This window comes from Rhizobium sp. AN5, assembly GCF_900215255.1.
GTDB classification, from domain to species: domain Bacteria; phylum Pseudomonadota; class Alphaproteobacteria; order Rhizobiales; family Rhizobiaceae; genus Agrobacterium; species Agrobacterium tumefaciens.
Genome location: NZ_OCMJ01000002.1, coordinates 511,530 through 551,966, shown reverse-complemented (window position 1 = coordinate 551,966; position 40,437 = coordinate 511,530). Strand labels below are relative to the sequence as shown.

The window sequence follows — 40,437 nt, the reverse complement described above, 5'->3', positions numbered from 1 at the left end:
TTTTTCCGGTTCACGTGGGGACGACCCTTCTCAACCGGATCGATGGATGGATGGCCAGGGCGCAGGAGCTTTTCGAAGCCACAGCAACCGGAAAGAAGGACGGAAACCAAAGCCGGATGGAACGCCACGCCCTGGCGGCAGAGGCTGCCGATCTGCGGTCGTTCGCGGTTCATCTTCAATATGACGGATCCAGATACCAAAGCAGAGTGGCACTGGTATGGTCGCTGCAGCACCGGATGCTTTCCTTTCTGCCGCTACTGAGCGAACTGGAGGATTTGCGACGATCACTGGGCAGGTTTGACCCGGCTGGCCGGGAAAAGGCTTTGTCGATAATTGCCGAGATGGATTCGAGACCGAGAGGCTCCTCCTCCACGATCGATGCGCTCGCCTTCTCCACCTCGCCGCCGACATGGGAAAAACTTCTTCTCGTCAAATTTGCCCGAGATCTGCGGGCTGTTGTTCGGCTCTCTGACGAGTGCCTCACTCTTCGAAAATCCATTGAAGATGAGGGCGGACGTAGAGCGGCTGGCGCGTCTGACAGAATGCCTGCACCGCATCGGGATATCGGAATGGCTTTGCTGTCATCGCTGACGGTTGCAGCATGCCTTGTCACCTCCCTCTTCTTCTGGATCGCAACGGGCTGGTCCGACGGGGTTACCTTCGCCCAGATATCGGGCGTCCTTTGTTGCCTCCTCGCCACCATGGATGATCCGGTCCCTGCCATGCGCAAGTTTGTCAATGTGACGATCGGTGCGGCGATTGCGGCATTCATCTACGGCTTTGCGATCCTTCCGGCAGTCGACGGTTTTGCGTCGCTCGCCGCTGTTTTGGGACTGTTTCTGATACCGGCGGGCCTATGTCTCGCAGTGCCTTCGCTTGCCCTCGTCGGCATGGGTCTTTGCATAAATTTTCCGCTGCTTCTTACCCTTCAGGCCTATCCAGCGACAGACTTCATCAGCTTCGTCAATGCCGCAGCGGCGACCATACTCGCAATGGTCTGGACGATCACGGTTTGCAGCCTCCTTCGATCCGTGCGAAGCGAGACAAATGACAGAAGGCTTTTTTCTGTTATCCGGAAACATGTCGTAAGCATCGCGGTTGGCAAACAATCCGACGTCCTGGTCACCCACCATCGCATGATCGACGTTGCCGGCCTGTTAGCCTTACGAATGGCAAAACGACCAGCGGTCTTGGAAATTGGCGACTGCGACCTCTTGAGGGAGGTCCGGGCAGGGCTGCATCTGCTTGCAATGCAGGAGCTTGTGCCCAAGGCTTCGACGGTGTCCGGCTCGCCGCCAAACCGGCCTTTCAGGCGGTCGCAGCCCTGTACGGTGCCCGTGCCGCTAAAGGTGAGGGCTCCGTGGAAAAAGGCGGTGCAGGCGCTGGATGGTATGATCCTTTCCCCCGCGGCCGCCACCGCGATGGATACCGAGCTTCTGATGCGCGCCGTTGCACTTCGCCTCTGCATTGCTCCGGACGCTTACGCTCCCGTTTACCCAACAGCCGGGGCGGGGAGGAAGCCCGCGTGACGGAGCAGGTCGAAACTCTATGGCGTCTTTCTGCCCTCGCTCGCGGCGCACGCATTGTTTGCGTATGCAGGCCTGCGCCTTCTCACATCGCTTCTCGGCAAGATCGCATTCTACCGTATGGTTTGGCACCGCTCACTGTTTAACCTTGCGCTGTACATTACCCTTGTCGGCGGATTTTCTGCCGCTATCAACTGGTTTCAATGACATGAAAAATCTGACGCTCACCACGGGTCAAGTGCTTCTAACCCTGTCGATGACGCATGTGCTGCGATTCTGGGCTGGCACTTGTGGTCTTTCTACATGGAGGCGCCATGGACCCGTGACGCCCATGTCCGCGCTGATATCATCCGATTGGCACCAGATGTTTCCGGGCCTGTCGCCCGAGGTTCTGATATCAGACAATGCGCAGGTGGAAAAAGGAACGCCGCTGTTTCGCATTGAAACGGATCGCTTCTGCCTCGCGCTGCGCGAGGCAGAAGCGAAGGTAACGGGTAGCAGGGCGGCTGCGGAGATGGCGAAAACCGATTTCGAGCGGTATCAATTGCTTGCCTCAAAGGAAGCAGCCAGCCTGAAGGAGCGACAGCAAGCGGAAAGCCGGATGTATCAGGCAGATGCCGCCTATCGATCTGCACTGGTCGCGCGGGATCTGGCAAAGCTGAACCTTGAGCGGACAATCGTGAGAGCGCCGGCGTCCGGGGCAATTACGAACTTTTCCCTGCGCCGGGGTAACTATGTCCTGGCTGGAACTGCGGTGGGCGTCCTGGTGGAAAAAGAATCCATCTATCTTGCAGGGTATTTTGAAGAGACAAAGCTACCGAGAATCCATATCGGTGATCCAGTTACGATCAATATCATGGGTGAAGCCCAATCGGTCACCGGGCATGTCGCGGGAATTGCTGCGGGGATCGAGGATCGGGAACGAAGCGATAGTGCGGGTTCGCTGGCAAGCGTGACGCCGACATTCTCATGGGTTCGACTTGCCCAGCGAATCCCGGTGCGGATCGAGATCGATGAGGCTCCGGCGACGGTTCGGCTGGTCGCGGGAAGGACGGCGACCGTTTCGATTGAGCAAAAAGCGGGACCAAGCGGCACCTCCTCTCCCATTGCCCTCCGCCATCACACCCTGATCGCTACCAAAGCCGAGTTCTAAGGCAATGCCGAAGCGCAGGGTCTCACGGCAGGCTGAGGCGGAACCGGTCGTCGCAGAGACCGTTCACTCAACGATTTCAGGGGAAGCGCGATGTTTGAAAATTTCAAGCTGGAAATGATCACGGTTCCGGAAACAACGCTCCGGGTTCGCCATGGCGGAAGTGGTCCACCGCTTCTTCTGCTGCACGGACATCCGAGAACACACACAACCTGGTACAAGGTGGCCCCATCCTGGCCGAGAAGTTCACGGTTGTTTGCCCCGATCTGCGAGGTTTCGGGAAGTCTGGCAAACCGGCTAACCCGTATGATCATGAAGCGTCGTCAAAAGCGGGCCAAGGCTCGTGACTGTGTCGCTCTCATGAACATCTCGGCTTCAACCGGTTCTTTCTGGCGGGCCACGACCGCGGCAGTTACACCGCATTTCGTACTGCGATGGACCACCCTGAAAGGGTTGAGAAGCTCGCAATCCTTGATGGGGTTCCGATCCTGGAAGCGCTGGAGCGATGCAATGTTAGCTTTGCCACGCATTGGTGGCATTGGTTCTTCTTTGCTCAACACGACAAACCCGAGCGGGCCATTCTTTCTGATCCCTTGGCCTGGTATGGCGGCAGCGAGGCTTCCATGGGAAAGGGAAACTTCGCGGACTTCCGCTCGGCTGTTGAAGACCCCGCGACTGTCCGGGGAATGCTGGGTGACTATCGCGCGGGTGTTCACATAGACCATCTCCACGATCTTGATGATCGAAATTCCGGAAAAAGACTGACATGCCCGCTTCATGTCCTGTGGTCACTGCAGGACGATCTGGAAATGTTGTATGGAGATGTGCCGGCGGTATGGCAGCCCTGGTCGAGCCTTCCCGTTTCGGGCCGGGGAATAGAGAGCGGACATCACATGGCAGAAGAGGCCCCTGTTGAACTGGCGCGTGAGCTCGTCTCATTTTTCACAGCGTGAAGACATCGATCGCGCCCACCCCTTGCCGAAGAAATGATCAGCATTATCGCTGGGTCGGTTGGCCCGACGCTGCGTGATCCGTTGGTCTCATAAGAGCGAACACCTGCAAACAATCGTATCGGAGTTCTGCGCTACTTCGGTGCGATCAAGACAACCGTGACCTCAATCCGGAACGCAGCAGGATCATGAAGGCGGGTGCGCCGATAATAGCGGTGATGATGCCTGCCGGAAGTTCGAGCGGCGCGATAATGCTGCGACCGACGGTGTCGGCAAAAGCCAGCATCACAGCGCCCAGAATCATTGCGATAGGGAGATTTTTTGCGTGGCGTGCTCCGGTAAGAAGTCGAGCCGCGTGCGGTGCGAGCAAGGCAACGAAACTGACGGCCCCGATGGAAGAAACGGCGATCGCCACCGCACTGGCGGCATAGACCATCGCGTATTTGCTCGCGGTTCCCGTCGCCAGGCCCAGTGAGCGGGCCTTTTCGTCCCCAAGCAAAAAGGCGTCGAGATGGCGACTGAACAACAGGCCTATAGCCGACAATGCAAAAACCCACGGCATCAGCATGAAGGCGTCGGCGTAGCCGCGGGCGTGCGTCGAGCCGACGAGCCAAGAAAGTGCCTGAGCCGTTTGCAAGCGCGCCTCCAAGACAATGATTGTTGCGGCCGCGCCTAGGCTTGCGGCGATTGCGACACCAGCCAGAACCAATTTTTCCGGAGAATTCTTCGGCGCCAGCAACCGGAGCAGCAAAAGCACGGTGATGGCCCCCAACAGAGCGACGACCTGGAAAGTTGGCGTTGCTGGTGAAAGTCCCAGCAGAAGTGCGACGAGGCTAAACAACGCTGCTCCCTGTGTAAGACCCAGCGTCTCTGGCCCGCATAGCGGGTTGCGCGTCACCGCCTGAAGGACTGTGCCAGCAGCAGCGAGCAACGCGCCACAGCCGAGTGCGACAAGAAGGCGAGGCGCGCGCAGGTCGAGGTTTCCTGTCACCTCGGCAAGTGTCAATGATATTCCGTCGCCTGTCGCGAGACTTGCCGCCATCGTCAACAGGCCCAAAGCGACAAGGGCTCCAACGGCGAGGAGGAAAGGTGGGGGCGCGATGCCTATGGGCGAACCTATGCGGCGCTCCCCCCCGATCTTTGCCCTGCGCAGCAGGAATAGCATGACCGGTGCACCGAGGCAGGCAATCGCAACGCCTGTAGGTATGGTCGTGCCATTGCGCGCCAGAGATTGCGTGACGACATCTGCAAGGAGGAGGCTGTTTGCTCCCCAAACCGCTGAAAGCGGCAGGTGGCGGTGATGCCGGCTTATACCCAATGCGCGCAATACGTTCGGGACTGCAAGGCCGACGAAGCCGATGGGCCCTGCAAGGGTTACGGCGCAGCCGCAAAGAAGAACGCCGATGAGCAGACCGAAAAGCGTGACGGCCCGTGTTACCCCCAGACTTGCCGAAGCCTTGTCGCCCAGTCCCAGCAAGTCGAGGGCGCGCGCCATCACGATGAGCGCCACGAAGGACAGGAGCACCAACGGGGTTGCTGTTGCGGTTCTGGACCATCCGGTCTGGTCCAGAATGCCGGACGACCAGAGTAACAGACCGGACGCCCGTTCGTCAGCAATAAGCACGATTGCCGATGACACCGCGGAAAAACAAAGCGACACGGCGACACCGGAAAGAGCCAGCCGGCCCGGCGGGGCTTGAAAGCCGCCAGCCAGTGCAAGGCACGCGGCCGCGCCAGCAAGGCCGCCCGCGCTCGTCACTACGATGGGCGGCAGAGACAAGGGAAGCAGCAAGGTCGATACGACGAGGAACAGCTGCGCGCCACTGGTTACGGACAGTATATCCGGAGCCGCCAAAGGGTTCCTCAAGACGGTCTGAAGAACCGAACCTGCTAGTGCAAGCGCGGCGCCAGTTGATATCGCTGCGACCAGACGGGGCGCCCGAGTTGTTTCCAAAATTGCCTGCGCTATCGTCTCAGGGCCTGTCGGAAAAAGAAACACATCCCTCCAGCCGACCAGCCTGCTTCCCACTCTCAATTCCAGCGCTGCCAGGACCAGCAGAAGGACCACGCCGACGGACCAGACAAGGGCTGGAGCAAATCGACGAAGGGGGAGGCAAGACAAATTCATATTTGAGCCAAGGCCTGACGGCTTTGCCGATTGCCGGCGCCGATCCAGTCGACCATGCAGTAGGTTCGCCCGCTTCCATCTGGATGTGGCACGAGATCGACGTGGCACTCAAAGGCTTGCTGCAACAGGTCAGTCCGCAGCACCTGATGCGTCGGCCCAGCCGCAAGAACCTGACCCTTTTGCATCAGGACGACGTCATTGGAGATATCCATGACTTGATTGAGGTCATGAAGCACCGCGATGATCGTAAGACCTTCCTCTGTGTTGAGTTTGCGCAGGAGGGTCAGCAATTCGGCCTGGTGTCTGATGTCGAGAAAGCTCGTGGGCTCATCAAGAAAAAGGATGCGCGGCTCCTGCGCCAAAGCCATCGCCAACCAAGCTCGCTGCCTTTCACCGCCGGACAGGGTCGTGAGTTGCCTCGCACGCAAATTTTGAAGGCCGACGCGAAAAATGGCGCTTTCGATAATCCTGCGGTCCCGTGTCGACAGTCGACCAAGCCAGGGACGGTGAGGATAACGGCCTTGTTCAACGAGTTCTTCGACGCTCAGGCCGGTGGGAACCTCTGGTGTCTGGCTCAGGACGGCAACCTGGCGGGCGACGGTGCGTCGTGACAACGCGTTGAGCGGCTGCCCGGACAAGCGGATTTCGCCTTCCGTCGGGTATTCGAGTCCGGCGAGGCATTTGAGAAGCGTGCTTTTACCGGAGCCGTTCGCGCCGCATATGACGGTAATCCGGCCTTCAAGCGCAACGGCATCGACCTTTCGGAGCGCTTGAGCCTGATCATAGACGACGCTGAGACCAAACGCCTGAGCCGCGATGGCCTGCGTCCTCTGTTTGCTCGGTGGGCTGTTCATCCTGCCACCTCACGCATGGCCTTGCGAAGAGAGGACAAGCTGCGATAACCGACGTCCGCCGCTGCCTCCTCCAGGCGCGCTCCCTCGGCCTGGCGGCGCATGACATGCGCCATGCGCAAGCGACGCCGCCATTCGGCGAAACTCATGCCGGTCTGAATTCGGAATTTCCGGGTCATGGTGCGCCTGCTCATGCCGAGATTGTCTGCCCAGCGATCTATATCGAGATCGAGCGACGGTGTTTCAGAAAGATCCCGACACAGCCGTTGCAATCGCTTGTCACTTGGCATTGGAAGCGCAAACGGGCCTTCCTCCGCATTTGCGATCTCCTCGAGCATCAGTGCCGCGAGATGTCCGCCGCGGCCATTTTCGTCATAAAGGGTCGGTTCGTTCAAAAACGCCCCAACCGTTGCCGAAAGGAGTGTGGAGGTTGAGATGACACGCGTCGGCTCCCATGGCATGGCGACGCCTGGATCCGGTTCGATGTAGACCGACTGCATGGAGACCCGCCCGTGTGAATGAACGGCGTGTGGTATCTCCGGGGTAATCAGCAAACCGTAACCACAGGGGATGATAAATGAGGTGTCGGGGGTACGGGCGGTCATGAATCCGTCGATGATCTGTAACAATTGGCCTCGGCGATGGCTGTGCCAGCCAAAATCGACGCTTTGCTCGTAGGTCCGTGCCATGGCAGCGACGGGCCGCGGCACATTTTGAAGGTCGGCTGCCCTTTGCGGCTGTTTCATCATGGTTCCAGGCGATGGGATTTCTCATAGCAGTCTCACGACCGCATCCAACGCAGAGAGCCATAATCGCGCAGCGTCTATATTTCAAAAGGAAAGATTGGCCCGACAAAACAGGAAACTACGATTTAGCCAGATAAGGCCACTAAATGGCCCGGAAAAGCTCGATTTTGACCTGACAATGCTGATAAAAAAAGTCTAGTTAAGCGGCCAAGCGTGCGGGATTTGGCAAACACTGCGGACAGTCCGGGGTACCCTTCGCGCAGTATTCCTATCACAGGTCCTCGAATGCAGAACACCGTCCTTCGCCTTCGCACATCAACCTGCCACGTCACCAGACAGCGGCTCCTGTTTTTCGTGTCGGGCGTTGCGTTGAGCGCGCTCGTCCTCCAGAAGGATACGGCTGAGGCACAAGAGACAAATGCTTCCACCGTGCTTCAGCCGATCGTTGTCCAGGGGACAGCGGCGACAAAAGGGGCCCGTGTCGAACAACGTGGCTACGTAGCAACGCAGTCGGCTTCAGCCACCAAGATCACGACGGCGATAGCCGAGACACCGCAATCTGTCTCCGTCGTGACCCGCGGCGCCATGACCGATCGAGCCGTACAGACGGTGGCGGACAGCTTGCTCTATAGCGCGAATGTCAACGGCCAACGCTACGGCAACGATCCCCGTTCCGATTACTTCAGCATTCGCGGCTTTGGCGCCGATCTTTATCTCGACGGCTTGCGCGTGCCACAGATTGCAAACCAGACAGGCGGCTATGCTGGCTTTCGCGTGGAGCCTTACTTCCTTAATCGGGTGGAAGTGCTGCGCGGACCAAGTTCCGCGCTTTTCGGCCAAACGAATGTCGGCGGCGTTGTCAACATGATCAGCAAGGATCCATCAGAGACAGCTGGCGGAGAAGTCTACACCCGTTTCGGAAGTTACAAACAGAAGGAAGCGGGGTTTGACGTAACCGGCCCTCTCGGTGCGGATTCCGATCTCACCTATCGCTTGGAAGGCATTATCCGCGACAGCGAAACAATGAACGATTTCGGAAAAAACGACCGTTTCGCCATAAGCCCGACGGTCAGGTGGTCGCCGGATGAAGATACCAGTCTCACGGTATATGGCGCTTACATGAAGGATGACGCTGGCCAGGTGCCCTCGCTTATTCCTGCCGTCGGGAGCATCTATCCCAATCGTCTCGGTTTAACGATACCGCGCAGCTTTTCGGACGGAGATCCCTCGCTGGCGATCTACGACAAGGAAACGGCCTATATCGGATATCGGCTGGAACACGCATTTAACGACGATCTCGTTCTGCGCCAGAATTTCCGGTACTCGTACCTGGACGTCAATTATCAAAACCTTTTCGGCAATGGTCTTTCCGCTAACCAGCACACGCTTTCACGCCTCGTCTACAATGCGCAGCCAACGCTCAACGCCGTGGCGTTGGACACCAATCTTGAGTACAGTTTCGAGAGCGGGCCAATCAGCCATACGCTTCTCGGCGGTATCGATGTGCAGTGGCAAAACCTCGTCAACAGGACAGGATCACGCAGTGGCCCCACTCTCGACCTGTTCAACCCGGGTTACGGCATTGGCGTACAGCCGGCAGCACTGACGACACACCTTGATCAGACACAGCGTCAGGTTGGTTTTTATCTGCAGGATCAAATGGAACTCGGCGGCCTTCGTCTGACTGTTGGCGGTCGCCAAGACTATGTCAGTAACGACTCCGACAGCACCGCACTAGCCAGCGGTCTTACCACCCGATACCGGCAGGACGATTCAGCTTTCACGGGCAGGGTCGGTGCCGCTTATGTCTTCGATAACGGCCTTGTACCCTACGCGCTTTATTCAACGTCCTTCTCCCCGGTGCTGACATTGGCGCCAACGCCGCTGAAGCCAACCAAAGGCGAGTTGAAGGAAGTCGGTGTGAAATTCGCGCCACAGGGGGACGATTTCAGCCTGACCCTGTCCGGGTTCGAGGCAACGCAACAGAATGTCGTCAATCGTGTTGCAGGCGTTTATTACCAGACTGACGAAGTGCGCGTTCGTGGGATCGAACTTGAGGCCAACGCCACGCTTTGGGACAGCCTCAACCTTACCGCGGCGGCGAGTTGGCAGGATCCTGTGGTAACCGAGAGCCAGACGCCAGCCCAGATCGGGAAAATGCCGTATACCGTTCCAAAGCAGCAGCAATCGCTGTTCGCGAGCTATGATCTGCCGATGCCAGATAGCTGGAACGGCAAATTGACGCTTGGTGCAGGTGTCCGTCGCATCGGCAAGACTGCCGGGGATACGGCGAACTCATTCTTCGTTCCTGGTTATACACTGGTGGATGCATTTGCCCGTTACGAACATGAACGCTACTCGTTCCAGCTTAACGGGTACAATCTCGGCGACAAGACCTACGTTGCCGGTTGCAACACCCCCACGCAGTGCTATTACGGGCAGGGTTTGACCGTTGTCGGAACAGTGAGCGTGAAGTGGTAGCTGGTATTCGCAGACGATCGTTCTTGAGCGGCGCGGTGGCTTTAATGGCTGCGCCAGTGGCACTCGCCGCCTCAGGATCTTCACGCCTGGTCACGCTCGATTGGACTGCCACCGAGATTGCCCTTTGCCTTGGAATATCGCCCGTTGGGTGCACGGAAATCTCCGGGTACAGAACATGGGTCAATGTCGCAAATGAAGGCCTTTCGGACGCCGTTGACGTTGGACGACGACAGCAGCCAAGCCTGGAAGCGATCCGCAAATTGCAACCTGACCTCATCTTGACGTCTCGCTACCGGCACGCGTCCATCGCCCGTGCGCTCGGTAAGATCGCTCCGGTTCACCTGATCGACGATCAGGAAAACGACAGTGACATGTTGGTAAGCGTCTATCAGAGCGCCCGTCAGGCGGGCGCAGCACTTTCCCGATCGGATGATGTCGAAAGGCTCCTCGCACGTTTCGATGATGATATCGAAAACCTGAAATTGCGCGATGCCGGGCAGGCAGGCCGCAAGCTGGTTGTCGCGCAACCATTACCTGGCGTTCCGCGGTTACGGGTCTTTGCACCCAACGCCGCAATTTCGAGCCTTCTCAGGAAAATCGGTTTTGCCGATGGCATTGAAATGCCGGCGCAGTCCTTCGGCTTTACGACAATCGATCTGGAAGGACTTGCGTCTCTCGATAGCGACAGCACCTTGTTCATCCTTGGCGAGTCCGTTCCGGCTGATCTTCTCCACGCTTCGCTCTGGCCTATGCTGCCGGTCGTTGCGCAAGGAAATGTCCGTTTGACTGGCGCACCCTCCTGGCCGTTCGGTTCCACCGCCTCGTTGCAGCATCTGGCTCGCCAGATCGTCTCCCGGTTCGTTTAGGCGGGCGGGAGCGTATGCGAAGGTCAGAGGTTCTTGGCGAATTGCTGCGGCAACCGGCACACTCGCAGTGGAGAGATTTCTTCCGGCGCAGGCGGCGCACCGACCTGACCTTCATTGAATTGCTGGAGCACGATCATCTCTTAGTGATACTTGGCAATTACGGTCGCCGACATGGGCCAAGCGCGCCCCTTGCCGCCGTTGCTGGCGAGTGGTCGAAGCGGTACTTCGCCAAGGTAATGAGACCGATTGCTACAGCTGCGATGCTGTTGGATTGGCGCATGCCTCTTACACCGGCAGACTTGAGCATTGACATCAGCGAAGAAGGGGAGATCGTTGCGCTTGGCCTGTCTGGTTTTGGTCGCCCGGTTCAAGCGAAATCAGCACAAGACCGTTTCGACTTTTTGTTCAGTGGCAATATCGAGGGAGTTATCCGAACTGTTTCGGATGTGAGCGGACTGTCTCGCAATGTCCTTTGGTCAAACGCGGGAAACATGTTCGAAGCCATCGCGCGCAGTTACGCCATGGAAAACCATTTCCCCGATGCGGGCGTGGCCGATGCGCTGGAACTGCTTGAATCGCCTCACATGGCAGATGGCTCACGTAACCCGCTTTTCAGGCCCATCCTCTACCGTCAATACGAGGGCAAGCCAAAGCGTCTCCGCCGCATCTGTTGCATCCGATATCTGATTAACGGACTGGATTACTGCAAGACGTGCCCATGTCTGAATAGTCGCTCTAGTCCAATGCATGATGCGTGTTATCGCGATATGCACGATGGATCGACCAATGCCGGCGGCAAGAAACAGAGCTAAGGACTTTGAATTCACGGGCCGGGCTGCAAGGATTTCGCTGCATCTTTGTGCGATTGTCTCACGAAATCGATAAATGCGCGTAAAGGCGCGGGCACAAGCCGCCGTCCGGAATAATAGAGGAACGGGCCGGAAAACCGCAGCCACCATTCTTCCATCACCGGTACCAGATCTCCTCTATCGAAGTGTGGCCTCAGCCAGTCTTCAAAAATATAAATGATGCCAGAACCGGCAATGGCTGCGTCGATACCAAGATCGGTGCCGCCGCCGAACTGAACAACGAGGCTACCTTTAGGATTTATGGCGATTTCTTCCCCATCGCGTTCGAATTCCCAGGAGGGAAGCGCGCGCCCCAAAAACCGGCCTAAAATACAATCACGCGAAAGCAGGTCTTGTGGATGTTGCGGTTTGCCTCTTCTTGCAAGGTAACCCGGCGACGCGGCAAGGGCGTAGCGCTGCTGGCGCGGTCCGATCGGCAAAGCCACCATATCCTGCTCGAGCCGTTCGTCATAACGGATGCCTGCGTCGCAGCCGCTCTTTATGATGTCGACGAAATTCTCATCGGTCACGATTTCCAGCCTGATTTCCGGATAGGCCTTTAGGAACGGCGGCACGATCGGAGGCAGGACCAGCCTTGCCGCACTCATTGGAACATTGAGTCTGAGATCCCCCGAGGTGCGGCCGCGGCTGCTTTTCACCTCGTCGAGTGCCGATGCCACCTCTGCGAATGCGGGGCCGGTGCGCTCTAGCAAGAGACGTCCTGCATCCGTCAGGAGCACGCTGCGGGTTGTGCGATTGAATAGTCGTACCCCAAGGTCTTCTTCGAGACGCTTCACCGCATCGCTCAACGCCGAGGAGCTGACGCCACTTTCGCGCGCGGCCTGCCGAAAACCTTTGGATCTAGCCACCAGTAAAAATGCATTCAGATCCGTTAAATCCGACACCCTGCTCTCCAAACGTAAAAACAATTGTCCGCTTTCACGGACAACCTGTCCGGATTATAGCTTCTTGTAGCGTATATGCCACCTGTCTATTTTGGAGGAACACAAGGAGATGGACCATGAGCACTATTGCAACTTCAGGAACCTTCACGCTTGGCGATCATACGGTGCGCCGGCTGGGCTATGGCGCGATGCAGCTTGCAGGCAAGGGCATTTTCGGGCCTCCGAGCGATCGTCCGGAGGCCATAGCCGTCCTGCGCGAGGCGGTGGAAAGCGGCGTCAACCACATCGACACCAGCGATTTCTATGGCCCGCATGTTACAAACGAGATAATCCGCGAAGCTTTGCATCCCTATGACAACGACCTTGCGATCGTCACCAAGGTCGGCGCAGGCAGGGGCGCGGACGCTTCGTGGTATCCGGCGTTCTCGCGCGCGGAGCTGACACAGGCCGTTCATGACAACCGCCGCAATCTCGGAGTGGATGTGCTCGATGTGGTCAACCTGCGCGCTATGTTCGACGTGCACGGCCCCGCGGAAGGCTCATTGGACGAGCCTCTTGAAGTTCTGGCGGGTTTAAAGCAACAGGGACTGATCCGGCACATCGGACTGTCTAACGTCACGGCGAAGCAAATCGAGGACGCCGGAAAGATCACCGACATCGCATGCGTGCAGAACCAGTACAATCTTGCGCATCGGCAGGACGAAACCTTAATCGACACACTCGCGTCCCGAGGGGTTGCCTATGTGCCGTTCTTTCCTCTTGGCGGCTTCTCGCCGCTGCAATCCGCTACCCTGTCTGACGTGGCCGCCCGGCTCAACGCCACGCCGATTCAGGTTGCGCTTGCCTGGCTTCTCCAGCGATCGCCGAACATTCTCCTGATCCCTGGCACATCGTCACGGGGACATCTGCGAGAAAACCTCGCCGCGGCCAGGATAGAGCTCCCCACGGAGGCACTGTTGGAGCTAGATAACGTGGCTGCTTAATGCCGCATGTAGAAATCTGGGGAATTTGTCGACGGGTTGTCATCTGTCCTCACGGCCGCTTTTGGCAAATGCTGCCTACTCAGCGTCGCCCCAGAAGCAGACATTCGCTGCCATTGTCAGGACAACTTCACTAAGGTGTCGAGGAAAGCTCGGACGGCCGGGTTTGACCGCCGGCTCTCGGGCCACAGCGCCGTGATGTTGTGCCTTTCCACCGCATAATCGGCCAGGACCGGAATAAGCGCTCCACGCCTCACCCAAGTGCTGGCCATGAAATTGGTTGCCATTCCGATTCCGGCACCTGCTGCGATCGTTGCCAGCACGGCTTCGCTCGCGTCAACGATAATGCTAGAGGTGGGCACAATCTCCACCTCCCTGTCCCCTACGTGGAAAGGCCAGCGGAACAGCTGGCCGCTACTCTGGTAGCGCAGGCTGACAGTCTCGTGCTCTTCCAATTGGTCTGGACTGGTCGGCGGGCTGCGCCCGGCCAGATATTCGGGCGAGGCATAACAGCATAGCCGATGTGGCAGAAGGCGGCGCGAAAGCAGGCGCGAATCTGCCACATCACCAATGCGGACCGCTACATCGTATCCGCCTTCGATAAGATCAACCATGTGATCGCTCAAACGTAGATCTATATTGACCCTCGAGTGGAGCCTGCGAAACTGCGGAAGCATCGGCGCTATTACGTGCAGGCCGATAGGCAACGATGCTGCAATCCGTAAAGTGCCAGCGGGCTCGGTGCGCGCTGCTTTTGCCGCCTGCTCTATATCTTCTGCGTCGTGCAGCAGCCTGAGCGCACGCTCATGAAGATCGCGCCCCTCGGTCGTCAGGGCCAGGGAACGTGTCGTCCGCGCAAAAAGCGAAACGCCGAGCTGCTTTTCCAGCCGCTGGATGCTCTTGCTGACCGCCGAGGGTGAGATGGACAAGGAGCGGGCGGCGGCGGTGTAGCTTCCGAGCGAGCCGGCCCGAGCGAATGCGATCAACCCAGTCAGTCTATCAATTCCGATTTGTTCCTTCATGGCACTATTAAAGCGAATTATCTGATGATTATCAAGCGAAGGAGATGATCGTATCTTCAGTCATCAAAACGAATATTCAAGCGAGGCCGTGATGACTGATATGATGAAAGCTGTGCGATTGCACGAATTCGGTGGGCCAGATGTTCTTCGTTATGAAGATGCGCCCCGGCCGGAAATCTCAGCGGACGACGTGCTTGTTCGCGTCCATGCCGCCAGCCTCAACCCGCCGGATCTCTATCTGCGCGATGGTTATCGGGCTCTCCCGCCGCAATGGCAGCCCAGCCCAAGCTTTCCGCTGATCCTTGGCACGGACGTTTCCGGCACGGTTGCGGCCGTTGGTGAAAACGTGTCGCAGTTCAAGGTCAACGACGAGGTCTATGCGATGGTCCGCTTCCCGCAAAACCTCATGACGGGAAGCAGCGCCTATGCCGAATATGTTCGCGTTCCGGTATCGGAGTTGGCGCTGAAGCCCGCCGGGATCGACCATATCCAGGCTGCCGGTGCGCCCATGTCGCTTTTGACCGCTTGGCAATTTCTGGTCGATTTGGGACATGATTTGCCGAACCCATTCCAGCCCTTCCGGCATGCACCGGTTCCGCTCGACGGCAAGATCGTACTAGTGAACGGCGCCGGCGGCGGCGTTGGCCATCTTGCAGTCCAGATCGCGAAGTGGCAAGGCGCGAAGGTGATTGCCGTTGCTTCCGGCAAAAACGAGGCGCTTCTCTATGATCTCGGTGCCGATATTTTCATCGACTATACGAAGACGGCTGCCGAAGCAGTGGTGAGGGATGCTGATCTGGTGCTTGACGCCGTCGGCGGCGCGAATATGGAACGCTTTCTCCCCAGCATTAAGCCGGACGGCGCCCTGTTTCTCGTCAACCCGCTGGGTTTTCTAGGCCATGACGAAGCCGCACGGCGAAAGATCACCGTCTCAACGACACAGGTGCGTTCGAACGGTGCGCAATTGGCAGAGGCCGGTCGTCTGCTCGATGATCGCTCCTTACGAGTGGTGATCGACAGCACCTATCCGCTGGCCGAGGCATCGACAGCGCATCGTCGTGCTTCAGAAAGTAGCATCCAGGGCAAGATCGTGCTGGTTGCCGCCTGATCACCACTTGACCAGTCAAGGCCCCGGTCGCTGAAGCTTGCAAACTCGCTGCCCAAGGATTTTGCGGTCGAATCGACCGGCCAATCGCTGCAAGAGCGCCAGTCTGGCGAACAGGCGCCTTTGTTGATGGCGTTTCGTATCTGGTCGTTGTCCTTGTGCTTACAGCGCTTTATGGAAGTCGCCACGTTGATTTCAAATGGTCACGTCTTCACTTTCAATTAGTCATCAACATAGTTTCAAACGGTCATCGGCGAACGGTTTGATGGCTCAAGCTCAATCAAATCCTGAATTGCAACAACCGATCGCCTCTTCTGATCCTATCAAGGGGTCGTCGGCAAAGGCGGTGCGGCCCTGCTTATACCCAGCTTTATCAAGGAAAATCTGATACACGCACGCTAGGCATTCTCTGCGAGAAAGATCTGGATGTCCGTTGAGATAGAGACCGCTTCTCCAGGCATTCTACCGAGGAGCTTTGCGATGGTCTCAACTGCCAGGCGTGCCTCCAAAAGGGGTCTCTGGTCGATAACCGCGTTGATCTTTCTGGACTTTAGCAGCATCCGTCGATTGGGCGTGAGTTCGTGGGTGATGACCACTGTATTGTCGATTCGGCCAAGGCGTTGCAGAGCACTGACAATCGGCAAAGCACCCGCGGACAGATGATATATGCCTCGTAATCCCGGGTCATCCCGAAATGCAATCTCTACGACGCGGCCTGCTTCGTCCTGATTTTCTCCGGTCTCCAGAACCACGGCCAGACTGCATTCAGGATAACGCTCGGTCATGATGTCGCGAAACCCGGCTTCCCGTTCGCGATGGCCAGTGATATCGCGTGAGCCGGCAACCAAGACGACGCGGCCGCCTTGCCGTCCGAGGAAAAGGCCCATCAGGTCGCCAGCCACCCGACCGGCCTGCCTGTCGTTCGGCCCCACATAGGCGGCACGCCCGCAATCTGTGAGGTCGGTCGCCAGAGTAACCACCGGGACATTGCGCGACAGGAATGCTACGGCTTCTCGAACCCTGATATCGTCAGGGCTGGTGATGACGAGGCCATCATAGGAGCGACAATCGCGGACGGCTGCGGCGATCGCCGCCGGCTTTCGTGGATCGATGTGATGGACGAAGAATTGCACGTTCAGTGTTGCGTACATTCGCGATGCGAGATCGATACCCTCGCGCAAAGACGCGTGAAACGGGTTGACTGGCGGTTGGATAAGGACCGCGACGCGTAGCGCGCGTGAAGGGGTACGATCTAGGGCCCGGTCAATACCGAGCGCTCGTGCAGTGGCCAAAACGCGGTCTTCTTTGTCGGTACGCACGCCGCCACGGTTGTTGAGAACCCGATCCACCGTCGCGGTCGAGACCCCGGCTGCCTTTGCAACATCCGAAATGCTTATCTTGCGTGCAGTCATTTATCTCTCCGCCCGGTTTTCTGATTGAATCCCATCAAATTCCAACTTTGTAAATCGGAGATCTCCAGCTAAATCTCTGCGTCAGGGAGGGTCGCCCACCAAGTGAGCGACACCAGGGAAGGACCAGAATATTATGGGTATAACAGTCACCACAGCACCGTGCTGCTGGGGCGTCGATGACGTGCGCAATCCAAACCTACCGCCGTGGGAAATGGTATTCGACGAAGTCAAGGCGGCCGGATATGGGGGAGTGGAGCTTGGCCCCTATGGTTATGTTCCGCTGAACATCGACATGGTCTCTCAGGCTCTGACAAGTCGAGGGCTCTATATCGTCGCCGGAACGATCTTCAATGATCTTGTCGCTGAGGAAAACCGCGATAGCCTGCTGCGCCAGACGGACGAGATTTGCGCTCTGATCACCCGTCTGCCGACGCCGCCGAAGGCGTCGGGCCAGCGATTTCCCGCACCTTATCTGACGGTGATGGATTGGGGACACGACGACCGCGATTATGCGGCGGGTCATTCCGACAGGGCACCCCGGCTCGATGACGCGGCATGGAACGGCATGATGGATAATATCAGGGCGATATCCGCTCTTGCCCGCGAGAAATATGGCGTTCGCGCCACCATTCATCCGCATGCCGGCGGTTACATCGAATTCGAGGACGAGATTGCCGGTCTCGCCATTGACATACCCCAGGAGGTCGCCGGTTTCTGCCTCGACACTGGCCATACCTGGTATGCCGGCATGGACCCTGTCCAAACCCTGCGCAAATACGCCGATCGTCTCGACTACATTCACTTCAAGGACATTGACAGGGCTGTCTTCGGCCGCGTGATGGGTGAGCACATTCGCTTCTTTGAAGCCTGCGCGCAGGGCGTCATGTGTCCCATTGGCAAGGGCTGTATCGATTATCCCGCCATTCGCGCCCTTCTTGATGAGCTTGGTTATGAAGGCTTTATCACCGTTGAGCAGGAGCGTGATCCGCGCAACGCGGGCGGTAGCCTCGCCGACGTAAAACTCAGCCGTGACTATCTCAAGTCGGCTGGCTTCTAACAATCCGGGACAGAAACCTCATGATTTACGGAACGCGTCAGACAAAACGACCTCTTCGCTGGGCTATGGTGGGTGGTGGTCGCGGCAGTCAGATCGGTTACATTCACCGCAGCGCCGCCCTGCGTGATCGCTACTTCGATCTGGTCGCTGGCGCCTTCGACCTCGATGCCGAGCGCGGCCGCGCCTTCGGTGTTGAACTGGGGCTCGAGCCTTCGCGATGCTACGCCGACTGGCGTGCGCTTTTCGCAGAGGAGGCAAAGCGTCCGGATGGGATCGAGGCAGTATCGATCGCAACGCCCAACAATACCCACTACGAGATCACCAAGGCTGCACTGGAAAGCGGGCTGCACGTTGTGTGTGAAAAGCCGCTGTGCTTCAAGGTGGCCGAGGCCGAGGATCTTCAGCGTATCGCCGCAGAGCGCGGCCGTATTGTTGGCGTGACCTACGGCTATAGCGGCCACCAAGTCATCGAGCATGCCCGCGAGCTCGTTGCTGCCGGCGAGCTCGGAGAAATTCGTCTGGTCAACCTGCAATTCGCCCACGGGTTTCACAACGAGGCTGTCGAGCTTCAAAACCCGGCGACCCGCTGGCGCGTCGATCCGAAATTCGCAGGCCCAAGTTATGTGCTCGGTGATATCGGTACACATCCGCTTTATATTTCCGAGGTCATCCTGCCCGACCTCCGTATCAAACGTCTTCTGTGTACCCGGCAGAGCTTCGTCAAGACGCGTGCACCGCTCGAAGACAACGCCATGACCCTGATGGAATATGACAATGGCGCGTTTGGCACCGTCTGGTCGAGCGCCATCAATGCGGGTTCCATGCATGGACAAAAGGTGCGCGTCGTCGGATCAAAGGCTTCGATCGAATGGTGGGACGAGCAGCCAAACCAGCTACGATTTGAGGTTCAGGGCGAGCCGGTACGCATTCTTGAGCGTGGCATGGGCTACCTGCACGCAAAGGCACTTGCCGACGATCGTATCGGTGCAGGCCATCCGGAGGGTCTCTTCGAGGCCTGGGCTAACCTCTACGACCGCTTTGCAATCGCTATGGAGGCGCGCAACGAAAACGATGGCGAACGCCTTGGGAGCCTTCGGTTTCCGGGAATTGCGGCAGGGGTTGAGGGCGTTCGCTGGGTTGAGAACTGCGTTCGTTCTGCCGATCTCGGCGGGGTCTGGGTCGATTATCGGTAGCGCGATGGAGAGAGCAGCACCATTGGCGCAGCCCCATAAATGATTGCCACCCACGCGACGTGGTCCAGCAAGCGATGCTTGTCCGCATCGACGCTCCCGTGAAGGGGCGAATTTATATTATCAGGAGGTTTTGATGAAACACGCACTCGATCCGCACATGATCCGTCATTTATCTCTGGAGGAAATTTGCCGAAAGACCGCCGAGCTGGGATACGACTATGTTGAGCTCTCACCCCGTCCGGACTTTCTCTCCTGGTGGACGCGTCCGAAGGTTTATCCCGAGAGGGTAAAGAGCTTCAAGAAGGCCCTCAAGGACCATGGGGTGGGCCTGGCAACGCTGCAGCCAATGTACCGCTGGGCCAGCCCATACCAAGACGAGTGGGAAACGGCGATAGAGAACTGGAAGCGTGCCATCGAAATTGCGGCAGAGATGGAATGCCCGATGTTGGTCTCGGAGTTCGGGCGAGGGGGATCCCCGGATCGAAGCCTGAATGACCGCAGCGGCTTGCATCGTCCGGAGACGTGTGAGGGGCAGTTTTTCCGTGCGATGGATATCCTCGTGCCAATTCTGGAGCGCGAAGGGCTGATCCTCTCGCTCGAAGCGCATCCAGAGGACTGGATTGAGGAAATCGCCCCTGCCATCGATATCATCAAGACGATCAATTCAAAGGCTGTAAAGGCATCGTTCATCGCGCCCCATACCTTCTTCTACGGTCCCGACATGGTTGCTAACCTGCGAGTGACCGAGGGGCTTCTTGCACATGTGCGCCTCGCAGACACCTATGATCATAACAAGTCTTCGCAACTGCGCTACATTGTAAATCCGCCTGGAGCGAAGGTGCGCGTCCATCAACACACCGACTTCGGCCAAGGTGAGATCAACTGGGAAGTATTCTTCTCAACTCTTGCCGACATGAAATTCGACGGTGTCCTTTCAAATTGCGTTTTCGCGTGGGAGGACCGAGCCGAAGACAGTGCCCGTTTCATGCTTCGTGAGACACAGATGTATGTGAACAAGTACTGGCCAAAGTAACTCCTCCGCAATCGCGGAGTGGTCGAAAAGGCCCTGCGATGTGACCAGGTTTTTGTGGCTCGACCAGATCAACCGGCCTTTCGATGCTATCCCACAGTCGCGAGATCGTTCACTGGGCCACCTCTGGTACGAGCGCCTTCAACGCGGAGAAGGCCTTCTCGATTCGACAGAGGTCCGGGCTGACTGTGAATGGCGCATGATTGCGCCACGCTTGCCCAACGAGCCGCGAGGCCGAGAAGCGGCAGCTATTGACGGGGCATGGGGTCGGTACGTTTCAAGAGCTTTAATTGGACGCATTCATTGCGGCTCGCAAGGTATCGTTGATGCGCTCTTGCCAGCCCGGACCGTCGGCTTGAAAATGCGCGAGCACATCGCTGTCAATCTTCAATGATACAAGCTCCTTGGTGTTAGGAATTGCAGGCCGTTCAACGGCCGGCGCTGCGACCTTCTTTGCCGGTTTGAACAGCGCCTCGGCTGCGTCTTTCGGATTGGACGGTCGTCGGGGTGTTGCCATGGTCATGTATCCTCTTGTGTCGTGCGCTCGAACAGCGCAGCCTGTCAGTTTCTGTTTGCAGGCTGTATGTCAAACACAGCGGTGGTCGCAACCCACGTGTAGTGGTTAGCCGGAAGAACGTAATCGCTGCCGATAAACCGTCAGCCTCCCCCGCGCAATCTGGAAGAGATCGTGCACCGTTGTCCACAATTGCATCAGGAGGCCGCAGGTTCTTGTCAAGGTGTTAGCGCCCCTTGGCGAGATACACACCCTTCGTGTTGACCTATTCTCATGCCCTTTCCGCTGGCGGAGCGTTTCACTCCCCTGCCGCCACTCCCTCGCGTCGTGGATCCGCGCTGCCGATCAAACCCTCGGCGGTTATCTCGATTGCATGCAAACCGGAATTCATCTCGCCCGGTTTCACCTCGTAACCCAGCGCCTTCAGTGGCCCTGCCAGACCTTCCGCGCTTGTACCGGCCTCGATGTCGTAGGTGCCGAAGCGGTTGATGAGATGCGGCTGGGAGACGATCGCCTCTACAGGCATGCCCCAATCGATATAGGCGATCAGCGCCTGCGCTACATAGCCGATGATCTGGCTGCCGCCCGGCGAACCGATGGCGAGCAGCGGTTTGCCATCCTTCATCACGATCGTCGGGGCCATGGAGGAGCGCGGTCGTTTGCCTGGCTCAACGCGGTTGGCGATCGGCAGACCGCCATCATGGGTCTTGAAGGAAAAGTCCGTCAACTCATTATTGAGCAGGAAGCCGTTCGTCATCAGACGCGAGCCGAAGCCGCTTTCGATCGTTGTCGTCATCGAGACCACGTTGCCGTCCTTGTCAACGATGACAAAATGGCTTGTGGAGGGCAACTCGATCGCCGCATCCCGGCCGAAAAGCAGCGCGTGGTCCCATTCCGGCTCGCCGGCCTTGACGGCATCGTTGGTCAACGCCTTATCGCCGTCGAGCAGCTTTGCCCTCCCGCCCAAATAGGTCTTGTCCAACAGGCCCTTGATCGGCAGCGGCACGAAATCGGTGTCAGCGACGTAACGCTCGCGGTCGGCGAAGGCGAGACGCTGGGCGTCGCCGATAATGCGCCAACTGTCGACATTTTTTGGCCCAAGCGCCTTGAGATCAAAATTCTCCACCAGACCAAGCGTCTGGCCGATGACGATTCCGCCCGACGACGGCGGCCCCATGCCGCAAACGTCAAGAGCACGATAGGCAAAGCAGACCGGCTCGCGCTCGACGACCCGATAGTTGGAAAGATCGGCCAGCGACAGCACGCCGGGATTGTCGGCCGCCTCGCGCACAGTCTTGACGATCGCCTCGGCAATTCGCCCTTTGTAAAAGGCATCGGCGCCGCCTTTGGCGAGCGCCGCAAGCGTCTCGGCATAGGCCGGGTTCTTCAAAGGAACGCCGGCCCGCAGGGCGGCCCCGGAGGTGTCAAAGAAATAGGACCGGGGTTCTGTATATTTCTTCAACCGGTCTCCCTCGGACGCGATCAGGGAGGCAAGACGCGGCGACACCTTAAAGCCCTCGGTAGCCAGCGTTTCCGCCGGCTTCAGCAGGCTTGCCCATTCGGCCTTTCCATAGCGTTTGTGGGCTTCCTCCAGAAGTCGCACCGTTCCCGGCGTGCCAACAGAGCGGCCGCCGACCACTCCGTCCATGAATTTTAGCGGTTGACCCTTGTCATCCAGGAATAGCTTCGGTGTGGCTTCCATCGGCGCCGTCTCGCGGCCGTCAAACGTGGTCAACTTGCCGCTTTTTGCGTCGTAATAGACCAGGAAGGCACCCCCACCGAGACCGGAACTCTGCGGTTCAACGAGGCCGAGCATGGCCTGCACCGCCACCATTGCATCGATGGCGTTACCGCCCCTGGCAATCACATCACGCCCTGCCTCAGTCGCCAGCGGATTGGCCGCCGCTACCATGAAGCTTTTTGCCTCGATGCGTTTGGCAGTCGCAATATCGGTCGCTTTTTCGGGCGCCACCGTGTCGGACGCCTGCTGCGCGGAGGCGACTGCGGTGGAAAACATCAAGGCGAAAAATGCCTCACCGAGAAATTTCATTTTCATCAGCCAAATCCTCCAGCGACGTACAACTCGTTAATGTAGCAGGGCATTCAACTGAGCCAGCAGGCAGGCCGAACCTTTATCGACCACGGCACGGCCACTTTTAGAACTCTTCCTTCACTGCTGCAAAGCTTCGGCCTTCACCGGTATTTCAGCCCCGTCCGTTGGCTCGCTCCGCTGTTAAGCGTCTGTCTGGCGCGCCGCTCTTTTTCGGCACTATGGTGGCTGTCTCGCCGCATGTCCATCATGTCGAAGGGGCGACCTGTCGTTGGAAAACGGAAATCTGCTCATTTCCCATCCGACAAGCCTTTCGAGTTGGTATATTGCGGCGGACTTCTCTGCCTTCTTCAGGAAACCGGGAGGCAGGCTCGTATTATTTTTCCGACAGTATAGATGGGCAGTTTGGTGTTCATCCAAGCCACGAGCTGGAGGTAATGACATAGGACGGGCGCAAGGGCAGTAAATGCAGGCGCTGTTGTCTCCACGCATCTGCCTTAATAACGGCGTCGCCGGTTCGGATCCTTTCAACTGCGTGGATATGCCAGCGGCAGACCGCTATCAGGATGGCGCATAACGCCCATTCGCGTCTCGTAGATTGCTTGCAGTTGATCCGGGGCCACGATGTCCTCTGGTCCTCCACGTGCAATGAGTTTTCCACAATGAAGTGCCAGGATTTCGTCACAAAAGCGAGCCGCCATGTTCACGTCGTGGAGCACGACGATGGCCCCAAGTCCACGCTCGTCAACGAGCCGGCGAACAAGCGTGAGAATGTCGATCTGGTGGGCGATATCAAGGGCCGAGGTCGGCTCATCAAGGAGGAGACAATCGGGGTTTTGCGCAACGAGCATCGCGAGCCAGACGCGCTGCCGCTCCCCACCTGAAAGCGTGTCGATGAAGCGGGCGCGATAACGCGCAACGTCTGTCAGCCTCATCGCTTCCTCCACCCTCGTCTTGTCCTCGGGGCCAAACCGGCCAAGAGCGCCGTGCCATGGATATCGTCCGAGCGCGACTAGCTCGCTGACAAGCATACCTGCAGTATCGGGCGCCTGCTGGGGCAAATAGGCCACCTTACGAGCGAACGGCCTGCTGCCCCATTCATGCAAGTCTGTTCCATCAAAGGAAATCTTGCCAGCACTGAGTGGATTTTGGCGGGCCAGGAGCTTGATCAATGTCGACTTGCCAGAGCCATTGTGCCCGATCAGGCCGATAATTCGCCGTGCTGGCAAACTTATTGTCAGTGGTTCGAGCAAAACCCGAGTTCCGACAGAGAAACTGGCCCGCTCCAACTCAAAAAGGGGTATCCTCGAGATGGTTCTCGTTCTGCTGTCTTTGGATATCTGAACCAAGGCTGTTACCTCATTTTAGAACCTGGGGCTTTGTCTGCCCCGCGAGCGGATCACCCACAGAAAGTATGGCCCCCCGATAAAGGCGGCGATAACGCCTGCGGGAATCTCATAGGGAAAGTCGGCAGCCCGTCCCAACCAGTCGGCTGAGATCATCAGCGTTGCGCCGACCGCGCTCGCCGTGAGAAGCGTCAGGATTTGGCCGCGTGCCCCGGCCGCTCGGGCGATGTGCGGTGCCATCATGCCGACGAAGCTCAACGGGCCAACAATTACGGTCGCAGCTCCCGTCAGGACGGCAATGAACAGCAAAAGCACGAGGCGGGATCGCGCCGGATTGAGTCCAAGAGAGCGTGCAGTGCTGTCCCCAAGCGCCAAGACCTCTAGCGGGCGGCGCAAGAGTGGCGAGATGGCCAGCCCGATCAAAACCAACGCTGCAGCGATGCTCGCGACGAAGCTGGTTGCACGAAAGGTAGGGCCCATGGTCCACGCCAGAATGTAACTTGCGCGCGGATCGCCACTGGCGACAATGAGCGAAATTATCGCAGTCGCGAGCGCACTGATGGCTATGCCAGACAGAAGAACAGGTCCAGGCGCATAGCTTTTCCCTTTTGCCACAAGCAGAATGATCGCAAACGCAGCGATTGCACCGGTTATGCCGCCGGCAAGCGGCAAAATAGGCGACGCCATTCCTCCGGCGAAGAAAGCTGCGATGATCCCCAGTCCGGCTCCGGCACTGATACCGAGCCCTTCCGGGCTCGCTATGGGATTACGCGTGATCGTTTGTGTGAGGGAACCCGCAATGGCCAACATTGCGCCGGCACTTGCCGAGGTCAGGACCCTTGGCCATCGACCGGCAAACAACACGGATGTTTCGACCCCGCCAGCTATGAAGCTCTCGGTCAGCGAGAACAATGCGATAACGGCAGCAATGGCAAGAGAACCTGGCAGCAAAAAGCAGCCTGCCAGAGGGTTCTCTCTTTGGTTCAGGGCATTGCTGTTAAGCTGGTCAACGGAGTGGGGCACATGTTTGATGAGCACCAACATCACTATGGCGCCGATGATTGCGGTGGCGGTACCCGTTGGCACCTCACCGACGACGGGCGCTCCAGCAAGCACGAGACTGTCAGCGAGCAGCAGGAGGCCGGCACCAAGCAGTCCTCCCCACAGCAGTCGTTGGCGGAGCGTTCGAGCGCCAACTATTCGGGCGAGGTTGGTGGCTGCAAGGCCGACGAACGCGATGACGCCGACGCGGGCTACAACAACAGCCGACAGTACGGTTGCGATAAACAGTACCACCGCGCGCAACCCGCCCGGAGACAGTCCGAGGCTGCGGGCATGGCTTTCATCAAGACCGATAACTGAAAGCGGTCGAAAGAACAGCAACAGCAGCGGTATCAGCACGATCATGCGCAAGGCCAATGCGGTCGCGTTGGAATAGTCATTCTGGATGAGTGAACCACTTCCCCAGATGAACACCCCTCGCAGATATTCGTGGTGAAACAAGGCTAGTATGACGGAGGCCGAGCCGGCGGAAAAGCTGATCACCATCCCACAGAGAAGGAGTGTCATCGGTGCGAAGTTTGAAGCTTTTCCCAGTCCCGCAACGAGTGTTACGGCGACGAGGCCGCCTACAAGCCCGGCTATCTCGCGCTCGCCTGCCGTAACTGCAACTGTAGAAAGGGAAAGAAGGGTGATCGCCAACTGAGCGCCAGAAAGTATCCCGAGCGTCGAGGGTTCTGCCAGAGGGTTTTTTAGGAGCTGCTGGAATATTACACCCGTGAAAGCAAGCGCACCACCAGCCAGCAGAGCGACGAGGAACCGTGGGACAATCGAGAAATAGACATAGATCTGGCCGAACGAAGCTGGATCCGGCTGCCATAAGGCCGCTGGAATGTCGGAGATCGCCACATAGTGACCAACGGCAAAGGCGTGGAGTGCGATCGCTGCCAGTGTGATGGTAAAGGCGAGGCGCGGTGGGGTGATGAAACGGTTTCTCATGCGATGCCGAGACTCTGCCGTAGGACTTCGGCAAACCGCATCGCTGATGGAAACGCGCCAAATACCCACGTGGGTGGAATCATCGATACACGACCATTCCGTACGGCTGGCAAGGCGTTCCATAGTGCGCTTTGCAAAAAAAGGCCCGGTGGACCCGGCTCGATGATGACCAGTCTTGCTTCAGGATAGCGCGCGATCGCCTCCAATCCCGCCGTTGCGAAGCCCCAGTTATTGGTCTTGCCATCCCATGCGTTGGCAATACCGATCCGTTTCAGGACATCATCGAACAAGCCACCTGCGCCGTAGATATCGATAAGCCTGTCATCCGTAAACTTGATGATCAAAAGGGCGCGCCCGTCGTAGTCTTTTGCGTTGTGAGCTATCGCGTTCAGTCTCGCGTAGGACATTTCCAAATAGTCTGTCGCACGCTCTTCCCTGCCAATGCGACGTGCAATCTCCTTGAGGGCGTGTTCTGCGGCAATCAATGGTTGCCGGGCGGGGCCGTAAAGCGGCAGCGCAAGGGTGGGAGCAATCGCGCCGAGACGTTCAGCAGAGATACCATACCCGGCTTGAGACACGATCAGCTCGGGTTTCAGGGCTCTTAGCAGTTCAACGTTCGGCCATGATCTCAGGCCAAGGTCGATCGTGTCTGTCGAAAGTGCAGGTGTTACAACGCGGTCACGGTAAAGAGGGGCTTCGGCAACAGCAAATGGCTTGTAGTCCAGAGCGAGAAGGCTTTCTGCCCAGCCCCAGTCCAACACGGCGAGCCGATGCGTTTCCGTGCTTGCTGTTGCCGTTGCTGGCAGGAAAACGGAAGCCAACCCGGCGGTGAATTGCCGCCGCGTCAGCCTGTAATCACGACGTGGGTAACGAGCGTCAGACACAATCCTACCAGCTATACTTGAGAGTAGCGTAGACGGTGCGACCCTCGCCCCAATAGCATCCCGTTGCAGCAATGCAGGTCGAGACATACTTGCGGTCGAATATGTTGCTGACATTCAGCGACGCCTTCAAACCTTCCAGCTTCGGGTCCGCCTTGCCGAAATCGTAGCGAACGGCAGCATCAAATACGGTGTATGAGGGGATGTCGAATTTGTTGGCATTTTCTCCAAAAGTCTGACCGGTGTAACGGGCGCCACCGCCAAAGCTCAGACCATCCCAGATGGTCGATGTCTGCAGTGTGTAGTCCAGCCAAAGCGACGCCTGCTGGCGTGGGACAAAGGCAAACCGATTGCCCTCGTTGCTGATACCCGTAGCATTCGGATTGGCTTTGGTGATCTCGCTGTCGGTATATGCATAAGATGCCAAGACAGAGAATGCGTCTGTGATTTCCGCCTTGCCCTCAAGTTCGACACCGCGCATCCTGACTTGGCCCGTCTGCACACTGTAGTTCGTGAATCCGGGGGTCGTATCTGGCGACAGGACATTGTCCTGCGTGAGGTGATAGGCAGAAAGGGTGACGAAGCTGTTGCTACCGTTGGGCTGGTACTTGACCCCAACCTCGAACTGTTCGCCGGTAGTAGGCTCGAAGGCGTTACCCAAACGGTCGGTGCCGCTGGCCGGATTGAAGGAGGTTGAGTAGCCGGCGTATGGCGACAAACCGTTGTCAAAATTATATACGAGGCCGGCCCTCCAGGTAAACTTGCCGTCTCTCTGATCGACCTGATTGTCAGCGACGCTCGTCCGGGTCCTCGTATCTGTATTTGCCCAGTCGTAGCGGCCACCGAGCGAGAACACGAAATTGTTCCACTCCATCTGATCCTGAGCGTAGAGCCCGGTCTGGCTGCGGTCCTGATCGATCCGTGTTGCGATCGGCGGGCGCGTGATCGCCGTTGCGCCGTAGATGGGGTCAAGTCCATTGAAGGGAGTGAAAATCGGGGAAAGCGCGGACTCTTCGTAGCGGCTGCTTTCGTAGGAATAGTCGAGGCCGAACAATGCGGTATGAGCGACGTCCCCCGTTTGGAAATTTCCGATCGCTTGATTGTCGACGGTGACGGCGCGGGCACTTTCGGGAAACGCCCAGGCATATCGGTAAAAGGCCGTGGGATTGCAGGCTGCCGGGCAATAGGGCTGAACGCGCTGAGTGTCCGTTCCGATATAGGAGTAGCGAAGGTTCTGTCTGATGGTCCAGGTGTCATCGACTTCGTGTTCGAACTCGTAACCGACAGATGCCTGGTCGCTCTTGTAGCGGTCGTAACCAGGTTCTCCTGGGAATGCACTGCGGGGCAATTCCGGATACATGCGGGTATAGAGTGTGCCGTTCGCGGGAAGCGCCGGCGCTCCGCCGCCGCCGGGAGAGTCGATGTGCTGATAGCTACCGTAAACCGTCAGTGATGTTCCCTCATCCGCCTTGAAAGTGAATGAAGGCGCAATATATCCCTTCTTCTCGCGCACATAGTCATACTGGGTATCGGTCAACCGGCCGACGCCGACGATGCGGTAGAGGAAACTGTCATCGTCACCAGCGCCACCGCCGAGATCGAACGCTGTCTGTATACGCTTATCGGTGCCGAACTGCATCTCCACTTCATTAAGAGCAGTTGCGCTCGGCCGTTTTGATACCATGTTGATCAGACCGCCGGGATCGCCCTGGCCATAGAGGACCGATGCTGGACCCTTCAGGACTTCGGCGCGCTCGAGGCTGAACGGTTCGACACGTGGCTGGGCATAGCCGCGCGATCCAAACGGTAGGCGCAGGCCATCCAGATATCGACTTGGTCGAAATCCACGTATCGTAAACCAGTCATATCGGGAATCGTCGCCATATTGGCTGATGACGCCTGGCGTATAGCGAAGAGCCTGGGTCAGCGTGGTCGAACCTTGAGCAGCAATCTGGTCTTTCGTTACAACATTGACGGCCTGTGGAGTGTCTTTGAGTGAGGTGCCCGTCTTCGTCGCTGTGGCGCTCTGTGTGGCGACAAACCCCTCTACAGGCCCACGAGCGTTCTCTCCCTGCACAACGATGGGCTCAAGGATTGTCGCGCCAACCGCACTGGCGCTTGACGAGGAGTTTTGCGGGTTGATCAAAAGGACCGTATTTGCGGTCGTAAATCGGAAGGTCAGGCCTGTGCCCGCGAGAAGACGTCTGAGCGCGCCCTCAGCCGAGAGATTTCCGGCTGTACCGACGCTGCGCAGGTTTGCCGGCAGAGGACCGTCAAAAGCGACATCGATACCGGTCACCGATGAGAAGCGCACCAGCGCAGCCGACAGGGGCTGACCGGAGATCGCAAATTCGTAGCTCTTGGCGGTCTGAGCAACTGCTCCTGTTGACAAGACGACGGTGGTGAAACTGGCGCAGGCCGCCAACAACATTATACGGTACAGTCTCATGCGAAAGCCGCCGGCTTGGTTTTTATGTGTCACTCGTTTTGCCCCCTGCAAACGGACCAATACCCGAGCATTTTCGGGCTTCTGAACAGGGGACGTTTCAGCTTGGAAAAAACCTCGGTCGATTTTCTGATTTTTTATTGCGGATAGATCAACGTCAGCAAAGGCGAGTAGCTCGCAATACGGATAGGCAGGCCGTGCTCCAGACTTTCCAGTATCCGACCGGCCCTGCGCACGTCCACGATGATGCTGATCGGCCGGCGGGCCAGGGCTCTGTCCATGACAATCATCTTGCCGTAGCGCCATTTTGACAGGGCAGCAACGACATCCTCGAACGGAGCCGAGATGAAAACGAGCCTTCCGCTTCGCCACGAGAGTCTCGTCTCAATATCCGTCTGTGATGGCACCGACAGTTTGTCATTGGCGAAAAGCACGGACTGCCCCTCCTGGACGATCCGCTCTTGGCTCAACGATGAGACCTTTACCGTGTGTTCTGCAACCGCGACGACGATACCTTCCTCATGCATCCCAACGGAAAACTGAGTGCCAAGCGCTAAAGCTCTGAGGTCCTTACAATCAACAGAGAACGGTCGAGCAGCGTCCCGCGCGACGGTGAAAAACGCTTCGCCTTGTTGTAAAATGACGTGTCGCTGGCCCGCCGTGAAATTTAACGATATGGCGCTCGCCGTCGACAGTTCGGCAACCGATCCGTCTGGCAAGGAAAAGCGCGCGGTCTCTCCGACGCCTGTCCGGTAATCTGTTTGCTGCCTTAAATATGCGTGCGTCCCAAGCCCGGCGGCGGTCAGGATAGCAAGTGCACCGCCGGATTTCAGGATTTTTCGCCGTCTGACAGATGCAGGGCTTGATACCTCTGGCAGGGCCGAGGCTCCAAGCCACAAACGTTCCAGTTCGGCATAGGCTCCTGCATGGGCCGGGCTTTGTTCGAGCCAAACCCTGAAATTGGCACGGTCGAGTGGTGTCGCGCTGTCATCGAGAAGCAGCGCGAACCATTCGGCCGCACGGCGTGATATCTCTGGATCATTGTCAGGACAGTGCTCCTGAAGGGAAAAATCCTGCATCCGCCGCCTCATTCTTAGCCGCCATGCGACTTTTAGCGCTCGTAGTTGACCTCTGCACGCAACCGCTCAAGCGCCACGACCATGTGACCAAAGACCGTTTTGGGCGATATTCCCAGTCGTTCGCCAATCTCGACATATGTCAGGCCGTCAATACGAGCGAGTATAAAAACCTGCTGGGCGCGGGCAGGCATGTGTTCCAGTGCGGCCTGAACGCGAAGCAGTTCCTGACGGCTGATGGTAGCTGCTTCCGCAGATGGTGCGGGATCACGAATGGATTCAAGGCCTTCGATCCCGTCCACAAAGGGGGCAATCTTGCGGCGGCGTTCGTGATCAAGCGCAAGATTGCGGCCGGTAATCATGAAATAGGCTGCCAGGTCGACAACATCACGTAACAGGCCCGGCCGTTCCCAAAAGCGAAGAAAAGTATCCTGAAGGAGATCGGCAGTTGTCGCCGGGCAATGGACCCGACGGTAGATGACGCGCATCAGACGAGAGCGTACGCCCATAAAGGTCTCGAGGATTTCAGGGTGTTTTGCGCTTTCCATGAAAACGCTGCTACCATTGGCTCGGGATCAAATCAAGATAAGATGAAATTTGCAATCAAGTTTTTACGCCGCCAAGCGCTTGCGTATTGCAGCCGATTTGATCGGCTCGCCATTGATGCTTGTGATGCCCAGCAGCAATCTGCTCTTCGCAGAGCCTTCCCCGTACCCGGCGAAGGCGGAACCGACGCCATGCCGAATGTCACAGCTTGGCGTGTTGCCAGGACCAGATCTTGTTCCGACCCCTTTTTGGCTACCGCGAATACTGATCTGTGGACGCCGGCCTATCGAAAGTTGGATATGGGAAACCAGACTCGTGCCGCTGCCTTGGGCAAGCGGATGCTTCTATAGGTTGCAACCTGGGCGGCCGGGTGAGAGCCCGCATAATAACCAGATGCCATTTAAAAGGCACAGCTGATACGAAACGATTGAAATTTAGCTCTGTAGTTTTTCGTGGACGAGTTTTTGCGATTTCAACGCTGGCAGATGCCTATGATTTAGGCGATATCGAAAAATTTATTAATGCAATCTTAACGATGTTGCGTCGCAAAAAAACTTAGTGAACTATTTTAATACTGCGGGAGGAAAGGCTGTTCAACAAAACAGGAGTTGATATCATGCTGTTCCGCAATAGAGACAAAGAAGTGCGCCAAAGTGCGTCGGTGAAGCTGGCCTCCTATACTGTCCTTGGCGTTGTCGCCACGGTGTTTTCATCTTCTGTGTTTCCGCCGGTCTTCACATCCCAGACGAACCGCGCCCTCATCAATGCACCGGTCATTCCGCTGACGACACCGATCAGCGGTGTGGTAAAGATATCCGACAAGAACGGTAAGGCTGCTATTGAAAACGACAAGGTCGACAATACCACGCTTATCGGCCTGAAGGTGCAATTGGCAGCACTCGATAATGAACTTCGCCAGAAGAACGGAATTATTGGCGACTATGCAAGCCGCGTCGACGATTTAAACAGGGATCTTGCCAGTCAGCAGGCGGCGTTACTGCAAAGAACCGAATCTGACCTACAGGCAGCCAATGCAGCCTTGCAGATGGTGACCTATTCGACCCGAATTGCAAAAGCGGAAGCCACGCGAAAACAGAAGCTGATGGCGAAGGGGATGTATTCTGGAATCGGAGAGGATATAGCGGACACAATACAACTTGAAGATACAAAGCTGCAAGCTGCCAAAGTCGCCGTTGACAAACTCACCAAGGAAATGAACTTCGCGCGCCAAGGCATCTATATCGGCTCCGATTTGCAATCGCTGCAAAATCTTCAGCAGGAAATTCGCACACGGTCCGCAGATCTGCTGCAGATCCGGATGCAGATGACCACCATGCAGACGCGCAAAAGCGAGCTCGAAACGCTGGCATCGGCGGAGAGCGCACGTATTGAAAGGCTGACCCGCGCCGATCTTTCCATTCCACCGGGCACAACGCTCTACAAGCCCGTGGCTGCGACCGGCCGTGAAGTGGTTGCAGGCGACACGCTGGCGGAGGCGCTTGACTGCCGCAACGCTTTCGTCGTGGCGATTTTTTCAGAGCGTCAGGCACAGGCGCTTTCCGTCGGTTCTCGGGTGAAGGTGAGTTCCGATGCCTGGGCGGAAGAAACCGTTGGGGTGGTGGAGCGCTTGGTGCCGCGTACTACCGAACGTGTCGACCTCGATTATGCCGTGCCCTTTCCACCAACAGAGCGGCGAGAGCTCTACGCCTATATTCGCATGGACAGCAGCGCACAGGAAAAATTGACCGAGAACGGCGCCTGTTCGGTCGGCACGTGGGTGAGTGTGAGCCTGCCGCGCGAGTGGCTCGGCAAAACCCGGAACTATGTGCATGAAGCATCAGCCAGCCTGTTCCAGTTTGCAAAGACCTCCGTCAGCGAATTGCCGGATGTCAGGCAGGCCGCATGGGCACTGATCGAAACGTCGCGTGATACGCTATCCGCACACACTGGTATCGAGTGGCCACAACAGCGGCCGGACGTGCCTGGCCGGGCACATCAGCCCGATATCATCACCCAGCACCCTTTCGGCAATACGGATGCCACCGGAAAGGCACCGCGCACCCAATCCTGACACCCGCATGGATTGGACGGGCCCCTGCGGGAGTGCGATGCAAACCCGCAGGGCGACCCACCACCTGTTTAAGACACTCGAAGCAACCTCATTCACGCGCGGCTTGCCGCGCGCCTGACCAACCATGAGGATAAGTCGATGTATTTCAGCCCTGATGGCGATGTTCAGTCGGTACTCTACGTCAATCTTGTCATCGCCCTTTGCGCGATCCTGTTTACCATACTGGCCGACCCGCGAAGGGTCCTGGACCGGTTGGCCTTCAGTGCGATTATGCTGCTGTCTCTTGGCCTTTACATATTTTGGCGCGCCACCGATACGCTGCCACCCTTCGAGCTTTCTCTGGAGACTGCCTGGAACTACATTTATTTCACCTTCGAGCTGATCTCCGTTCTTTACGCCATCGGCTCGATCCTGATCCTGACGAGGCGGACGGACTGGTCTTTTCTGGCTGATAGAGGGGAAGCCGCGATTGCAACTAATCCCGATGCGCCACTCGTTGACGTCTTTATCTGCACCTACAACGAACCTTTGAACGTCCTTGAGAAGTCGGTTATCGCGGCCCAGGCCATGCAATATCCGCAGCTGCGTGTTTTTGTCTGCGACGACACGCGCAGGCCGGAAGTGCGGGACTATTGCGAGACGGTCGGCGTCAATTATGTGACGCGCCCGGACAATAGACATGCCAAGGCGGGAAATCTGAACAATGCACTTCAACACACCAATGCGCTGCCACAGGTTTCTGATTTCATCATGGTTCTGGATGCGGACTTCGCGCCACAGGCCAACTTCCTTCGTCGCGTAACCGGTCTTTTCGCCGATTCCAAGGTAGCGGTTGTGCAGACACCGCAATTTTACTTTAATTGCGACCCAATCCAGCACAACCTCGGCATCCGCAATTCCTTCGTCGATGATCAACGTGTATTCTTTGATGTATTCCAGCCGGCTAAGGACGCGGTCGGTTGCGCTTTCTGCGTCGGGACGAGTTTTGTCGTGCGGCGGGCGGCGGTCAACGAGCTCGGTGGGTTTCCGCATGATGCACTTTCCGAAGATATGCTGCTGACCTACCGCCTGATGGAGCGAGGTTACGTCACACGCTGGCTCAACGAAAAACTCAGTGTCGGTCTATCGGCTGAGGGCCTGCCAGAATATATCACGCAACGCACGCGGTGGTGCCTGGGCACCATTCAGATCGGCCTTCTGCGGACGGGACCATTGTGGCGTGGCAAGTTTACGCTGACACAAAGGCTACATTATCTGCACGGGCTGTTTTGCTGGCTGTCGAAGCCTTTCATCCTCTGCCTGTTGCTGGCACCATCGATCTACTGGCTGACAGGCGTTTCCGCCCTCCAGGCTGACGAGCTGATGTTCATGAAATTTGGACTGTCGTCACTGGCTTTGTTTTGGGCCTACTCCACCTGGATATCGGGAAAACGAACCCTACCGCTGTTCACCGAAGTGACGCATGCGTTGACCGCTGTTCCCATACCATCACGTTGTTTCAGGCTATGCGCAAACCCTTCGGACGTCCCTTTAAAGTCACGGAGAAAGGTGGTGACCGGTCACAGGTGCGCATTCACGGCCCCACAGCGCTATTTTTCGCAATCGTCACCGCCACCTCCGCGGTTTCAGTTCTGCTCGCCGTTTACGCATGGGACGCCCCTGTAGAATTTTCGGCGCGAGATTGTCTCAACCTCATCTGGTCGGCGGTCGCCATGGTGATTGCCTTCACCAGCCTCATCTGCTGCATTGAATTACCACGTGTCGACAAGGAAGAGCCGATCGGCGTGGATCTCGAAGGCCGTTTGCAGTGCGGAAACGAGGTGAAGGCGGTACGGATCGTGGCGCTTTCGACCGAAACCGCGACCCTGGCGGATTTCAACCGGTCTTATGCCGAGGCAGAGTCCCTGTATGTGCCCGATGTGGGCTGGTTGCAGATCGATGCAACGAAGGTCTCGCAAACGCCCGGCAAATTCAGTCTCACCCCTACTGCCGACCAGCATCGTGCAATCTTGAGGCTGCTTTTCCGCAATGCGCCCGAAAATGTCGCGGAACAGGGCGACCTCTTGAAGTCCATGCAGATGTTACTCGCAAGGGCCTTCAGCTGAGACATGCCGCGCGAACACGGGACCGTGCTCGACGTAAACCGCAAGCTAGAGGCGGGCTTGTTTGGAAAAGCGCCTACCAAATGGGAAACTCATGTCTGTCAAATCGATCATCGCGACAGTTCTCATGACCTGCTTCACAACAGGAGTGGTCGCTGGTGGCGATGGGCGCACCGGTTCCGGATCAGTTCGCGACCGCCTTGCTGTGAGCTTGTGTACGGGTCTCGTTGGGAAGATGGACAAATCCACCACCCCCTTCGTATTTCGGAGCTTTGAGCCTGCACCGGGCGGCGAAGCGCTTGATCCCGCTCTTTCAAATGCGGGTTTCACCTATGACAATGCCCTGGCGACGATTGCCCTTTTTTCCTGTGGCAACGATGCCGAAGCAAAAAGGGTTGCCGATGCGCTGCTGCTCGCCGTCAACAACGATCGCTATTACAGCGATGGCCGCCTGCGCAACGCCTACCGTTCCGGCCCCGTTGCGAACGAAAACGATGCTATGCTTTTGCCCGGTTTCTGGAGTGAGGCCAGCAAGACGTGGGTCGAGGATGACTATCAGGTGGGCAGCGCAACGGGCAACCTGGCCTGGGCGGCACTTGCGCTTCTCACTGCCAGTGAACGATCAAGCAATCCGTCGTATGTACAGGCCGCGACCAAACTCATGCGCTGGATCGATGCGCATACGGCGGGCGTCCGCGATATCGGCTACACAGGTGGCACATTCGGTCATGAGCACGCACCGGCCAAACTCGAGTGGAAATCGACGGAACATAATCTCGATGTGTATGCCGTTGCGGGTTGGCTCGCCGAAATTGAGGGAGCGCGCGCCTGGCAGGCGATGCGGGACAAAACACGCAAATTTCTTGATGCGATGTGGAATGAGCAGCAGGGACGGTTTTACGTCGGCAGCCTGCCCGGAAGCGACACACCCAACTCGAGCCAGTCCGGAATAGATTCCGAGCTCTGGCCCATTCTCGCCGTGCCGGAGTTTCGGGGCCGCAGTGGGCGTGTTCTGCACTGGGTTGATCGGCATTATGCGGTCGCGGGAGGTTTTGATTTTAACGACGATCGGGATGGTGTGTGGCTGGAAGGTACGGCCCAGGCCGCGCTGGCATTTCAGCAGGTCGGCGATGCCGAGCGGGCCGAGGCGCTGCTTGCCACCATCGCCGCACAAATATCTCCCGATAACCTGATCTACGCGACAGTCGGGGACGAACTGACGACCGGGCTGATGATCGGGCCGACCTCGACCTTTGCCGACTTCAAATATTTCAGGTTGCCGCATGTCGGGGCCACTGCCTGGGCAATCCTTGCAGCGAAAGGCTGGAACCCTTTTCTTAGAAAAAGCGGTTGTATTCGTCTTTGTGAGGGATAACTGTCCGTCTCGGCGGCAGCAGGAGGATATTGCTCCAGGCCGTTGCGCCGGAGATTGAAAACTGGGACGCATGACGCTGCTGAAAGCGGCGAAAAGCGTAAAACCGCAACGTTGACTGCCGCGCCGAATGCAATCTATTCGGTCGGAACCGGCGATGGAAACGCAGACTTAAGGACATAAAGATATCGTTATATGATGTTGACCGATGACGTGGCTTACAATATGGTCATCACGCCTAAGGTTCCCCAGTCGTTGCACGCAACGTGCCGGGGCTAAGAGGGAAGTCGGTGCTCCGTGTCATGCGGAAAAGCCGACGCTGCCCCCGCAACTGTAAGCGGCGAGCTGAAGTCCAATATGTCACTGGTTTACCCCGGGAAGACGGACGGAAGTGATGATCCGTGAGCCAGGAGACCTGCCTTTGGTGAAATAACGTCCACGGGCGGGGTGTCCCAGTGTGCCGTAGCAAAGGCTGCATTGTCGCGGCCTGTCTTGCTATGCGTCCGCAGACCCATGCCCCCAACTTTATAGGGGCACAACATGTCTCAGACCTGCATTTTTACGATCACGAGCGTACCCTTCGATGAGGACTATCGTCCTTCAGAAAATACGCGCATCACCACCAATTTCGCCAATCTGGCCAGGGGCGAAAAGCGGCAGGAAAACCTGCGCAATGTCATGCGCATGATCGACAGCCGCTTCAACGCCCTCGCGCACTGGGATAATCCCAAATCGGACCGATACTCGGTCGAGTTGGAGATCATTTCGGTCGACATGAGCTTCGATGTCGCGGGTGAAAAATTTCCCCTCATCGAGATACTGAAGACGACGATCATCGATCACAAAACCAGTGAACGTATCGACGGCATTGTGGGGAATAACTTCTCCTCCTATGTGCGAGACTACGACTTCAGCATTGTGCTGCCGGAGCATAACAAGAGCGTTCCTGCCTTCAGCATTCCGGCCGACTTCGGCGACCTGCATGGAAACCTGTTCAAGTCCTTTCTGCGGTCGGATGCCTACCGCTCGCACTTTCGCAAGCCGCCGGTCATTTGCATCAGCGCCTCGACCAGCAAGACCTATTACCGGACCGAAAATCATCACCCCGTGATGGGCGTCGAATACCGGCAGAATGGGTTCTCGTCCACCGACCAGTATTTCGGGAAAATGGGATTGCAGGTTCGCTACTTCATGCCTGCATGCAGCGTTGCGCCGTTGGCCTTCTACTTTGTTGGGGACTTGCTGGGCGACTACTCCAATATTGAGCTAATCGGCGTCATCAGCACGATGGAAACGTTTCAGAGAATTTATCGCCCCGAAATCTACAATGCGAACGCAGCAGCCGGGACATTTTACCAGCCCAACCTGAAGCACCAGGACTATTCGCTGACCCGGGTCATTTACGATCGCGACGAACGAAATCGCTTGGCGGTGGATCAGGGTAAGTTCACCGAAAAACACTTCATCAAGCCATACCGCGCCGTCCTTGAGCAATTGTTTGCTCACCGCCCCGCCTGAGCATCACTTAGAAGAGGTCCCATCGTGAAGAAACTTCTCCCCACATCGACCGCTGGCAGCCTGCCGAAACCCTCCTGGCTTGCGCAGCCCGAAAAACTGTGGTCGCCCTGGAAGCTGGAAGGCGAGGAATTACTGGAAGGCAAGAGAGATGCCCTGCGCCTTTCACTGGACGATCAGCAACAGGCCGGCATCGACATCGTCAGTGATGGCGAGCAAACACGCCAACATTTCGTCACGACTTTCATCGAGCACCTCGACGGGGTCGATTTTGCAAAACGCGAGACAGTCAGAATTCGCGATCGCTACGATGCGAGTGTCCCGACAGTCGTCGGCGCCGTGTCTCGCCAGAAGTCCGTGTTCGTCGAAGACGCCAAGTTTTTGCGCCAGCAGACCAAACAACCCATCAAATGGGCGTTGCCGGGTCCGATGACGATGATCGATACTCTCTTTGACGGCCATTATAAGAGCCGTGAAAAGCTTGCCTGGGAATTTGCCGGAATACTCAACGAGGAAGCAAAGGAATTGGAGGCTGCCGGCGTCGATATCATCCAGTTCGACGAACCTGCCTTCAACGTTTTCTTTGACGATGTGAATGACTGGGGTGTCGCCACTTTGGACAGGGCAATTGAAGGGCTGAAGTGCGAGACCGCCGTCCATATCTGCTACGGTTACGGCATAAAGGCCAATACGGATTGGAAAAAGACACTCGGGTCAGAATGGCGGCAGTATGAGGAAACTCTCCCCAAGCTGCAGAAATCCGGCATCGGTATGATCTCCCTCGAATGCCACAATTCTCATGTCCCAATGGATCTTCTGGAACTTGTTCGAGGTAAGAAAGTGATGGTCGGGGCCATCGATGTGGCAAGCGATACCATCGAAACCCCGGAGGAAGTCGCTGCAACGCTGCGCAAGGCGCTTAAGTTTGTCGACGCAGATAAACTTTGCCCCTGCACCAATTGCGGCATGGCCCCCCTGTCTCGTCGTGTGGCAAGAGACAAGCTGAATTCCTTGAGCGCAGGAGCTGAGATCGTCCGAAGAGAGCTCACTGTTTAGTTTTTTGATAGTCTGAACCTGCGGATGGCAGCCGTTCGCCGCCACCGCGCCCATCGCGACAAACGCTGGGAGACTTACGAATGGCTATAAGGTCACGGCGCGGATCATTCTGACGGCTTCGACGGATGTCCGCCTCTTGGCGCAAAGCCGCCAAGACGGCCTGTTCAAGCCGGCAATTCCGAAGCGCAGGACGTTGCCAGATTAGAAAATTTACACATTCATTCCCCATCAACTGAGGATGTGACGGTTTTCATCCTTTCAAGGCGTAAGACAAGTCGCTTGCCATGGTAATTCCGTCGCTATCCACCGTCCACGAACCCGTATACGTCAAATGGGTGCTGCTTGCTTTGCACTACTGCACTCGATATTCGCGTGGCGCGACACCGAACTGGTTCCGAAACGACCGGCTGAAATGCGAGAGGTCATTGAACCCCCATCGGAAAGCGATCTCTCCAATAGAGCCGCCACCTTTGGCACGGAGATCGTTCGCGCATTTTTGCAACCTTTGCCGAAGCAGAAACTGGCTAAATGTCTCGCCGTTGTCTTCCAGCAGTCGGTGAACATAGCGAACCGAAATGCGGAAATGTTCGGCTGCCTTCGCCGGTGTCAGCGCCGGATCTGCCGCATGCGAAGTGATGTAATTGATCAGGGAAAAAGCGAGCTGATTGCGCAATGTCCCCCTGGCTCGGTCTCCCTCGCGATCGGATACGCCGAGAACCAACGCAACCAGTTCCACCAAATGGTTGGTGATGGAAAAGGACGCGGCGGCGTCTAGATGCTCGGCATTCATCGCAATCGATGACAGATAGTCTGTCGCAAGACGCGCAAGTGGAGCACTGCTGCTTATTTTAGTGGCCATCAGTCTGTCGAGTTGCTTCAGAAGAGGCTGCAGAATTGCCTTGGGAATGCGGAACGAATGCTGGGTCCAACTGTCGCTGCAGTAGTCGTTGATATATGGCTCGGTCGAATCGACGATCGAGAAATCACCGTGCTGCAAAAGCGCTTCCCTGCCGTTCTGCATCATCCGGCAGTGACCTTCCACTTGTAGATTGAGGAAGTACACCTGTTCGGGCATTCGGCTGATTTCCTGCCTGCGGCGATGAATTTTTTGCCTGCTCGACGAAATTGTCGTGACGTTGATCGAGTTTAGCAGCTTGGCACGAACGTGGCCGAAAAACGGGGCATGCCCTTCTGTTGTCGAGTTCAAAGCGACG

Annotated in this window: 28 protein-coding genes, 4 pseudogenes and 1 riboswitch (1 of these 33 cut by a window edge); of the genes and pseudogenes, 17 read left to right on the top strand and 15 right to left on the bottom strand. The window is 57.3% G+C overall.

Features of this window, described 5'->3' with window-relative positions:
- From CRP02_RS03485 to CRP02_RS03470, 4 genes and pseudogenes are all read left to right on the top strand, one after another.
- On the top strand, positions 1-1,529 hold a 1,529-nt coding region (locus CRP02_RS03485), incomplete at its 5' end, for an FUSC family protein (RefSeq protein ID WP_323455325.1).
- Positions 1,526-1,733: pseudogene (locus CRP02_RS03480) on the top strand (DUF1656 domain-containing protein). The gene CRP02_RS03485 and the pseudogene CRP02_RS03480, both read left to right, overlap by 4 nt.
- Position 1,734: 1 nt before the next feature.
- Positions 1,735-2,656: pseudogene (locus CRP02_RS03475) on the top strand (efflux RND transporter periplasmic adaptor subunit).
- 113 nt (positions 2,657-2,769) lie between these two features.
- A pseudogene (locus CRP02_RS03470) lies at positions 2,770-3,629 on the top strand (alpha/beta fold hydrolase).
- 145 nt (positions 3,630-3,774) lie between these two features.
- On the opposite strand, the gene CRP02_RS03465 reads toward CRP02_RS03470, so the two are convergent.
- Genes CRP02_RS03465 through CRP02_RS03455 form a run of 3 tightly spaced genes read right to left on the bottom strand, consistent with a single transcriptional unit; the run spans position 3,775 to position 7,351 of the window.
- A complete protein-coding gene (locus tag CRP02_RS03465; RefSeq protein WP_097170249.1) occupies positions 3,775-5,754 on the bottom strand; it encodes an iron ABC transporter permease in 1,980 nt (659 codons plus the stop codon).
- On the bottom strand, positions 5,751-6,608 hold the full coding sequence (locus tag CRP02_RS03460) for an ABC transporter ATP-binding protein (protein WP_097170248.1): 858 nt from the start codon (positions 6,606-6,608) through the stop codon (positions 5,751-5,753). The genes CRP02_RS03465 and CRP02_RS03460 overlap by 4 nt, the downstream gene beginning before the upstream one ends.
- Positions 6,605-7,351, bottom strand: coding sequence for an AraC family transcriptional regulator (locus CRP02_RS03455; protein ID WP_097170280.1), 747 nt, complete (start codon positions 7,349-7,351; stop codon positions 6,605-6,607). Before CRP02_RS03455 ends, CRP02_RS03460 begins: the two co-directional genes overlap by 4 nt.
- A gap of 285 nt (positions 7,352-7,636) precedes the next feature.
- On the opposite strand from CRP02_RS03455, the gene CRP02_RS03450 reads away from it, so the two are divergent.
- The 3 genes from CRP02_RS03450 to fhuF are packed head-to-tail and all read left to right on the top strand — an operon-like array spanning position 7,637 to position 11,510.
- Positions 7,637-9,832 carry a TonB-dependent siderophore receptor gene (locus tag CRP02_RS03450; protein ID WP_097170247.1) on the top strand — a complete coding sequence of 732 codons (2,196 nt, stop codon included), beginning with the start codon at positions 7,637-7,639 and terminating at the stop codon, positions 9,830-9,832.
- 44 nt (positions 9,833-9,876) lie between these two features.
- On the top strand, positions 9,877-10,698 hold the full coding sequence (locus CRP02_RS03445; RefSeq protein WP_097170246.1) for an iron-siderophore ABC transporter substrate-binding protein: 822 nt from the start codon (positions 9,877-9,879) through the stop codon (positions 10,696-10,698).
- A 14-nt stretch (positions 10,699-10,712) separates the two neighbouring features.
- A complete protein-coding gene (gene fhuF / locus CRP02_RS03440; protein WP_097170245.1) occupies positions 10,713-11,510 on the top strand; it encodes a siderophore-iron reductase FhuF in 798 nt (265 codons plus the stop codon).
- An 11-nt stretch (positions 11,511-11,521) separates the two neighbouring features.
- Here the strand turns inward: fhuF and CRP02_RS03435 are convergent, their stop codons facing one another.
- A complete protein-coding gene (locus CRP02_RS03435; protein WP_097170244.1) occupies positions 11,522-12,451 on the bottom strand; it encodes a LysR family transcriptional regulator in 930 nt (309 codons plus the stop codon).
- 116 nt (positions 12,452-12,567) lie between these two features.
- Here CRP02_RS03435 and CRP02_RS03430 point away from each other — a divergent pair, with 116 nt between their 5' ends.
- Positions 12,568-13,434, top strand: a complete 867-nt coding sequence (locus tag CRP02_RS03430; protein ID WP_097170243.1) for an aldo/keto reductase family oxidoreductase — start codon at positions 12,568-12,570, stop codon at positions 13,432-13,434.
- Positions 13,435-13,550: 116 nt separating this feature from the next.
- Here CRP02_RS03430 and CRP02_RS03425 read toward each other — a convergent pair whose 3' ends face one another.
- Positions 13,551-14,453 carry a LysR family transcriptional regulator gene (locus tag CRP02_RS03425; protein ID WP_080863845.1) on the bottom strand — a complete coding sequence of 301 codons (903 nt, stop codon included), beginning with the start codon at positions 14,451-14,453 and terminating at the stop codon, positions 13,551-13,553.
- Positions 14,454-14,544: 91 nt separating this feature from the next.
- Between CRP02_RS03425 and CRP02_RS03420 the strand changes: the two genes are divergently transcribed.
- Positions 14,545-15,561, top strand: coding sequence for an NADP-dependent oxidoreductase (locus tag CRP02_RS03420; RefSeq protein WP_097170242.1), 1,017 nt, complete (start codon positions 14,545-14,547; stop codon positions 15,559-15,561).
- Positions 15,562-15,956: 395 nt separating this feature from the next.
- Here the strand turns inward: CRP02_RS03420 and CRP02_RS03415 are convergent, their stop codons facing one another.
- A complete protein-coding gene (locus CRP02_RS03415) occupies positions 15,957-16,970 on the bottom strand; it encodes a LacI family DNA-binding transcriptional regulator (RefSeq protein WP_097170241.1) in 1,014 nt (337 codons plus the stop codon).
- A 133-nt stretch (positions 16,971-17,103) separates the two neighbouring features.
- On the opposite strand from CRP02_RS03415, the gene CRP02_RS03410 reads away from it, so the two are divergent.
- From CRP02_RS03410 to CRP02_RS03400, 3 genes are all read left to right on the top strand, one after another.
- Positions 17,104-18,027: a sugar phosphate isomerase/epimerase family protein gene (locus CRP02_RS03410; RefSeq protein WP_097170240.1), complete on the top strand. Its 924-nt coding sequence runs from the start codon at positions 17,104-17,106 to the stop codon at positions 18,025-18,027.
- Between the two features lie 20 nt (positions 18,028-18,047).
- Positions 18,048-19,220 carry a Gfo/Idh/MocA family protein gene (locus CRP02_RS03405; RefSeq protein WP_097170239.1) on the top strand — a complete coding sequence of 391 codons (1,173 nt, stop codon included), beginning with the start codon at positions 18,048-18,050 and terminating at the stop codon, positions 19,218-19,220.
- A gap of 133 nt (positions 19,221-19,353) precedes the next feature.
- Positions 19,354-20,253: a sugar phosphate isomerase/epimerase family protein gene (locus CRP02_RS03400; protein WP_097170238.1), complete on the top strand. Its 900-nt coding sequence runs from the start codon at positions 19,354-19,356 to the stop codon at positions 20,251-20,253.
- Positions 20,254-20,536: 283 nt separating this feature from the next.
- On the opposite strand, the gene CRP02_RS03395 is transcribed toward CRP02_RS03400, so the two are convergent.
- From CRP02_RS03395 to CRP02_RS03360, 8 genes are all read right to left on the bottom strand, one after another.
- Complete coding sequence (locus tag CRP02_RS03395) at positions 20,537-20,767, bottom strand: BrnA antitoxin family protein (protein ID WP_013637508.1); 231 nt, start codon at positions 20,765-20,767, stop codon at positions 20,537-20,539.
- 295 nt (positions 20,768-21,062) lie between these two features.
- On the bottom strand, positions 21,063-22,820 hold the full coding sequence (ggt, locus tag CRP02_RS03390) for a gamma-glutamyltransferase (protein ID WP_097170237.1): 1,758 nt from the start codon (positions 22,818-22,820) through the stop codon (positions 21,063-21,065).
- 521 nt (positions 22,821-23,341) lie between these two features.
- Positions 23,342-24,067, bottom strand: a complete 726-nt coding sequence (locus CRP02_RS03385; RefSeq protein WP_097170279.1) for an ABC transporter ATP-binding protein — start codon at positions 24,065-24,067, stop codon at positions 23,342-23,344.
- Positions 24,068-24,178: 111 nt separating this feature from the next.
- Positions 24,179-26,158, bottom strand: a complete 1,980-nt coding sequence (gene fhuB / locus CRP02_RS03380; protein ID WP_097170236.1) for a Fe(3+)-hydroxamate ABC transporter permease FhuB — start codon at positions 26,156-26,158, stop codon at positions 24,179-24,181.
- The gene (locus tag CRP02_RS03375) at positions 26,155-27,042 is read right to left on the bottom strand and encodes an ABC transporter substrate-binding protein (RefSeq protein WP_323455324.1); all 888 of its coding nucleotides are present in this window, start codon (positions 27,040-27,042) and stop codon (positions 26,155-26,157) included. Before CRP02_RS03375 ends, fhuB begins: the two co-directional genes overlap by 4 nt.
- A gap of 4 nt (positions 27,043-27,046) precedes the next feature.
- Positions 27,047-29,521, bottom strand: a complete 2,475-nt coding sequence (locus CRP02_RS03370) for a TonB-dependent siderophore receptor (protein ID WP_323455323.1) — start codon at positions 29,519-29,521, stop codon at positions 27,047-27,049.
- Positions 29,522-29,622: 101 nt separating this feature from the next.
- On the bottom strand, positions 29,623-30,564 hold the full coding sequence (locus CRP02_RS03365; RefSeq protein WP_025591610.1) for a FecR family protein: 942 nt from the start codon (positions 30,562-30,564) through the stop codon (positions 29,623-29,625).
- A 32-nt stretch (positions 30,565-30,596) separates the two neighbouring features.
- On the bottom strand, positions 30,597-31,109 hold the full coding sequence (locus CRP02_RS03360) for an RNA polymerase sigma factor (RefSeq protein ID WP_003517117.1): 513 nt from the start codon (positions 31,107-31,109) through the stop codon (positions 30,597-30,599).
- A gap of 614 nt (positions 31,110-31,723) precedes the next feature.
- On the opposite strand from CRP02_RS03360, the gene CRP02_RS03350 reads away from it, so the two are divergent.
- From CRP02_RS03350 to CRP02_RS03330, 5 genes and pseudogenes are all read left to right on the top strand, one after another.
- Positions 31,724-33,178 carry an HlyD family efflux transporter periplasmic adaptor subunit gene (locus CRP02_RS03350; RefSeq protein WP_097170232.1) on the top strand — a complete coding sequence of 485 codons (1,455 nt, stop codon included), beginning with the start codon at positions 31,724-31,726 and terminating at the stop codon, positions 33,176-33,178.
- A 138-nt stretch (positions 33,179-33,316) separates the two neighbouring features.
- Positions 33,317-35,283, top strand: a pseudogene (locus CRP02_RS03345) (glycosyltransferase family 2 protein).
- 91 nt (positions 35,284-35,374) lie between these two features.
- A complete protein-coding gene (locus tag CRP02_RS03340) occupies positions 35,375-36,655 on the top strand; it encodes a hypothetical protein (RefSeq protein WP_097170231.1) in 1,281 nt (426 codons plus the stop codon).
- 221 nt (positions 36,656-36,876) lie between these two features.
- Positions 36,877-37,090, top strand: a riboswitch (cobalamin riboswitch).
- Between the two features lie 102 nt (positions 37,091-37,192).
- On the top strand, positions 37,193-38,170 hold the full coding sequence (locus tag CRP02_RS03335) for a DUF1852 domain-containing protein (protein WP_097170230.1): 978 nt from the start codon (positions 37,193-37,195) through the stop codon (positions 38,168-38,170).
- Positions 38,171-38,194: 24 nt separating this feature from the next.
- On the top strand, positions 38,195-39,223 hold the full coding sequence (locus CRP02_RS03330) for a methionine synthase (RefSeq protein WP_097170229.1): 1,029 nt from the start codon (positions 38,195-38,197) through the stop codon (positions 39,221-39,223).
- Between the two features lie 352 nt (positions 39,224-39,575).
- Here CRP02_RS03330 and CRP02_RS03325 read toward each other — a convergent pair whose 3' ends face one another.
- Positions 39,576-40,437 carry the 3' portion of a helix-turn-helix domain-containing protein gene (locus CRP02_RS03325; RefSeq protein ID WP_097170228.1) on the bottom strand. 128 nt of this gene lie beyond the right edge of the window, so only the last 862 of its 990 coding nucleotides appear in the window; its start codon lies off the right edge, out of view — the gene reads right to left on this strand; it ends in the stop codon at positions 39,576-39,578.

What these genes read in the sequence shown, in the direction of transcription:
- CRP02_RS03465 (WP_097170249.1), bottom strand. Translation starts at nt 5,754, where the DNA reads ATGAATTTGTCTTGCCTCCCCCTTCGTCGATTTGCTCCAGCCCTTGTC.
- CRP02_RS03460 (WP_097170248.1), bottom strand. Translation starts at nt 6,608, where the DNA reads ATGAACAGCCCACCGAGCAAACAGAGGACGCAGGCCATCGCGGCTCAG.
- CRP02_RS03455 (WP_097170280.1), bottom strand. Translation starts at nt 7,351, where the DNA reads ATGAAACAGCCGCAAAGGGCAGCCGACCTTCAAAATGTGCCGCGGCCC.
- CRP02_RS03450 (WP_097170247.1), top strand. Translation starts at nt 7,637, where the DNA reads ATGCAGAACACCGTCCTTCGCCTTCGCACATCAACCTGCCACGTCACC.
- CRP02_RS03445 (WP_097170246.1), top strand. Translation starts at nt 9,877, where the DNA reads ATGGCTGCGCCAGTGGCACTCGCCGCCTCAGGATCTTCACGCCTGGTC.
- fhuF (WP_097170245.1), top strand. Translation starts at nt 10,713, where the DNA reads ATGCGAAGGTCAGAGGTTCTTGGCGAATTGCTGCGGCAACCGGCACAC.
- CRP02_RS03430 (WP_097170243.1), top strand. Translation starts at nt 12,568, where the DNA reads ATGAGCACTATTGCAACTTCAGGAACCTTCACGCTTGGCGATCATACG.
- CRP02_RS03425 (WP_080863845.1), bottom strand. Translation starts at nt 14,453, where the DNA reads ATGAAGGAACAAATCGGAATTGATAGACTGACTGGGTTGATCGCATTC.
- CRP02_RS03420 (WP_097170242.1), top strand. Translation starts at nt 14,545, where the DNA reads ATGACTGATATGATGAAAGCTGTGCGATTGCACGAATTCGGTGGGCCA.
- CRP02_RS03415 (WP_097170241.1), bottom strand. Translation starts at nt 16,970, where the DNA reads ATGACTGCACGCAAGATAAGCATTTCGGATGTTGCAAAGGCAGCCGGG.
- CRP02_RS03410 (WP_097170240.1), top strand. Translation starts at nt 17,104, where the DNA reads ATGGGTATAACAGTCACCACAGCACCGTGCTGCTGGGGCGTCGATGAC.
- CRP02_RS03405 (WP_097170239.1), top strand. Translation starts at nt 18,048, where the DNA reads ATGATTTACGGAACGCGTCAGACAAAACGACCTCTTCGCTGGGCTATG.
- CRP02_RS03400 (WP_097170238.1), top strand. Translation starts at nt 19,354, where the DNA reads ATGAAACACGCACTCGATCCGCACATGATCCGTCATTTATCTCTGGAG.
- CRP02_RS03395 (WP_013637508.1), bottom strand. Translation starts at nt 20,767, where the DNA reads ATGGCAACACCCCGACGACCGTCCAATCCGAAAGACGCAGCCGAGGCG.
- ggt (WP_097170237.1), bottom strand. Translation starts at nt 22,820, where the DNA reads ATGAAAATGAAATTTCTCGGTGAGGCATTTTTCGCCTTGATGTTTTCC.
- fhuB (WP_097170236.1), bottom strand. Translation starts at nt 26,158, where the DNA reads ATGAGAAACCGTTTCATCACCCCACCGCGCCTCGCCTTTACCATCACA.
- CRP02_RS03365 (WP_025591610.1), bottom strand. Translation starts at nt 30,564, where the DNA reads ATGCAGGATTTTTCCCTTCAGGAGCACTGTCCTGACAATGATCCAGAG.
- CRP02_RS03360 (WP_003517117.1), bottom strand. Translation starts at nt 31,109, where the DNA reads ATGGAAAGCGCAAAACACCCTGAAATCCTCGAGACCTTTATGGGCGTA.
- CRP02_RS03350 (WP_097170232.1), top strand. Translation starts at nt 31,724, where the DNA reads ATGCTGTTCCGCAATAGAGACAAAGAAGTGCGCCAAAGTGCGTCGGTG.
- CRP02_RS03340 (WP_097170231.1), top strand. Translation starts at nt 35,375, where the DNA reads ATGTCTGTCAAATCGATCATCGCGACAGTTCTCATGACCTGCTTCACA.
- CRP02_RS03335 (WP_097170230.1), top strand. Translation starts at nt 37,193, where the DNA reads ATGTCTCAGACCTGCATTTTTACGATCACGAGCGTACCCTTCGATGAG.